A 56,062-nucleotide genomic window follows, 5' to 3' on the forward strand; every position below is an offset into this window, starting at 1 on the left:
ATAGCTGACATCAACCCACTACAGTTGACGAAGAGCCCAAAAAAGAGAGCAAATGCTCTCTTTAAGAATAGTCCGTACGGGATTCGAACCCGTGTTACCGCCGTGAAAAGGCGGTGTCTTAACCCCTTGACCAACGGACCATTATAGATTAGTAATACTAATTCTAAAGTAGAATAATCCTACTTTACTGGGGTAGCTGGATTCGAACCAACGCATGAGGGAGTCAAAGTCCCTTGCCTTACCGCTTGGCTATACCCCAAAACAACAAAAACTATTTTATCGATTTTTTCAAATCTTGTCAATAGTTTTTGCAGAAAAAATTGACTTATTTTTCATCAATAACAAGTCTAACTTTTTTACCTTGAACGGGCACCGAATAGACAATCGATCTTATGGCCATAATTGTGCGACCTTTTTTCCCGATAATACGACCAATGTCGCTGGCATCCAAATCAAGATGATATTCTAAGTACTCAGGCGTATCCTGAATTTTAATCGTTAAGTGATCCGGTTGTGAAATCAAAGGTTTCACAATAGCAATAATAAGATTTTCAATGGTGTCCATAGGCATTTAATTATTTAGAGTATTTTGACTCGTGGAATTTAGTCATAACGCCTTCACGTGAAAGGATGTTACGAACGGTATCTGAAGGTTGTGCACCTTTTGACAACCAGTCAAGGATACGATCTTCTTTAAGAGTTACTTGGTTTTCAGTTACAAGTGGGTTGTATGTTCCAACTGTTTCGATGAAACGTCCATCACGTGGAGCACGTGAGTCTGCAACGTTGATACGGTAGAAAGGTTTCTTTTTAGAACCCATACGAGTTAAACGGATTTTTACTGCCATTTTTTAAATCTCTTTTCTTTTATGTTAATATTTGGATCAGCAGAAAGAACACTCCTACTGCTTTACCTTAATTAGTATAGCAGAGTAATTTCATGGTGTCAAGTTTTTTTCTTGACAGCATTTCAATATCATACCAACACCAGTTTAAAGCTTATCCTTTAGGTTCAAGGAAACGCTGAAGAGCCCCTAAACCTATATCAGATAAAATTGCCATAACAGCTGTTGGTAAAGAGCCTGCTAGAATAATCGCCCCTCCATTTGTGGCATTAGTACCTCGGACAATGATATCCCCGAGACCTCCACCACCAACAAAAGCACCGATGGCTGTAATCCCAACTGCAACGACAAGAGCATTTCTTAAACCAGCCATAATAACTGATAAAGAAAGCGGTAATTCTACCATAAAAAGACGTTGTTTCTTAGTCATTCCCATCCCTTTGGCAGCATCTACCAAATCATCGTTAACATTAGCAATACCAGCATAGGTATTACTAATAATCGGCAAGAGAGAATACAAGAACACTGTTGCAACAACTGTTTTGGTTCCTAAGCCAAGTGCTAACATGATAATAGAAATCATAGCTAAAGACGGAATTGTTTGTAAGACATTAGCAACCCCCATAACAAAGCCACGCAGGCGACGTTTTCTAGCGATTATAATGCCAAGAGGAATCCCCACAACAGAAGCCAATAAAACACCGTAAATAGAAATCAAAAAATGACTTAGAAATTGAGAAAGAATGTAAGAGCCATTCTGACTAAAATAATAGAAGAATTGTTCCAAGGTAGACATTTCATTCATTTAATCATTCTCCTCTCTAAAATAATCATGTTTTTCCAAAAATTCTTTTGCTACCACCGACGGCTCTAGTAAGCGATCATCGACTTGATAATTCAACTTTTGCATCGTTTCAAGATCAATTTTATCATCTAAACGGTGTAAGAGCTTCTCCAATTCAGGATGATCTCGTAAGAGCTGATTATTCACAACCATTGAGGCTTCATAAGGTGGGAAAAACTGCTTATCATCATTTAAAATAGTCAAATCATAGCTAGGGATGCGCCCATCTGTTGAATAACCAAGAACAGCATCCATCTTTCCACTTTCAACGGCATTGTAGACTAGTCCAATTTGCATTGGATAAATGCTCTTAAATGAAAAACCATAGGTGTTAGTGAACTCTTTGTAACCATCGCCTTCCCGTGTCATCCAAGTACTATCAACACCTGCCTTGGCTTTATCAACTACCTGGCGCAAATCAGAAATGTTTTCTAGATGATGTTTTTTGGCATAGTCTTCTGTCACCATAAAGGCATAGGTGTTGGCAAAGCCATAAGTTGGAAACCAGGTTTGATCAAACCGTTTCGTAAACTCTTTTTTGACAATTTTAGAAGCTTTTTCTGGGTCTTTGGTTGGTTTCATCCCCAGAGCGCCAGTAATATCTGTTCCAGTATAGCGAGTTGCCGCAATATCAGCATCACCACGTAATAAAGCTTCATGAGCGACACTTGATGATCCCAAATTAGACACTAGTTTGGCCTGGTTATCTGATTCATGCTCAATTAATTGAACAATCATGTTAGCCATAATACTTGATTCAGTCGTATTTTGAGCAGCAATTTTAACAGTTGTTCCTTGAGTCCCTCTCATAAGGCTACAAGAGGCCAAAAACAAGAGCGATACAACTCCAAAACAAGCTAATAATCTCTCTTTTTTTCTCATTCTATACTACCTCCCTCTTCTGTTTCGGTGTTAAAGCAATTTCTAACTTACCAAGAAGAAAATCAGCCATTAGAGAGAGTAAGATGACTGGAATGGTACCCCCTATAATTAATGGAGGCTGGAATAAACTCAAACCACTGAAAATCAAATCCCCTAAACCACCGGCACCAACATAAGAAGCCAAGGCTGCCCAAGCAATAACATAAATAGCTGAAAGTCTAATTCCTGTCATAATAACTGGCATAGCCAAAGGCAATTCTACCTGCAATATTGACTGACTAGGCTTCATCCCCATTCCTTTAGCACTATCTTTCAAAACGGGACTAACATTTTCAAGACCGATATAAGTGTTCCTCAAAATTGGTAATAGCGAATAAATAAAAAGAGCAAAGATAGCTGGTAATTTACCTACCCCAAATAAGGGAATCATCATCGCTAACAAAGCCAAACTGGGAATCGTTTGTAGCATACTGGCTAAACCAATAATTACCTTAGCTAATTTTGGATGCCGAGTCAAAACGATACCAATAGGAACTGCTACTAAAATACCAAGAGCAAGCGCTATTACTGAAATGTAAATTTGTTCCCAAGTTTTTTGAAGGAGCTGCCAGCCATACTGGGATAAAAAAGCATTAATCTCATTCATTTTAGTCTCCCTCCTCTTCTTGTGAACCCCAAATAACATCATACATCATATCAACAAGGGCTGATCTAGTGACAATCCCTGTAAGATGGTTTTGCTCATCAACAACAGGGACGTACTTTAAACCACGTTTGAGAATTTTTTGAGAAGCATCGCGTAACAGAGCATCTTCTCTAATTTTAAAGACCTCTTTTTGAAGAATATCAGACACTAAGAGATTTTTACGATATTGATTAGTAATTGACTCTAAATCAATAAAGCCAATTAGCTTCCTATCTTCAGTGACCAACAAGGTATCTACACGACGTTGTCTCATAAGTGTAATGGCATCCGAAATCGGCTGGTCAGCAGTAATCGAAACAGGATCCTTTAACATTATGGATTTAACTGGTGTGATATCCATTTGAGCGTGCATCAAGCGTTCCTCACCAATCATTTTTTCAACAAACTCTGTTGCTGGATGGTGGAGAATATCATCTGGTGTCCCTACTTGAACCATCTGACCATTATCCATGACCACAATGCGACTGGCTAATTTCAAAGCTTCGTCCATATCATGAGTGACTAAAATAATGGTTTTCCCCATCTTTTCTTGGAGAGTTTTAACAAGATCTTGAATCCCCTCACGCGTGATAGGATCAAGCGCACCAAAAGGCTCATCCATCAAGATAACATCCTGATCGGCTGCCAGGGCACGAATCACACCTATCCGTTGTTGCTGGCCACCTGATAACTCCGAAGGGTAACGATTTAAAAATTCTTCAGGTAGTTCCACCAGTTTAATCAATTCTTTAGCTTTAGCTTTTTTCTTATCTTCAGACCATTTGAGAAGTTTAGGGACCAGGGTAATATTTTCATAAATAGTCATATGGGGCATCAGACCAATATTTTGAATCACATAACCAATCTTACGGCGTAGGTGAATAGGATTGATGCTAGAAATATCCTTTCCTTCAAAATAGATATTCCCCTCAGACGGTTTCAACATACGGTTAATCATCCTCATCAAGGTTGTCTTTCCAGAACCACTGGTCCCAATGAAACAAATAAATTCCCCGGCAGTAACAGATAGATTGGCTGTATCAACAGCAACATTATCTCCGTATATTTTTCTGACATTTTTAAATTCAATAATTGGCTTATCGCTCATCCTTATCTCCTTGTTAGTATTCCTATTAACCTTAAACGTGTCAATAGTTAGTTAAAACGCTATCATTGACCACACCTTACAAAAGTTAGAATGGTCAGATTTATGTATAGTATAACAAAATCAAAACATTTTTACTATTATTAACTAAAAATAAAAAGCCTATTAAGCGCTTTTTATCACAGCTCCCCCTAATAGAACTCTTTAAATGATATCAATAAGACAAGAGCATTCAAAACCTGACTATTCGTAAAGACAATCCTCTACAAAAGTAAACTGCCAATATTAAGGTAAACCTGTATAGATAAGACCTCGCTCCTGTATGATATAGCATATAAGAAAAACTAAAACTAATCCCCTTTCTCAAAACATTCGGCAAAATACCAGAATCTTATAGTGAGAGGGGATTGGTTCTTTTAAGCACTTCTATGATAACTGCCCTTAATCGTCGATAAGGACATCATTATAATCGTCTGTCTTGTTAAACAAATTGATAGCGTAGGAACAAGTAGCTGATACTTTGGTATTTGCTTCACGCGCCTGCCAAATAATTTTCTCAACAAGCTGTTTTGCAATACCTTGCCCTCCATACTCAGGTTCGACAAAGGTATGGTTGATAATCCAAATACCATCAGATATCTGATAGGTACACTCGCCAATTTCTGTGTTTTCATCAAGAGCAATTGAACGATTCTCATCTGCTTTAAATGAAATAGTCACCATTTGATTTGAATCCTCCTTCACATTTTTTTAACTTAGTATTATTTTATCAGAAAGACTAGAAATATCAAACCAAAAAAAGAAAACCCTTACACTCATCTAAAGAAGCTTAAAAACCAAAGAGGCGCTCTAACCAATAACTTCCATAAATCCAAAAGAGACTATATGAAATAATCGATACCGGACGACAAAGGGCTAAGATGGTCATCATCTTCTTCTCACTTATCTTACTCAAACCTGCCAACATAACAGTGATATCAGCCGGTCCAATTGGAGCAAGCATCACTATAGTAACTAACTTATGAAAAGAGTTACCAAAAAATCGATCTTCATAGACAGATAATTTCTCTTCGGCAATCATTAAGTAAACAGCCGAACGTCCGTATGCTCTAACAAGGCGAAATAACAGTAGACTACCTAAAAGAATACCCAGATAATTCAACAAAAAACCAAAAATAGGACCAAATGCTAAAATACCTACAACTGTAATAATGCCCCCTGGAATAGGAGCTATTAAGACTTGCAATACTTGCAAGCCAAAAAACAAAATTGCTCCTAGCACTAAATCCTTGCTAATCAGTTTCTGCAAGGCATCAGGATTCTCAATAATATCTAAATTAACTACCAGAAAGTAAACAAAAATCCAAGATAAAATCAGTATAATCGTAGAAAGTACTTTAACTAAGGAACGAGTTGTTCTTTTGTGACTACTCATAACGCAGTGCCTCGATTGGATCTAACTGACTGGCTTTATTAGCTGGAAGCAATCCAAAGACGATACCGATAAATGCTGAGAAACTAATAGCTACAAAGGCAACATTTAATGAGACAGTCGCATCTGGTAAACGCATTGCAGCACCTAAACTTCCGACTGCTAGAAAGGCTAATAAAAGCCCCAGACAACCACCTAAAATCGTTAATACGACAGCTTCAATCAAAAATTGTGTTAGGATATTTCGACGGGTGGCGCCCAATGCTTTTCTAAGACCAATCTCACGTGTTCGCTCAGTAACAGATACCAACATGATGTTCATCACGCCAATACCACCCACTAAGAGAGAGATACCCGCAATAGCACCGATAACGGTTGTCATTATTCCAAATTCTCGATTAATATCATTCAAAATAGCACTATTATCTGCCACAACATATTTGCCATTTCGAACCTGTGACAACTTGGTCAGCTCTTGACCAGCTAGCTGACCTAAAGTCTGACTTTCGGTCACATCATCAACATGAATGAAGATTTCTCCAACCTCATCCATTTGAAATTCTTGCGCCACTTGAGTATTAGTCATAACAGCTGTTCCATTGATACCTGCCATAGACATAGAATCATTTGAAGCCTTAAAAACACCTATTACCAGATAGTCCTTATCTCCAACCGTTACGATCTTATTTAACGCTTGTTTATAATTTTTTTTACCGAATAATTGATCCGACATAACCGTATCAATCATAATAATTCTGGAAAAGTGACTGTAATCTTCATCTTGAAATTGTCGACCGGCAACAATATCATAATTTTTAACAGTAAAATAATTTTGACTAACGCCAGTAATCATGGCATCTTTTAGCTCTTTTTTACGATAGGATAGTTTTCCATTGGCTGAATTGGTCACAAAATAAGAATCAATTCCTGGAATAGAAGCAACAACCTGATCTAACCACTCCGTTTGAATTGGCTTTTCTGCTGTTCCTCCACCAAAAAAGGCTGCATAAGGATCATCTTCCTCACCTTTTTCTTTATAATATAACCTAACTTGTTTTTGATCCCCAGTGAAACTATCCGAAACACTTTTTTTCATCGCATTTCCAAGTCCCATGATGATAACAACTGCTGCCACTCCGATAATAATTCCCAACATGGTCAAGAAGGAACGCATTTTATGGCTAAGTATTGAACTAAAAGCGAATTTCCAATTTTCCACACTTTCCTCCTAATCTATTCGCACACTACCTGTCGTATCAAGTGTCATTTCTCCATCTCGAATAACAATCTTACGTTTCGCATAATCCGCAATCTCAGGTTCATGAGTAACCATAATAATGGTTTTTCCTTCATCATTTAAGGTTTGAAGTAGTTCCATGATCTGCTTACCTGTTTTGGTATCCAAAGCTCCCGTCGGTTCATCAGCTAAAATAATAGCTGGATTGTTTACCAAGGCGCGTGCGATAGCGACCCTCTGCTTCTGTCCACCCGATAATTCTGACGGTAAGTGTTTAGTCCGATCACCAAGCTCTACTTTTTCTAAAAATTCCTTTGCCCGCTGTTTTCTTTTACTAACGCCAACACCACCGTAAATTAAGGGAAGCTCAACATTTTGCAAAGCATTCATCTTTGAGAGTAGGAAAAATTGTTGAAAAACAAACCCTATCTCTTGATTACGTACCTTAGCCAGTGCCTTGCTTGACAAGCCCGATACAGACTGTCCATCTAAATCATAACTCCCTGAACTAGGTCTATCCAAAAGACCGATAATATTCATCAACGTGGATTTCCCCGATCCGGAAGGTCCCATAATGGCTAAAAAATCACCTTCACGCACTGTGAGATCAATTCCCTTTAAAACCTGTAACTCTTGTTCACCATTCCGATAAGACTTCGTAATGCCTGTTAACTGCATTAAAACCTTGTTATCTTCCATGGCTATTTCTCCTCACTAGCTGCTTTAGGAGTCTCTTCAGCAACGAGCTTATCATCGCTAAGCTTTTGACCAGCTTTTAAATCCTTATCAGGATTCATGATAATGCGATCGTCTTTTGCCAAGCCAGTTACAATTTCTTGGGAATTAGCATCCGCTTTACCAAGCCCAACTTCCTGTTTGGCTACTTTTTGGGTTAGCTTATCATAACGCCAAACATAGTCTTTTCCTTTTGAGCTAACAATGGCTGAGGTTGGCACCAAAAGAGATTCCTTATTGTTGACCACTTCTACAGATACTGTAAATCCTTGTTTCAATTCGGCTAGGTCACTGGTAATATCAGCTTTATACTCATACTGAGCACCATTTGTTCCACCATTAGAAGGACCAGCTGTACCAGCTGATTGTTCAGGGTAGTCTGAAATGCTGCTTATTTTCCCTTGCCATTTTTTATCTGGATAAACCTTAGATTTTATAATGACTTCGTCACCTTTTTTAAGATTAGCCAAATCATATTCCGTCAAATACCCTTTAACCTGAAGTTGTCCTTGCGTAGCAACGTGAACAAGAGTTTGACTTTCTTTAGCGGATGGATCAATGGAAGGGTTGACTTCAACAACTGTCCCATCCACATCACTCAAAACAACAGTTTGGTTCAATGCTTCTTGAGCTTTAGTCACCTCAGCTTCAGCATCAGCGTAAGCATCATTCAAGTCTTGCATTTGCTGATTATAGGTTTGTTCGGCTGTCAGTGTTGTTGTCGTCTGACGTGTTGCAGAGTCTGCATTTTCCGATTCTTGATCACTCGGTGTTTCCACGGGAGTGGTAGTTTGTGTCCCATAAGTTTTTAGCGTGTTAATCTGACGTCCTACCTTATTTAGATTTCGAACCGCCGTATCATAGGCAGCCTGAGCACTCGTTGCATCATACTGAACCAGTTGTTGCCCTTTACCAATTTGTTGACCAACTTCAACAGTAACAGTAGCTGAACTTCCCTTAGAATGATCATAATAAACATACTGCTCCGATAATGCTGCCACCTTACCAGACAATAAGGTTGATGAAGCAATTTTACCACTCGTCACTGTACCAGTCTCATACATCGTCTCTGCTTCAGTGCTCTGGTTAGTGCTCGACATCTGGTAGACACTAAAACCACCTACTAATAACGTCAAAGCCCCAACACCTAAAAATACCTTTTTCGTCAATCCTAAACGTTTAATACGCCTTATCATAACAGCCTCCTTAATAATTTGTATTATTATAGAATTTTTTCACAACCAATGCAAGCGATTACTGCATTGTGAGTATTTTTGTAAAATATCATGTTAATAGGATAAAAAAGAAGACCCGGAGGTCTTCTAGTTTATAGTTCTAATTTGAAATAGATCCTCTCTAATGAAAAGATGGTGAATGGATTTTAAAACATAAGGACAGCAATAAAATCAACTTTTTCCATAGTTCAATAATCCGGGCTAATACATATCAACTTCTTTTGACCTAATCTTAGCTTATATCGTTTCATAGTCACTGGCTAGTTTCTAATAAGTCTCCGGAAAGCTTAGCCTACCTATTTCTTAAGACTGACTGGTACATAACCTTCGTACTGACTATGTCATATTTTAACATTAACCTCATATAATCTCTGGCTTAAATTCAAAATATATTACTCTCAACCTTTCAGCAACTAAATAAGAAACATTTATTACTTCATATTAATAAATAACTCATCATCTTTTTTGAAGATATCATAGAATTTTTTTGATAATACCAATTGATATTCTTCACCTAAATCAGAAGTATCCTTAGGTTGAAAATTTATATCCAAATGAGTTATTGAATTAAACCACAAAAAATTAGGCCAATATAACAATTCATTATTAGGCACTAAATCGTCTAAGATTGGATAATTAATTTTCGTATTTTCATAGACAACAGAATTCTTTAAAAATTTATTAATATAAACTGTAGTCACTGTCTCTGTACCTACATCCGATAAATCATCAGCTAATAGTATTGATTGATTTTCAAACTCATTTTTTTGATAAGATAATGTACTCGCATAAGTTAAGCTAAAAGAAAATAGATAGTATACTAACAATGTTACTGCAGTAATTCTCAATATCTTAATTTTACTAGAAATGTGCAGTATACCTGATATGATTAAAACTAAGGAGAGGAAGAAACCAAATCCATATATATATCTTGGACGATCATCAGCTAAGGTCGTTGATACCGCAATATAAACACCGTAACTAAAAATAAAACCCATTACTAAGTAAAAACTAGTATACAATAAATTTTTTAAAAACTTCTTTTCTCTAACATTTATTGACTGCAGTATCAAAATTATCAGAGCAATGATAATTAAGTAAAGCCAAACATTAGCCAGCTGATTTCGAACAGTATCCTTGAAAACCGTTAAATTTTCAGCCATTGTTGGTACTAATTTATTTAACGAAGAAATCTTAGTATTATCTCCACGTTCTAAAAGTTGCGGATTAAACCTCATTTGAATCAAATAAAACAACATACCAGTTGTATAAGCCATAGCTGCAATAACTGTATTCTTTATTTCTCCTAAAAAAGATTTTCCTTGTATTAAATTTAAAAAAATGATTGATAGAAGTGTAATAATATAGATCCCAGACGATGCTTGATATGAATTACACATAAGGATAATAGCAAAAACACTAGTTAAAAAAAATAATAACTTTTTATCGTTCTTTAAAAATATATATGGCATCACAGATACAAGAACTGACAAACAGATATATGGACTATCAAATCTAAAGCTAAGAACTTCTAGAAACCATGGATTAATACCAATAATTATACTTGCTATGGTCGAAGACCAAGAAATATATTTGTTGCTATTTAGTATATATAAAACAACGCAGGCTGTTAAACTCATTATAATAGCCGATAGGATATGTGTTGTTAATCCCATGTCAGTTAAATGACGATTCCCTTGAAAAGTCCAAGAGGCATATTCACTAAAATACCTTGCGTAATGCGCTATAAAATTAGCTATTCCTTGTCTTTGTCTAGCAATATCGTCAATATATGGATAGTTAACTAAACCAATGTTAATATTTACAATCAAATTAATAATGAAAATTACTAATACTTTTATTTTATTATTTTTTATAAACTCTTCAATTTGTCTTTTCATTTAAATTTCACCATTATTCTTTGACACTAAAAAAGGATTTGTAATTTTTCAGATATCCTTTACCCTCAGTCAAATCGTACTGAATAAGTCTTAAGTCTTCAGCTATTATTTTATGTTCTTGCGTTATAACCTTCTTATCAATGGATGAATGATCTAGAACATCTGTCATTAATGCGTAATATGGAGATACTTTGGAATTTGTATGTTTTAGAACCTCTGCAGAAAAATCACTTGAATTGACCAAGGGATAAGTAAGCTTTTGATTTTCTTTATTATTCCAAATGAAATAGTCTGTTTGATACTGACTTTTTTTATTTTTAGCAAATGATTTTTCAGGATATAGACTTGGTAAATGATCTCCGTAAAAAACTACCGTGATGTCTTTATCCATTTTTGAAAGCTCATTTAAAAAATCATAAGTCGCATTATCTGTAGCATTAATTAATCTTGCGTAACTGCTCAATTCATCATTTTCTGAATCACTAAAGTTTTGTCCAATCCCTGAAATTTGAACCGGTTCCTCCAGTCTCCACGGAACATGATTTTGCATAGTAATAACCGAAAAGAATTGTTCTTCATCATTATGCTTGATTTTGTCTAGTACAGTTTGATACAAACTTTCATCACTAACGTTTGCACCTAGATATGATATATTTTGTAAAATATTATCAGTGTTTGCTAAAGAATAAAATTTTTCAAAATTTAATTTTTTATATACAGAATCTCGCATATAATTGGCTCCATTTTGTGGATGAATTACTATTCTATTTCGTGGAGTATATTGGTCACTTATTGATGGGAAAATATTTAATCTTGGAACAACTTCTGTATAAATTGTTGAAACAGTCGATGAAAAATTATATAAAGGTAAACTTGTTAAAGTTTGAAATTCCATATTAGCTGTACCACCGCCATACCCATCAGACTGCATTAATCCACTAGTGGTACTCTCTTTTATTGATTTTATTTTGGGAATTACATCTTGAGATAAATTTACTCCATCTACACGACTTGGATCAGAGAAACTTTCACTTAAAATATAAATTAAGGTTGTATCTTTTATATTTTTCGTTCTTTCTTTATTAATTTGAGAAGCTCTATTTTCATATTTTTTGGCAATTTCCTCTATCTTATCAGAATCATAACCTCTAGGTTTATCCATAATTGGATTTGTGATTTGCTTTACCCAAACATATGCTAGAGATTTGTATGTAGCATTTTTAGAAAATCCCAACCAATTTATATCATACCAATTATTAACTTTAGACAGTACAGGAACTCCATCTTTTACCTTGGCATCTGATACATTTGAATATATCAGATTAATGAAACAAATAAAGCTTAAAATAGTTAGTAAATGAAATAATCGACTAAATTTAGATTTATATATTCTACCCACTAATATTCTTTTATATAACATTAAATAAAGAATAATAGTAACCAAAACCCCAATGATAGAATAAATTAAAATACTACTATTAACAAATCCTAAAATGACATCAATTTGCTTTATCCAGATTAGATCAGTTACTAACAATGGTTCGTTCCTCATTGAAAATTTAAGAGAATTCGCAGTTACTAAAATTATTCCAATCAATATATTTAAAAAACTAGCAATTAAAAATCGATTAAAAATGACATACGAAAGCAAAAAGAAAACTGATAATATAATTATTTGGAATAACGTTGCCGCTGGAAAAATATATCTATCCAATAGTAATTCTTTTATAGATAATGGTTCCTGAATAAAATAGTTAAATATTACAGCCAATAACAAACTTATAGACAAGGCCAAACTAGCCGTAGGTTTATTTTTTGAAATACTTCCTAGAGCTTTCAAAGAAATATAAATGACAAATAATAAACTAACAATGCTTAACGTTATGTTAAAAAAATAGTGAAAAATATACAAAAAATTATTCTTTTCAGAAAAAAATTCTGATACTGAATCTAGAATCGCTTTCGAAAATTGTGTTTTTTCAACAATAACTATTAACAATAATATAGCAATTTGAAAGTCTTCATCGAATAATTTACTTTTATTATAATGTTTTTTATGATCTATAAACCAATTCAATACCCACGATAAAAAAACAATTGAAATAATAATTACTATTGCTTTAAAATCTACATACACATATTCATCAAAGTTTGTGATATGAAAGTTAGGATTATTGATATTACTCGTTATTAGCAAAAAATAATAAATAAAATTGACAATTGCATAACCTAGTATTAATTTAAAAATAGATTTAAAATTCAATAAATCTTGAATCTTAAAAATCATATAAACATAGGATAATACTGTCGGAAGAAATAATAAATTCTTTATTGAATTCAGTAATAATAGTAACTCACCATTTGTGTCCGAAATACCATACTGAGTAATAATAAATACAGAAAGAATTATTATTGAAAAAATCCCAGTTACCCCAAAAAAGATATTTTGGATTGTTTGTTGCTTAAACTTCATGATATTATCGTTTAATAATCCTCCTCAATATATACTTAATCGCACTCCCTGGCCCACGATAAATATATTTTAGTGCACCTTTGATACCACCAATATGATCAAAATTTACATAGGTATTAGGCAGTAACTCTGGTCTAATATTTAAAACATTATTATCAACAAAAGGTGTAATATAAACAGTATTTTGTGCAATGATATAGTCATAACGTTGATTCCATGCCAAGTATACTAAAATACGTTCGATGGCATGTAGAATGGTGTGTTGAGGTAGAGGCTCAGCAGGAATATCATCATCTGTCAAATTTAAGTCAAATAATGGTTTTAAGGCATCATATTTAAACCAAATAAATGTACCATAACTCATGATGAAAGTATCTAACTTATCAAAATCAATCTGGCGTTCCATTCCCATTCTTTGCCATAAATCATTCATATCTTGTGCAAAACGGTTTTCATTCCATGGATCAACAATTTTAGTATATCTAAAAAATGATGGTATATCAGCAATAACAAGTCCGATGTTATCATGAGACTCCAATTTATCAAGTAAACCATCCGCTGGCTGAATCAACATCTGGTTCAACTCATGACGCCATGAATCTCCAACCCAGTGTGGGTATTCCGGAGATTTTTTTGTATGAAAATGTCCAATATAATCGTAAGAAGCCAGTTGCTCTTTAAGCTTTAACATCGGGATGATGTCTCTACCTTTTTTTCCTGTAACAACAACCTGAGCCACTTTATCTAGGCTATCTAAAATAGTTTGAATTTCTTTCTTTTTTTCATCACTATCTGTTGTTAGAAAAAGATCATAATGAAAAGAAAATGCTTCAAAATATTGTAAAAACTCTTCTAATAAATCAACATAGAAAGTGTGCAAATGAATAGCTACTTTTTTATTTAGTGCTATTGTTTTATTGGAAGCAACAGTCGTGTTAAAGACTTTTTGATCAATTAAGTAAGGAGGAGTTGGTAAACTAACATTTGACATATGTTCATTAATCAAAGAAATGGGATAGTTAGATGATTTTTCTATAGCACGTATTGTATAAGGTGCTAAGTGCTGAACTAGGTCAAAAGTCTTTATTTTTATAAATGGTACCTTATGATCAATTAAAACATGAGGATAATGAATAGAAAAATTTGAATGGAAAAAATCTTTATTTAATGGCAGTGTGTTTAGTACAGATTGATACTTAAATCCTGCTTCAACAAAGAGTTTTGTATACATTGTTTCATAGTTGTCAATTACTTTTTGAACATCTTCATATGATTCTACGGATTTCCAAAATTTTTGGAAATCCGATGATTGAATCATACGTTTTTTAAATGAAATAAAGTAAGACTGTAAGTGCTCATTGATATAAATATTTCCTGCTTGTATCCCTTGATGATTGGTCATACCCCAAAAATCAACGGAATCATCATTTTCATAACGTTCATAATAAGGATACATATCCCATAAAGGACCAAAACAAGTATCATTCATGACTGTCACCGAGTCATAAGTCTTTAAAGATTCAAACCCTTCCAGCATCATACCATCGTGCCAGGCAGCGAAATCATAACCTTTATTTTCTCGTTGTTGATATTGAGAAATTAACTGACTATCAACTAATGTATCAATATCAGAACTTTCCAAAGGGCTATTAGAGAGAAAAATAACCTTTGAAAATAGGGGTCTCATTTTCTCTAATTGATAATAGACATGATTTGAAATTCTATTATATTTATTAAAATGAACGTAAATCAATAAGCGTTTCATTTTTTTCTCCTAAAAAAATTGATTATTTTAGTTGGAAAAATCCAACGGCGGGAACCAATTACAGTGTGGTATTTTTGAAAGAGTTCATCATATTCAGATTGTAATTCCATAAGTCGTAGACTATCATTATTAGTTTTTTGACTTTCTAATAGTAAAGAAGCAGATTCTGCCAATGATTGATTTTTAGATTCAATAACCTTTATTAACTCATTAGCAATATATGTCTCAGATGTAATATCTGAAATATTAAATCGCTCATACTCCAAAACAAATTGTTTATCTAAGTATGGGGTTAAATCAAACTCAATAAATGGATAAAAATCAGAAAAGACATAACTATTATTGTCTATATGAGCGTTAGCTTTTACAGGTAAAACCTCTGTTTGACAGTTAGATGTTGTAAGAGAAATTCTACGATAAAAACTTGGAATATTTGACATATGAATTCTTAACTTATTTATTTCACTCGGAACTTCGAATGTTATAGAGTCATTGAAAAATATTTTTCTATCAACCAAGATTTCTTCTTCCAGATTCGAATTAATGGCAACAACTGATAGGCTTTCTTTTTTTATAGAACCTTCGATGTCAAGATTTGTTAATTGGTCAAAATGATAGTCTATCGCATTTCCAATTTCTTTAGGAAAAGTTGAAATATGCTTCTTCAATATATAAGCATATAATGTATAGTATCCTTTTAAATCGTTTCTTTGACTCATAGAAGATTCTAGAACTCTATAATAAAAATAGGCTTCATGACAAGGTACAGCTATAGCAGCGTTAGAAACTATTAGCTTTAGGAAAAAATCATAGTCTTCCAACTTCTTATAATTTAGCTCCGAATCATAGGTAACTCCCTTTAAGATTGAAGTTCTGACTAGTGAACAAGAATCAATAAAATTTCCCTTAAATAATTCAAATAAATCAAAAGATTTTGTTTTTAAATAAACAGAATTATTATCAGGATTCACTAAATTGCCATAAACAATATCTGCATTCTCTCTCTCTGCAGTTTGAATCAACTTTTCAATATACATCTCTGATAAATAGTTATCACTATCCACAAAAAGGAAATAGTCGCTTTCTATAATTTCTAGTGCTCTATTTCTGGTAATCACTAAACCTTCATTCTCTTTATCAATATATTTAATAGCCTGCTCAAAACAGGTATTTGCTATCATATCTTCAATCAACTCACCCGACCGATCAGTTGAACCATCGTTCACTATTATTAAACTAAAATTTGTAAAGGTTTGATGAAAAATACTATTTAAACATTGTTCAATGTACTTTTCATGATTATAACATGTTACAATTACAGAAACACTTGGTTCCATTACTTAAATTTCCACTCCCCATTCCTTTGAATCATCCCTGTAGCAGAATCCTTAGCAGATATATCGTCGTTTGAAATATCAATTCTATTAATTAAAATTATTGGAGTATTATTCGCATCAGCAAAAGCAACCATTTTATCTGAGTCATCTCTAACGGAAACTTGAAGCTTTAATTTTAACTGATTAACATTAGGTATAACACATTTATAAGTGCACTCTTTTATTCCTGTCCCTTCTGTCATATAATCCATAGAATTGTCGTTATATATCCAAAAATTTCTATCAATATCTGTCAGAGAAAAAGCTATATAAGTGGCTATATTATCCAAGACTCTATAGCTAATTCTAAACTCTATCGAAGCTCCTGGCTCGATTTGACCTGGCGTTAAAAGTGTAACCTTCAAATTGTCTACATCAATTTTCTCTACTACAGAACCATCATTTTCCATTATCTGATTGGCATTGTCAAAACTGTATTGATTAGCTACTTCATCTGGTTCTCCTTGTGCTTTAATAAGACCATCTTCGATGAGAATAGCTTTACTGCAATATTTTTTCACAGCTCCCATATCATGGGTGACAAGGATGGTTGTTTTTCCACTAGTCTTACGTTCTAGAAAGTAGTCATTACATTTTCTTTGGAAAGCCTCGTCACCGACAGCTAGGACTTCATCAAGAATTAAAATATCTCCTTGAGCTTTAATAGCAACCGAAAATGCTAATCTAACCTGCATACCACTCGAATAGTTTTTGAGTTTTTGATTCATAAAGTCCTTAAGTTCAGCGAACTCCACGATATCATCGTACATGGCATCAATTTCTTCCGTTGTAAAACCTAGCATGGCACCATTGAGATAAACATTTTCCTTACCAGTCAATTCCGGATTAAATCCAACACCAAGTTCAATAAAAGAAACCATTTTACCATTGACTGTAACATTTCCTTTTTCAGGTGTATAAATTTGAGAAATAATCTTTAATAACGTTGATTTTCCAGAACCGTTTCGTCCAACAATTCCAAAAAAGTCGCCTTCTTCTACTTCAAAATTAATATCTCGAAGCACATGTTGCTCTTTATAGCCCTTTATACCTCGGAAACGATTGACTAGAGCTGTCCTTAGACTCTGTGTACTTTCTGTTGGTAGCTTAAAGTACTTACTAACGTGTTCAACTTTTACCGCAATATTTTTATTTAACATTATAGAATCTCCGCGAAACGATTAGCATTTTTTCTAAATACCCACAATCCAATAAAGAATACAATTACGGGTAAGATGTAAGGAATCATAGCAATCCACTTATGACCAATCAGATCCCATCCTCTCAAACTTCCAGAAAAAACAATAAAACGTCTCAAATCTTGAATAATTTGAGCTAGTGGGTTGAGCATCATGATTTTAGCAATTTTCTCCTGACCTCTTTGTAAAATAAAAGTTAAGGAGTAAATAATCGGTGTTGCATACATACCAGCCTGCATGATGACTTCCCAAATAGGTCCAATATCTCTAAATTTAACAAAAAGAGAAGATAAAATAAGAGAGATTCCAGCTGATAGTAAGAATAATTCAATAAATAATGGGATGACAATTAAAAAACCAATCGATGGTTGTACCCCATTGATTAAGGCAAAAACAAAAACAACTAGAAGATTAATGCCATAATTAATTGCAGCACCAATCACCGATGAAAAAACGATAATCTCTTTTGAAAAATTCAATTTCCGTAATAAATCACCACGAGAAACAATGGACATCATTCCCATGGAAGTCGCCTCTGTAAAGAAGCTCCACGTAACCATACCAAGTAGTAAACCTACTGCATAATGGGGTGTGCCATCATCAAAGCGCAAAAATCTGACAAACACAAGGTACATAATGGTAAAGAGCATCATTGGCTTTAAGATTGACCACAAATGACCAATCAAACTTCCCTGATACCTTAATTTAAAATCTGTCTTCACCATTTCTCTTAGTAAAATTCTATTTTTTTTATCAAAATAATTCATTTTTTCTCCAATTTTATTTATAACCTAACTTCGTTATGATTAATATTGTAAATACAAAAGTGTGAAAGCACCGATTTTTTTTAAACTTATACTCTCGGAGTAAACGCCATCGATCCAACCAATTTTTGTCCATTAAATGAACATATGCTTTAACCATATGAGTTGATGATTCCGACATTTCTTGAGTCAATAATTTTTCGGCTTGGTTTTGACTTGATTTAATGAGCCACCAGTATTTTGAAATCAGAGTATTAGGCTTCAACCAATTTTTTAATCGTTTAGACCAGGTCCTCGCCCCCAAAACATTAGCTTCATGCTGGCGGTAGAGTTGCGTTGCTAGATCGATATATACAAGTTTGCCAAATGATGCCGCTAATAGAGCCAAGTACCAATCATGCATGAGTAAATTATCATATACCTGCCATTTGTCAGCCAAGGCTTTATTGATCATCATGGTACCACCAGTTACCGTATTTTCCGTCAGCTCCTGTACTAGCTCAGTATTGGCATGATGCGACTGAGATTTTATCATACTTTCCTGAAGCACTTCCAAATCTTCATTGACAACCTTCAAATCTGTATAAACTAAGAGAGGCTTAGCTGAAGTTTCACTCTGTGCTCTTTTTAAAGTTACTTCTATTTTTTCAGGCAACCAAACATCATCTTGATCACTAAAAAAGTAATAATCGGCAGAATCGTATTTAACTAAATGGTAAAAACTCTTGATAACACCATAATTTTCATTTTGACCATCATTGATAAACTGGATTCTATCATCCTTTTTAGCCATATCTCTAATGATTGATGTTGTGTTATCACTCGAGCCATCATCACGAATCAGCAGTTGCCAGTCCTCAAAAGTTTGATTCTGGATACTCTTAATTTGATCAGCCAAATACTTCTCCCCATTGTAGGTGGACATCACAATATTAACTTTCATTTAGAAATAATCCCTCGTATTCTCCTACAATTTTTTCCCAAGTATAGTTAGAGTCGACATGTTTCCTGGCTTCACTGCCCAAGTATTTAAAATCATTAGTATCCACTGACTCAATAAGCGTTTTTAAGTTGCCTTCTTCTTTTGACCAATACAGGGCTGTTTGTTGAGCTACTTTTTGATTAAAATCAACCCCTAAAACGAGATTGACGTCTGTATGAGCTAAGGCTTCAAGTAAACCTGGATTAGTACCGCCAACCTCATGACCATGAATATAGGCATAAGCTGATTCACGGATGTAAGCAAGCAATTCCTTATCATAAACAGTTCCAACAAAATGAATTCTGGGATCTGATTGGAAATCTGTTTTTACAGCAAGTTCATCCACATAAGGATTCCCTTCGTGATTACACACAACGAGGAGCTTTCTGCTAGTTTGGCTTGCCTTAAACTCTTTCAGCATTGCTTCATAATTATTTTCAGGAACAAAGCGACCGACAATAAGATAATAGTCCTCTTCTTTTGTTCCCCACTTATCGTAAAAAGATTTCACACGCGCATCGTCTCGAGTTAAAGACGATCTCTTTGTCTCAGTCCCATAAGCAATAAAACGGGTCTTGCTCCATGGGTAAGAAACATTTAAATAATCTTCTATCCCTTCATTATCAGCAATAATCAAATCAGCAATCTGTGTCATAGCTTTTTCGGACTGCTTCAAATAGAATTGAACAGGTTTTGACCATTTGGCTCGACGCCATTCCAAACCATCTGGATTAACCAGCAGGATACCACCGACTGCTTTAATTTTTTTTGCAAAAGGTTTCATAAAGCGACCAATAGTATTTCCTAATATGTAAAAAATAGGATGTTCAATTTGCTGCTCTTTAATATAGGAAAGTGCGTAATTAATAGCCATCATATCATAAGCAATGACACGAGCTGGACCAAGTTTAGGTGGATTGATCGTAAAACAATCCGCGCCTCTAAAGGTAAAATGTTCTCCTGTTTTCTCATCACTCAAACAGGCAACATGATACTTTAGTTGGGAACTTACCTGATGTGTCACTAATGCTTCAACAAAGGTCTCAAAGCCACCATATTTAGCAGGCAGCCCTCTGCTTCCTATTATAAAAATATGGCGCATAAAAACTCCATTCTATTTAGTACAATCATAGTCTATTATACCATAATTTCATTTTCTTCGTTTAAATAAAAAAATCCTCTCTGGCACTGCTAGTCAAAGAGGAATTTCTATTGAATCATTTATTTTTTATCTTGCTTATAAAACTCTTGTAAAGCGTCCTGCCATGTTGGAATAACAAATCCAGTAGCTTTCGCTTTTTTCAAACTCATTGTTGAATTAAGCGGACGTTTTGCCTTAGCTGGAAAAGCTGATGAATCAACAGGCGCTACTTCAACATCTGTATCTTTCAAAATTTCTACAGCAAAATCATACCATGTTGTGTCTTGATCCGTATCATTTGAGAGGTGGTAGTAGCCAAATTCTTTACGGTTCTCAGCCAAGTACGTCATAAATTCAGCCAAGGTACGTGTCCAAGTTGGACGACCATGCTGGTCATTAACAACCGTTAAACGCGGATGCTTCTTGGCCAACTCCTGCATGGTGAAGACAAAGTTTTTACCATAGTTGCCAAATACCCAAGCTGTGCGAATAATGTAAAAGTTCTTGGCATACTTTTCAACAGCTTCTTCACCAAGGCGTTTGGTACGTCCGTACTCAGTCTTTGGATCTGGCATATCCGTTTCAAGCCATTCTTGTCCCACTGGTTTGTCACCGTCAAAAACATAGTCCGTTGAAATGTATACTAAAGTAGCATTATGTTTAGCAGCAACTTTTGCAACGTTTTCCGTTCCAGTCACATTAATAGCGTAGTTGAGCTCTTTCCCTTCGTCTTCAGCCGCATCAACCGCAGTATAAGCAGCACAGTGATAAACCAATGTTGGTTTAACCTGTTCAAAAACTTCCTCCACCTTTGCTAAATCAGTAATGTCCATTTCAGCCACATCAACTGCTACGTACTCTTCATAACGTTCATCTAGCAAATAACGAAGTTCAGTCCCCAATTGACCATTGGCACCTGTAATTAAAATCATGTTCTTCCCCTTGATTCTATTGTTCTTGAAACAAAGTATATCAAAAAAAGGGTTTTATTTCACCCTTTTTCTTTGACAATGTAAACAGGACGTTTCTTAGTCTCTAAGAAAATTTTAGCGATATATTTACCGATAACTCCCAACGCAAGTAGTTGTAACCCTCCTATAAAGAGCATAATAGTGACTAAACTTGCCCAACCAGCAACTGGATCATCAACTAGAATTTTTCTTACAATTACGAATAGAATACCTATAATTGATGCCATAAATGAACCAGCACCTGCCCAAAGCGCAAGATTTAGAGGAGCTTCTGAAAAGTTGATAAAACCATCCATGGAGTACTTCAGCAAACTCCAAAAGGACCACGATGTCTCTCCCGCAATTCGTTCTCGATTTTCAAAAGAAATATAGGTAACATCGTAACCAACCCAAGAAAATAGTCCTTTAGAAAAACGGTTCACTTCACCAAGTTCTAAAATACTATCAACCACCTGACGCGTCATCAAACGAAAATCTCTAGCACCGTCAACCATCTCTGTACTAGAAACAAGGTTGATCAACCAATAAAATGTTCTAGCAAAAAACGATCTCAGTGGTGGCTCCCCTTTTCGATCCGCTCTGCGGGTTCCAACAACATCGTAACCTTCTTGAATTTTTGCATACATTTCACTGAGTAGTTCTGGAGGGTCCTGCAAATCGGCATCCATAACAGTGATGTAATCCCCTCTTGCCTCCTCAAGACCTGCTAGTAAAGCAGCCTCCTTACCGAAGTTTCTCGAAAGAGACAAGTAGTGAACATTGATATACTTTTTTGAAACATCCCTTAATACAGATAGAGTATTATCTTTTGAACCATCATTCACAAAAATATATTCAAACAGTAATTCCGTAGATAACTCTTTTTCAACTTTTTGTGTTTCTTCCAAAAAAGGACGTATAGTTTCTTCTTCACCATAACATGGAATGATTAAACTTAGTGTTTTCACAATCCTTCCTCCTTTATTATTTATCGAATCCCAAGAGCTATTCTAGCGTAGCGACTCAGACGGTCTACTGACCAAGCTGGTGTCCACACCAAACGCACTTTTGCATCAGTCACTTCTGGAACAGACTTTAAAACATCATAAATCTGATCTGTAATAAGGTCTGCTAGTGGACATCCCATAGTTGTTAAGGTCATGTCGATTTGTGTTTTACCATCTTGCTCGAAGTGAATTTCATAAATCAAACCAAGATTGATGATGTCAATACCCAGTTCAGGATCAATAACTTCTTCAAGAGCCTCAAAAATACGCTCTTTAATATTAGCAATTTCTTCTTCCGTATAATTGATAACTTCTGACATATTTTCCCTTTCACAATAGCTTATCTGGAATTAAGGCGATTAAAAATGTCTATTAGACTACTCTAGTTCTAGTAGAGTACTAAAACAGGCCACTCCTACACTTGTTTCTTATTTCTAGTGAGCAATTAAAAATATCTGACTGATTACTCTGATTTCTATTTTTAGCAGAGCACCTAAACAGGCTTCACTTCACTCATTTCTTATTTTTAACAAACTTTTGCTAGTTATTGAACGCATTTAAATTCCTAGGCGACCATTAAAAACTCCTATTTTTAACGACCGTATTTAGTTTTTAGCAAACGATTAAAGTATCTAGTAGGCTAACAGTGGTCATTTTTATTAAATTACCTAAAACAGTCTATGCCTAGACTGTTTTAGTCCTCCATAAAGTCTTTGAGCTGTTTGCTACGGCTTGGATGACGGAGTTTACGAAGCGCTTTTGCTTCAATCTGGCGGATACGTTCACGGGTAACGTTAAAGACTTTACCGACATCTTCGAGCGTACGCATTTTTCCATCATCTAAACCGAAACGCAAACGAAGAACGTTTTCTTCACGATCTGTGAGTGTATCAAGAACATCATCTAACTGCTCACGAAGAACAACACGTGTGGTGTAATCAACTGGATTTTCAATCACTTCATCTTCAATAAAATCACCTAAATGACTATCATCTTCTTCACCGATAGGTGTTTCAAGAGAGACTGGCTCTTGTGCTATTTTTAGAATCTCACGCACCTTGTCAGGAGTCATATCCATGCGTTCTGCAATTTGCTCGGGTGTTGGATCTTGTCCTAACTCTTGCAAAAGATTACGTTGCTCACGAACCAGTTTGTTGATTGTTTCCACCATGTGAACGGGAATACGAATGGTACGAGCTTGGTCTGCGATAGCACGTGTAATAGCCTGACGGATCCACCATGTTGCATAAGTTGAAAATTTGAACCCTTTTGAGTAATCAAATTTATCAACAGCTTTCATAAGTCCCATATTACCTTCTTGAATCAAATCCAAGAATTGCATCCCACGTCCTACATAACGCTTAGCGATAGAAACAACCAAACGTAAGTTAGCTTCTGCAAGACGTTGTTTGGCTTGAAGATCACCATTTTCAACAGCAATAGCCAATTCTTTTTCTTCCTCATTGGTTAACAGTGGTACGACACCAATTTCTTTCAGGTACATACGAACAGGGTCGTTCACTTTCGCTGAATTGCTACCTAGAAGCTCTTCATCTGTTAACTCTTCAGGTTTTGGTGCTTCAACAACATATTTAGAGGATGGATTGCCATCCTTATCTGTAATAGCAATACCACCATCTGTTAGACGCTCTAAAAGATCATCAATTTGATCTGCATCTAAACTAAAGGGAATAACTAATGTTTCAGTAACTTCGGTATCAACAGCAGTACCAGCTTGCTTGTGATTACGAATAAACTCAGCAACCTGAACGTTAAAAGTTGTTATTTCTTTAGTTTTTTCTGCCATAATTCCCTCTATTCTATACTTCTTTTCTGTGCAATAAGTGCTTCTAAGGCGGCAAGTGCACTTTCTTGATCGCCCTGGTTACTCGTATCTTTAATCAATTGACTTTGCTTACGCATATCATTTTGTACTAACAGACGTTCACGATGTCTCTCTAAATCTAAGATTTCATTGTCCCCAACTTCTTCTGGCAACTGCTCTTCCAAAACTTGATAATAGGCCTGCTGCACTGCTTCAGACTCTCCAGATAATTCAAATGAAGTAATATCCCCATTAGCCAATAACAGTTGATACAACTCAATTAATTCGGGGGTATGGAATTGAAAGTCATCCCTCAACTTAAAATCATTAAGAATCACAGGATGAAAGAGCATACGATGAAAGAGATGATTCTCTGTCTTTCTAAGGGCTGTCACCTGCTTAACGATTGGCATATCGATATAGACAGGCTCCACTGCTTGCGTTTGAACCGTATCTTGTCTTATGGAGAGACGACGGTTATTGACAGACTGCTCAACTTGATGGTAGTCAAAATCTGGCAGCAACTCTGCAACCTTACTGATATAGGTATTTTGAGCTGTAATGGATGGTTCTTTAGCAATAATATCAGCTATTCGTTCCACATAAGCAATCTGACTTTGAAGGTTATCACTGTTCTCAGGAAGGAGATGATACATCCAAAATTCCACTTGACTAATCCGAGATTTTTCAAGTAAATAGGCCAATTCTCCCGCTGAAGTAGCTTTCAAGTATTCATCCGGATCCATTCCTTGTGGCATCTTGACAACATCCACTGTAAACTGTGCTAGAATCTCTAAAGATTTGGCAATGGCGTTTTGCCCAGCAGCATCACCATCATAGGTTAGGACGACTTTTTTAGTGAATTGACTCAGATGACTCACATGTTCTTGCGTCAAAGCCGTTCCCATAGAGGCAACTGCATTCACCACCCCAGCTTGATAAGCAGCTATGACATCCATAAAACCTTCCATTAGGTAGACTTCCCGTTTTTTGGCAATGACTGGTTTAGCCTGATCTAAATGGTAAAACTCATAAGATTTATTAAAGATTGGTGTTGAACGAGTATTTTTGTATTTTGCGTGATGACTCTCTTTAGCCTGTTCTGTCCAAATACGGCCAGAAAAACCAATGACTTTCCCTTGATCATTCGTCAAGGCAAACATAATCCGATTTTGAAAAGCATCATAGATACGATTTGATTCCTCAGATAGATTGAAAAGACCTGAAGCTAAAATAGTCTCCTCATCATACTTATTCGATAAAGATTTGAATAAATAATCAGGTTCTTCAGGTGATAGACCAATCTGAAAATGCTTAATCAACTCATCCGTTAGCCCTCTCTCATATAAATACTGTCGTGCCACCTCTCCTTGCTTTGTTGTCATTAAAACTGCCTGAAAGAACTTATTGGCATCAGCATTGATCTGAAATAGTTTCTCGTGAGGATGCTTAGGTTGATGATGATTGGTTTGTGGCACTTGAACAGACATATCCAAGCGATCTGCCAAGACAGTCGCAGCCTCTTTAAACGGAATTTGCCTATAATCTTCTAGAAACTTAAAAACGTCACCTGATTTTCCACAACCGAAGCAATGGTAAAATTGCTTATCTTCGATAACGTTAAATGATGGCGTTTTTTCCTTATGAAAGGGACAAAGTCCCAAGTGATTGTGACCTGCTTTCGATAGAGCAACAACCTCTCCGATAACATCTACAATATTGGTTTCTTGCTTGATTTGAGCAATGGTTTCTTTATCCAAAATCATAACATCACCTCCACAAAAATCCAATTTTGCCTTACATTGCATTATAACATTAACAATGGCACGTGTAAAATAAAAAATTTAAGATAAATGTATGATAAGGATGCTTTTAAAAAGACTTCACTACAAATCGGAGACTAGTAATCTGCATCAGAATTTTATCGAAATTTCCTAATCTTCTATTAATGTAAATGCTTATCGCTCGCTGAGTCATACTATTCCAAGAAACAAGTACTGAAAAATATTGAAAACGCTCCCTGAAACCTTTTATTTACTCGTGTTTTCACTAACATAAAAAAAGTTCAAATATCTTGCTACTAATCTTCCTTTACTGTATAATAAATTCTAATTAAAGAAAGGGATCGATTATGATTAAAGAATTAAAAGCTTTTTTGTTTAAAGGTAATGTCCTTGACTTGGCTGTTGCCGTTATCTTTGGTGCTGCTTTCAGTGCCATCATCACATCATTAGTGGAAGATATCATTACTCCTCTACTATTAAATCCTATTTTACAAACAGTTAACGCAGAACGCATCGCTGAATTGACATGGAACGGTGTTGCTTACGGTAACTTTTTGAGTGCTGTACTTAACTTCTTAATTGTTGGTACTGTCCTCTTCTTCATCGTTAAAGCTGCAACTAAATTAATGCCAAAGCAAGACGAAGTTGTTGAAGAAGTTGTCCTTTCAAACGAAGAGATTCTTCTTGCAGAAATCCGCGATCTTTTAGCGCGTAAATAAGAAAATCTATTTATTACAAAAAGCAGGTTCTAAAACCTGCTTTTTTTGATTATCTTTTACATAATTTTCAAAAATGCGTAATAGACCATACCCTACTAACCTCTCCCTTTGAAAAAGACAATAGAGTTAAGAAATCTAGACCTATAGTTCTTCTACCAATCTCTCAGATCTTTTTCCTTCTTTTACTGATATCAATCGCTTCACTGATATATAACCAATAATTATCAATAACTTTTAAGGTGTCAGGCGATAGAACCACGCTTTTCTTTCTTGCGTTTAAAAATAAGAAAATTAAATAAGAACTCAAAAATTTACCTTATAAACCGAGCAGTCATCTTTTCGCATGTATGATCTATCTATCACTATAAACTAAAACACTTCCTATTCTATTTGGAATAATCTTATTTTCGAGCACAATACTCTTTCTCTCCCTTTTTGTTAATAATAATGTCTCTATCATTGGTAAGAGTCAACTCTCTAACAAGACTTTTCTCTTTTCTACTGTTATCAAGTAAGATTCTATTCTAGTAGTATCGAGCGTAATTTATCTTTTCCCAATAGATATAGATAGCTACCTAAGAGCAGGACGTTGTCAAAAATTCAACTTTAGAAAATAGCTAATCTGCTTCTAGATGTTTTAAAATGCCAAACCAAGAGGAAATGGACCATAAGAAGAGGAATGAGCAAAAAATACAAGGTATATGTCTTATAAATTACTGGCTCAATGAGCACCAGAAGCTTTTCGAGAAAATGGTGTGCCAATTTTTTTCTGCCAAGAGCTGATGTCGTAAAAAATTTCTATCATAAATTAATTCAAGATAGGAAGCTATTATCTCTAATTTACGAGCCTTTGCAAGGTTACTTCTTCTCATCTTCATCCATTGATAAGACACTCAAGAAGGCTTCTTGTGGAACTTCAACTGAACCAATAGATTTCATGCGTTTTTTACCAGCCTTTTGTTTTTCAAGCAATTTACGTCTTCGCGTGACATCTCCACCGTACAGTTTGGCAGTCACATCTTTACGTAGAGCCTTGATATCTGTACGTGAAATAATTTTTTGACCAATAGCTGCTTGGATAGGGACTTCAAACTGTTGACGAGGAATGATTTTCTTCAATTTATCCACAATGAGTTTTCCACGTTCATAAGCAAATTCTTTATGGACAATAAAGCTCAGAGCGTCTACTTTATCCCCATTTAAAAGAATATCCATTTTAACTAGTTGTGATCGACGGTATTCAGAAATCTCATAATCAAAACTAGCATAACCACGCGTTGATGACTTGAGTTTATCAAAGAAATCAAAGACAATCTCAGCTAATGGAATCTGATAAATCACATTGACACGATTATCATCTATATATTCCATAGTTTCAAAAGAGCCACGCTTACGTTGAGCTAATTCCATGACAGCACCAACATAGTCTTGTGGAACCATGATTTGCGCTTTAACGTATGGCTCTTCAATGGAATCAATCCGAGTTGGCTCAGGAAATTCTGAAGGGTTTGAAACTTCCAAAGACTCTCCATCCGTTGTATTGACATTATAAACTACAGAGGGAGCTGTCATAATCAGATTGATATTAAACTCACGCTCTAAACGCTCTTGAATAACATCCATATGAAGGAGCCCCAAGAAACCACAGCGGAAACCAAATCCCAAAGCTTGGGAGGTTTCAGGTTCAAATTGTAGACTGGCATCATTGAGTTGAAGTTTTTCCAAGGCTTCACGAAGGTCGTTATACTTATTGGATTCAATCGGATACAAACCAGCAAAAACCATTGGGTTCATCTGCTTGTAGCCAGATAGTGGCTCACTCGCAGGATTATCAGCCAAAGTAATAGTGTCACCGACACGCGTGTCTGCTACAGTTTTAATTGAAGCAGCAATATAGCCAACATCTCCCGTTGCCAAGTAATTTCGTTCAACAGCCTTTGGAGTAAAAATACCGACCTCAGTGACATCAAAGGTTTTACCATTGGACATGAGTTGAATTTTATCACCTGGCTTAACCATACCATTAGTCACACGCACCTGAAGGATAACCCCACGGTAAGCATCATAGGCAGAATCAAAGATAAGAGCCTGAAGAGGTGCTTCCACATCCCCTGATGGCGCAGGAACTTTTTCCACAATCTGCTCTAAGATATCTTCGATACCGATACCAGCTTTTGCAGATGCTAAAACAGCATCTGAAGCATCAAGACCAATAACATCTTCAACCTCAGCTCGCACACGCTCAGGATCTGCAGCTGGCAAATCGATTTTATTAATAACCGGCATGATTTCTAAATCATTATCCAAAGCTAGATAGACATTAGCAAGTGTCTGAGCTTCAATACCTTGTGCTGCATCAACAACCAAGATAGCTCCCTCACAGGCAGCCAAGGAACGTGATACCTCATAGGTAAAGTCAACGTGCCCTGGTGTATCAATCAAGTGAAAAATATACGTCTCGCCATCTTTAGCTGTATAATTGAGCTCAATAGCATTTAACTTTATAGTAATTCCACGCTCACGCTCCAAATCCATGCTATCAAGCAATTGTGCTTGCATTTCTCGACTTGAGACTGTTTCTGTTTTTTCTAAAATACGATCAGCCAGTGTCGATTTTCCATGGTCGATATGAGCAATAATGGAGAAATTACGAATCTTCTCCTGACGTTTTTTTAAGTCTTCAATCTTCATCTATACTATCCTATATCATTTAATCGTTACACTTTATTATAGCAAAAAATACACCTAAAAAAAAGAACTGGAAAACCAGTTCTTTCATAATCTTATTTACCAAGTTTTGCTTTAGCAGCGTCTGCAAGAGCTGTGAAAGCTGCTGCATCGTTAACTGCCAAGTCAGCAAGCATTTTACGGTTTACTTCAATTTCAGCAAGTTTCAAACCATGCATCAATTGTGAATATGACAAACCATTCATACGAGCTGCCGCATTGATACGTGTGATCCAAAGTTTACGGAAATCACGTTTTTTCTGACGACGGTCACGGTATGCATAGTAATAAGAGTTCATTACTTGCTCTTTTGCAGTACGGAACAAGATGTGTTTTGCTCCATAGTAACCTTTAGCTAATTTTAAAACACGTTTACGACGTTTGCGTGAAACAACGCCACCTTTAACACGAGCCATTTATATTTTCCTCCGAATAATTCTAAATAATACTGTTAATGTTTACAGACCTAATTATTTAAGGCGAGTAAGCATTGCTTTGATACGTTTGAAATCTCCAGCGTTAACCATTGACGCTTTACGAAGATGACGACGTTGTTTCTTAGTTTTTCCGTGGAAACGGTGAGACGTGAAAGCACGGAAGCGTTTCAATCCGCCTGAACCTGTACGTTTAAAACGTTTAGCTGATGCACGGTGTGTTTTTTGTTTTGGCATTTTTCTTCTCCTATTGATAGATATAATCTGACAAGTTATTTCTTGTCTGGAATCGGTGCAAGTTGCATGAACATTTGGCGACCATCCATTTTAGCTCTTTGCTCAATGATAGCAATATCTTGAGTTGCTTCTGCAAACTCAGCCAACACTTTTGCTCCAATTTCCTTATGAGTAATCATACGCCCTTTAAAGCGAATAGAAACTTTAACTTTATTTCCTTTTTCAAGGAACTTACGGCCGTTACGAAGTTTTGTCTCAAAGTCCCCTTTATCAATAACTGGACTAAGTCGAACTTCCTTAACAGTGACAACACTTTGTTTTTTGCGCTGTTCTTTTTGTTTCTTCTGATATTCAAACTTGAACTTACCATAATCCATAATTTTAGCAACAGGTGGAGTGGCTTGCGGTTGGATAAGCACTAAATCAACATTTGCCTGATCGGCAATTGATTGAGCTTCTGATAATGGTTTAATACCTAATTGTTCACCTTCAAGACCAACTAAACGAACTTCGCGAACACGAATTTCGTCGTTGATGAATAGATCTTTTTTAGCTATGATCTTCACCTCTTTATTTTTTTAGAGAAAAACAAAGCGGACTTGACAAATCAAGCCCGCACACATTATGTTCCAATAAGAAACTTGACATGTAGGGCCAGACAACGTTAGTCGCAAGGCGAGAAGTTCTCACTTCTGCTTTTCTCATTGCTATTATAATAACAATTTTATTATCCCTTGTCAATGATTTTCTTCGCTTTTTCTTGAATAAACTCAACCACGCCTTCGATTGATATACCAGTTGTATCAAAAGTAATAGCATCCTCAGCAGCTTTTAATGGTGATACCTTACGATGACTGTCCTTATAATCACGCGCCGCAATCTCATCCTTCAAGGTTTCAAAATCAGTCAATATTCCTTTTTCTTGATTCTCTTTAAAGCGGCGTTCTGCTCTCTCTTCTACTGAAGCAATCAGAAAGACTTTTAATTCAGCATCAGGAAGAACAACTGTTCCAATATCACGACCATCCATAATAATACCACCTTGTGCAGCAATACGTTGCTGTTGCGCAACAAGTTCTGCTCTCATTTCCGGCAATGCTGAAACCCAAGACACGTTATTCGTAACATCTGGTTGACGAATGGCATCTGTTACATCAAGTGTTCCCAAAAGAACTGTCTGTTGACCCTTTTCATCTTTTCCAAAAGAAATAGGGTGCTCAGCTAGTTTTTCAAGGATTTTTTCCACTTTAGAATCGTCTAGTTGATGTTTTAAAGCAAGATAAGTTGCAGAACGATACATAGCACCTGTGTCAAGATAAGTATAGCCAAGATTACGAGCAATAATCTTGGCCACTGTACTTTTACCACTTGAAGCAGGCCCATCAATAGCTATTTTAATAGATTTCATGATGTCCTCATTCTCTAAATTAATTGACATTAACAACATCTCCTGGATTAGCGTACCAGTAACCCAATGTCATATGTTGTGGATTTAGTGCTTGCAACTGCTCAATTGAAATCCCTGCACGAGCTGCAATTGAAGCCGCACCTTCCCCAGCTTGAACAACAATCGTTTGCCCATTTGTTGTAGAAGGCGTTGTTTCCTCAGTGCTTACTTCTGAACTTGTTGAACTACTTTCTTGAGTTGATACGCCAGTAGAAGAGTCTTTAGATACTTCATTGTCAGAAGTTTTCTTTTTATTCGTTGATTCTTCTTGAGAAGATTTCACTTTTTCAGAAGTAGATTGCGATGAACGATAAAAGCCTGAGGTCGCTGTCGTTTCATCACTTCCACCATTTGACGTATAGAAGACAACAATCAGGATGCCAACGACAATTAGAAAAAAAACACTAAGCAAACCAGTTAATAAAGGACTGCTAAAAAAAGTATTATGTTTATCTTTTCGTGACGTCTGCTCATCAGTATCTTTTTTAATCTCAAAAATCTTCAATTCCCATGGTTTCTTGCCCATGACTTCCCCCTTATTAAATAAATTAAATAATATTATTCATCATACTATGAAAGTACTACTTATTCTAGAAAAATGTATCGCTTATAGGATTTGCCAAAAATATTCTAGTGTTATTAAAATTACCTTGAAGATGCTAGCGTTAAGTTCATAGATAGCATATTCATGAATAACTGAATTTCCGACGATTTTACATTTCTATACGAAACAGTTAAAAACTACTCTCATCAGACTCTAATACTCTAGGAGTCTTTTCATTTTTATATGCTTCAAAATAATCCAACTCAACAAAGTTATCCATTAATTCAACCTCACCTTTAAAATAAGGATGAACTGCCAAAGCATCAAGAAAATACTTCTTAGGCCACTTACGCATATAAAAGATGCGTTTTTTTGTACTACCATTAAACAACAAGGTGATGCTTAACTTTGTTACTTCTATCTTTTTGATGCTAGAAATCTTCACATTTTGTGGTTTAAAAACATCCATTGATACAATTTTTAATTGATCATCTTCACCAATGATGAAAAAGCGATGTAGTCCAAATCCCAATAAGGTTAAAAACAAAGCAAATAATAAGAAGAATGCCAACGGTATCTTTGTTCGTTCAAATAGTAAAGATAAGCCGATAAAAATTGGTGCTATTGTTAAAGACCAATAAATTAAGAGCCATGATAGTTCAGGTTGCCAATGGTATCTTATTTTACCAAAAATTCTAATCATATGCGGTAACCTCCCCGAACTTATTCTACCATACTTCTTATAATCTTTCAAAAAGCTATTTCACAGCGATCGATATACCATGTAGCGTTACAATAGATATGAGACCTAGAAGACAAACAAGAAGAAACCTTGTAAGCTAAGAGTACCACACACCCATCAAAAAGGGAGCTTCTCATGACTTGTATACCACAAAATAATCGCTACTTGCCACAGACACTCAATACCCGCTATCATGCCGTTAAAACTTATCGAAATGGTGCCTCAGTTGACTTCATCTGTCGACGATATAAGGTATCTAATGAATCGGTTACACTAAACTAGACAGTCTTATGAAGTGTTCTACACTAACGAAAACAGGAGAACTCTAAGTCTAGAAAAGTACGGGGTCATTTTACGGATGACTTTACACAACAAATCGTTGACCTTTACAATGCAGGTATGAAACGAAGTGCGCTGATCAAAGAATATGATTTAAACCCTTTTACCTTTGATAAGTGGGTGAGACAAGCTAAAATAACGGGCTCCTTCAAATCGGTTGATAATCTTATTGATGAACAGCGGGAGCTGATTGCCCTTAGAAAGCGAAATAGAGAACTTGAAATGCGACTAGACATCCTAAAGCAAGCGGCGGTGATTATGGCACAAAAAGAGACATAATCACTGCTAATGAGGATAAATACAGCATTTCAGCCATGTGTCGGTGGTTGAATCTCCCGCGTTCCAGCTATTACTATAAAGCCTCAGAACCAGTAGCTGAAGCTGATCTTGAAGAAAAGGTGAAACAGATTTTCCTCGAGAGCCAATCGAGATACGATGCCAGAAAAATCAAGCAATGTCTGGCCACAGATGGGATTATCCTATCTCGTCGTCGCATTCGTCGGATCATGAAGCAGTTAAATCTCTATCTGTTTACCAGCAGGCTAGCTTCAAGCCACATTCTAAAGGGAAAAATGAAGCCCCTATTCCAAACCTCTTAGTCAGACAATTCCACCAAGAAAGACCAAAGGCATGCCAACACTCTTAAAACTCAAGAAGCGACGCTTTCAATGCAAAAGCTATCGTAAGGTTGTCGTCTCTCAAACCTCATTAGTTAGAAAAATCATCAAATCTCACAACCGGCCTGGGCTAAAATCATACAACTGCTGACTCATTAAGTAATAATGGCTTGATATTCTTCTTTTGTTGCCACACTGGCTGCTAGCTCTTGTTTGTGAATGGCTTGAGCCATAGCTTCTGGATGAGAAGCTAGATAGGCAAGCTGGACGATCATATCTGATACCTTGGTCGCTGGAAAGCAGTGATCTGGGGCGATGTAGTGGCGATTATGGCAGGTTTCATCAAATGTTAAGAGTAACATCCGATTTTCAAAGGCTGCTCTCAAGGCTGACAAAATTTCAGAACCATGGTTAATATCCAAATAAAACGCGCAGGTATTAAACAGATGATTGACGTTTGACTGGGCGATATTGGGGTATAGTTGGACATTGTTATAACGTCCAAAAGCCATTAATTGTGACGACATCTCCGTTAAAGCGCCGATATGGAAGGTCAGCTGAGGTAGGGCATTGACCAATTCTGAAAGTCCCTCCAGTTGATCTGAGTTGGTCATGATTAGGATATCGTGATTAGTCTTGTATTGCCCTTTAAAAGGATAATGAAAACCCAGAAAGTCCAAGGAGGCTTTTTGTTTTTGTGGCAAGATTTTCTCTAGTTGTAAAAAAGTTTCTTTATGTTGGATAACGACTTTTGTCGCACGAGAATTTTTACCTTCCAGGAGAAAAGTCATGTTAGCAGGCACTTTGTCTGTAATTTCTTCTTGCCAAAAAAGAACATCTTGGCCACTTTGACCTAAACGATAGGCGACCAAAAAAGGAGTTGCTAGGGAATTGTAAAAAATGCGGTCAAGAGAATAGCCTGCTGTTTTGAGATAGTGACAGATAAAGTCAGCTCGATTTTTAAAGATAAAAATCTCTTGATTGGCATTTAAGATAAGGTCACCAGTCGTATGATTTTCAACAATGACTTCTTGACGGTCTTTGGTGAAATAAGTTGTCAGAGTTGGTTTGCTCTCTTGATTATAGCTTGTTTGGGCAAAACAATAGCCTTTGTTATTATAGCGATCTGTCACGCGCAAACGACCTTTATCATCATACCAATCAACGGCTTTGACCTGTCGCAAATGGCTAGGGGTTGCATAATGAATATGCGCGCGTTTTCGATGATAGTCATGGACTTCAGCTTGGTTATTATTCCCAGTGATTTCCCAGAAATCAGGAACAGGTACTTGATTAAAGTAGAGGGGACGACCTTCTACCTGATCAAAACCTGTAAAATAAAGATAAGGTGATGTCACATCCTCTGGTAAAAAGCCATCATCTTGAATAGCAATGGTTGGGTTATTATAGCCAGACATAATCAGGGAGTAATGTAGGTCCCAGCTATTTTGATTATAGGTTTCAAAAAGGTTAATCATTGGCTTCTCCTTCCACCATTGTCGTCACCAAGTGTTGCCATTTTTGTTCCAGTTTATCGGTTTGATAAGCTTCCGCGATTTGATAAGAGACTCGGTGCATAGGCTCTAGGGAGGCTTCTTGATAGATAGCGATAATTTTTTTAGCAAAGGCTGCCACAATCATTCCTTCATCATCATTTGCTGGTTTTGGAATCAAATAGCCATTCTCGCCCTCACGAACAAAGGTCTGATTACCATAACGTGCTTCAAAACCTATGATGGGAAGACCAGATCCTATAGCTTCCAAGAGGGTAAGGCCAAATCCTTCACTTTTTGAGGCTGTTAGATAGACTTGATAGTTTTGGTAAACCTCTGTCAAATCCTGATGACCTTTAAGGTGGATACTATCTTCGACCTGATGTTTTGCGATGATGTCTTTGAGTTGTTTTTCTTGACCGCCCGCTCCATAAATATCGAATTGTAGGTCAGGAAGCACTTTTTTAGCTTCTATAACAGCCTTAACCAACCAATCAACATGTTTTTCAACAGCCAAACGTGAAGCAGTCATGACCCGATAAGCTTGACGGGGTTGACTTGGGTAATGCAATTGGTCTAAGCTTCCGACTGGAATGGTCATAATGGTAGGCCTATGCTGCGTATAAGTAGCAAAATGCTGCGCTAACAATTGCTCTTGCTTGTCTGTAGCTGTGATGAAAACATCTACCTTATCCGCATTGGTAAACTGATAGTCATAAAAATTATTCCACAAAATCGTATGCTTGGTGAGGGCATGCTCACTAAAATGCTCTGCATGGATCACAATGGCTAATTTTGCTGGTTTGACATGACGAAAAACAGCTTGCCCAGTCCCTGTCGCTCGATCCAAAATAACGAGATCCGATGGCTTGAGCTGTAATTTCTGCATGAAATAACCAATCAAACTCTCTTTGGAGTCTCCAACAAAACCTTGAGTTCGATAGAGGGTGGCATCACCATCAATGATTTCCTCCAAGGCGACTGACCCATTTTCATTGTAAAAACAGCGACGATATAGGTGGGCTTTACCATCTTTTGGAGCATAATATTCCGTAAATGATTTGGTGTATGTGAAATAATCCTTACGAATCAGACAGCCTCTTGAGACATATTCTACACGATGAACGATGTCTTCTGTTTCATTTTTTAAATAAGCTGCTAGAAAGATATCTTGTTCTGGATAGTAAAACTTAACCAGTTTTTTATTCCGTTCGACACGTTTTAAATGACCATGAAAGTCTTTTTTCAAATCTTCCAAGGTGTAGGTTGTTGGAGCCATCTTTTGGTCGGTAAAAAAGGTATATAGCCAAATTACCTGATCATCTAAAAATCCTAGATTTCGGGTCAGATCACAAATATTATCCCTAGAGATGAAATCCATAAAGACAAATTTGGCATCAATCCCTAGATTTTTAAAGATTGTCGAGCGATAGGCCTGCGCATACTCCACTCCAGAACTTGCCCAGCCAATACCTAAATTGATATTATAAACCGTCATAAGATCCTCGCTTTCTTTGGCTCATCTCAAAGAAGATCATCAATCATCTGAGCTATATCATCTTCTACTTGTGGGGTGATCGCTGTTATTTTAACTCCTGCCACAGCCCGCTCAACTAAGGTTTCCACATCCAAACGTTTTTCACATCGTTCGGCGTATTTTAGTTTAGGATTCGTCTTTGGACGATCTGGTGCAAAGATCGTACAACAGTCTTCAAATGGCTGTATGGAAATCTGGAAAGTATCAATTTGTTCTGCCAAGTTGATAATTTCTAATTTATCCATAGTCGCAACCGGACGAATAACTGGCGTAGTTGTGACTGCGTTGATAGCCTGCATGGATTCCAAGGTTTGGCTAGCTACTTGACCCAAACTCTCCCCATTAACAATCACTAAGCCATGACGCTCCTCGCGAAGTCTATCTGTAATTCGCATCATAAACCGGCGTGTCAAGGTCATAAGATAGGCTTCTGGTGCTTTCGCTTTGATTTCTTCTTGGATTTCTGTAAACGGAACTTCCAAAAATTGAATATTGCCACCAAATTTGGTTAACTTGCGGGTTAAATCATGAGCTTTTTTCAAGGCTCCTGGACTGGTATAAGGAGGGCTGGCGAAGTGTACAGCTTCAATGTCAACACCACGTTTTAAGGCCAGATAGCCAGCAACAGGCGAATCAATCCCTCCTGACAACATGAGCATGCCTTTTCCTGCTGTCCCGACTGGTAAACCACCAGCGCCTTTGACTTCCTCGTGAGAAATATAAGCCGCTTCATCTCGAATTTCAACTTTAAGCGTGACATCAGGTTGTTTCATCTGAGCTTTGATGTTAGGCAAAACCTCAAAAACTGCATGACCAAGTAGGTGGTTCAATTCTCTGGAGTCATATTCAAAAGAGTGATCACTACGTTTACTAGTGATTTTAAAGGTCATCCCTTCCTGATAAAGACTTTTCATAATATTTTGAACAACCTTTTTAAGCACTGTAACATCTTTGTCTAAACGATATACTGGACTAAATGCTTGAATGCCAAAAATCGTTTTTAAGGAGGTAGCAACTGGTTCATAAGCTGTTCCATTTAGAAAAACATGGCAGCGGTCACGATCCGCTGTCACGGTTACACTGGGATAAATAGCTAAAACATCTTGAATGTTGCGTTTGAGTTTATTGATAAAGCGCATACGATTTTTGCCTTTTGTAGATAATTCACCGTATCGAATCATGATTTCAGAATATTGTAAGGTCATTGTAGTTGTCTTTTCTAGTATTTATCGTATTTTTTGAGTTTTAGTATAAATTTGCTTAAAGATGGTTAGAAATTGTTCGATTTGACTCATGTCATTACCATCATCAAGACTGATTCGAACAGCTGTTTGAGCCTTAGATACTGGCACACCCATGGCGATTAGGGTACCAGCTGGTTTGCCAGCCTTTGACGAACAGGCTGAGGTTGTCGAGATGAAAATATCATGCTCTTCAAAAGCGTGCACAAGAACTTCACCACGAATCTCCTTAATACCAAAGGTCAGGATATTAGGAACAAAATGTTCCTCCCCAGAAAAAACATAAACATCTGGGTAGTTCCTTAGGCTTGTCAGAAGCACGTTCTTCATTTGAGATAGATAAGATAAGGTGGATGACTGCTTGTCCAAGGTCAATCGCAAGGCCTTAGACATAGCTGCAATAGCCGCAAGGTTTTCCGTCGTTGAACGCAAATCATTTTCTTGACCGCCACCTGTCATTAAGGGAGTTATTTTCTTGCCTTTTTTCTTATAAAGAAAGCCAACTCCTCTGACAGCATGAAATTTATGACCAGAAAAAGAGGCCATGTCCACACGATCTAATAAATAATCCTCAAAAGGGATTTTTCCAATAGCTTGAACAGCATCCACGTGAAAGGTTACTGTTGGTTTTTCTTCTAAAATACGGGCAATTTGGGCAATGGGTTGGATGGTTCCGACTTCATTATTGACAGCCATAATTGATACCAGGATAGTATCTGGTCTAAGCAAACTTTGAAAGGCTTCTAAATCAATAAAACCTAATTGGTCAACTGGAGCGTAGGAAACATCAAACCCCTGTTGTGATAACCATTTGGCGGATTCTTTGACGGCTGGATGCTCCACATCAGAAACGATAATATGCTTACCGTAGGCCGCTTTCTCAAAGGCTGTCCCTTTTATAGCCCAATTATCACTCTCGGTGCCCCCTGAAGTAAACAGGATTTCCTCTGGTTCTTTCCCCAATAGGTCTGCGATTTGTTGGCGAGAAGCTTCTAGCAATCGTGTAGCCTGGCTACCTAGGCGATGCAGACTTGATGGGTTGCCCCAGATTCTTGAAGAGACTTCTTGATAGGTTCGCAAGGCTTCTGGATAGGGCTGGGTTGTCGCCGCATTGTCAAAATATATCATTTTTTGAATCTTTCTAAAAGGTTTTACTAGGTCTTTAATGGCTAATGAAGAGATAGCTTATCGGTCTATTAATTACCCCTTAACATCTTCTTGATTTTGTTTGGCGTAATGGAAAAACCTTTGAGAATTCAAAGGCTCTAAAGCGATTTTATTATACCATAAAATAGGGGGCTCTTACAAAAAAGCAAATCCAGTAGAGGTGATAAGTCTTTGATAGTTCTCTAGCATCACAAACACCTCTAAACACCATGACTAGGCCCTCAACAAAAAATACTGACCTTTAACGATATGGCAAGCTCACTTTTTGCATGCTTTTTTGAGATAAAATCCTATAATAAGAAGGAATGATTATAAGGAGAAAACTATGCCACAACAGTATTCACGCCAATCTAAATAAGCTAAACCAAAAGAAAAGAGACTCCCTACCGACTAATTAGAAACTGGCCTAACAGCTTTTCAAAAAATATTGGCTCTAATCGGTTCTATGTTATCCATCATTGTCGCTTCTATCACCATCACAACTTATCTCAACAATAGAGATAAAACAAGCGAGACTAATGAGACACCAGCGTCTACGATTATTATCGAGAGAGGGTAATCAGGACAATCCTCTGATGCGTCAACCGCAACAGACGTACCAACTAGTGACACACAAGCAAGTGATCCCTCCGCACAAGCTCCAAGTCCCGGAGATGCGACAATGTCTTCTGAAATACTGCCGAACGCAGCTTCTGACACCAGTGTTCCTGAAACAAGTTCAGATTAATAATACCAATCCCTTTAGCTCATTGACTAGAGGGATTTTTTATCGTCAAAAAGGGTTAAATAGGTGCCATAACCTTTTTCTACCATCTCCTCATAAGGGATAAACTTAAGGGCGGCTGAATTGATACAATAGCGTAAGCCACCAGCTTCAATGGGGCCATCATTAAAAACATGCCCCAGATGAGAACCAGCTTCTCGGCTTTTTACTTCAATCCGTCTCATAAAATGGGAACGGTCATCGTGATTAGTCACGCGACGATTATCAACTGGTTTGGTAAAAGCTGGCCAACCACAACCAGAATTATATTTATCCAGCGACGAAAAGAGGACCTCGCCACTGACCACATCAACGTAGATACCTTTCTCAAAAAAGTTATCGTATTCCCCTGTAAAAGCGCGTTCTGTAGCTGCATGTTGCGTGACTTCATAAGCCAAATCGCCAATGCGCTCACGTAATGCTTCTTGTGACTCTGTCATAAGATGCTCTCCTTCTTTTTTTCTCTCTAAAAAACACACTAGTAGCTCTCACTTATGATTCCCAGCTTATATTAGTAGCATTTAATAGTAACGCATGGTTACAAATTCCTCGGCGCCAGTTGGGTGAATAGCTCAAGCAGTCAGGGATTGACACATTGAGGTGGGAGACAAGGCTTCTCAGTTTTGACGAAAGCTATTCAACCAAGTTAAAACTGGCTAACTAAAACTTGTGACCATACACTTCCTACTTAGCGCATGGTTACAAACTCTTCCGCGCCAGTTGGGTGAATAGCCACCGTCGCATCAAAATCTTCCTTAGTAGCTCCCATCTTAATAGCGACTGAGAAACCTTGCACCATCTCATCAATACCGTATCCGATACCATGCAGACCGATGATTTTTTCGTCTTCTCCAAGTGTGACTAATTTCATGGTTGATGGTTGGCGGTTATCTCCCATAGCTGTGTACATTGGCGTAAAGCTTGAACGATATACCTTGATATTATCTTGACCATATTTAGCAAGAGCTACTTCTTCTGACATCCCAATGGTGCCAATGGCTGGATGACTAAAGATAACAGTTGCAACATTTTCATAATCCATCTTGGCATTAGCTTTACCATTGAAGAGACGTTCTGATAACTGACGACCAGCCTTAACCGCAACAGGTGTCAATTCTAGCTTACCATTAACATCACCAAGAGCGTAAATACCATCTACAGTTGTATTCTCAAATTCATCAGTTTGGATATAACCTTTTTCAGTCAGTGCAACACCAGTGTTTTCCAAGCCAAAACCAGTCACATTTGGGCGACGTCCAATTGCCCAGATGAGACAATCAACGGTGTAGGATTCCCCATTTTCCAAAACAAGGGTCAAAGAGCCATCGTTATTTTTAACAACTTCTTTTGGCACTGAATGCGTGTGTAAGATTGGACCGTGTTTAGCCATTTCATCTGTTAAAACTGAGATGATATCACCGTCGAAGTTACGCAATGGACGTTCTTTACGAACAAAAAGGTGAGTCTCTGAACCAAGAGCATCAAGAACACCAGCAACTTCAACGGCAATGTAACCTGCCCCAACAACTGCTGTACGCTTTGGCACCTCATCAAGCTCAAAGAAGCCATCTGAAGTGATACCATACTCAGCACCAGGAATTTCAGGAACCGCTGCATGACCACCCGTCGCTACCAAAATGTGTGGTGCTGTGTACTGTTCTCCAGCTACTTCCACTGTGCGGGCATCTACAAAAGTCGCATAGTCATAGATACGCTCCACACCATTGTTATCAAAAGCACGTTCGTAAGAGCCATGGATACGATCAATATAGGCTTGGCGATTGGCTTTCAAGGTTGCAAAATCAAAGTTTTTAACATCAACATCAAAACCATATTCCCCAGCATAACGGTTGAGGGTTTCAGCGACTTGAGCACCGTACCACATGACTTTCTTAGGCACACAGCCAACATTAACACAAGTTCCACCAACTGCATTAGCTTCAATCAATAGTGTTTTAGCACCATGCATGGCAGCACGATTAGCAGAAGCAATCCCGCCTGATCCGCCACCAATAACAATGTAATCATATTCCTTCATTACGTTTTCCTCTATTTCTATCTGCTTTTATCACTCTAAAGATTATCACAAAGTCAAAAAGTTCTCAACTTTCTACTACGACAAGCAAAAAGAGCAGACAATCCTGCTCTTTGATATCATGATATGGCCTCTGTTCTAAATCCTCGACTTTCAAGAACTTTCAGCATGGCGTCTGCCGTGTCAAGGGCAGTAAATAGGGGAACACCTTGTTCAATAGCAGAGCTTCGGATAATCTGTCCATCCTTGTCTGTTGTGCGCTTGGTACCAACAGTGTTGATGATCGCTTGAACGTTTCCAGCACGAACTAGGGCTGGAATATCTTGATCTTTGTTCTCTCCGATTTTATTTACCAGGTGGGCGTCAATACCATGTTTACTCAAGTAATCAGCCGTTCCTTGAGTTGCAAAAATACTATAGCCAATAGCCACAAAACGTTGAGCCAATCCAAGCGCTTCTTCCTTACTATCGTCAGCAATGGTGAAGACGATAGTACCGTATTCGGGCAGATGGAAATAAGAAGCTTCAAAAGCCTTATAAAGAGCCTTCTCGAGGGTCACATCTGAACCCATTACTTCACCAGTTGACTTCATCTCAGGTCCCAAGAGGCTATCAACTTTAGCTAATTTGCTAAAGGAGAAAACTGGCGCTTTAACATGAACTTGTGAGGATTCTGGATAGAGACCATCCTCATATCCTAAGTCAGCCAACGTTTCCCCTAAAATGAGACGAGTCGCCACTTGTGCCATTGGGATATTAGTGATTTTTGAAAGGAAAGGAACCGTACGGCTGGCACGAGGATTAACCTCAATAACATAAACGGTTTCATCCTTTATCACAAACTGGATGTTCATCATTCCGATACAGTTGAGGCCTATAGCCAAGCGTTTGGTGTAGTCTGCGATAGTCTCTTGAACAACTTTAGACAGGGTCTGTGGTGGGTAAACAGCCATTGAATCCCCTGAGTGAACCCCCGCTCTCTCAATATGTTCCATAATCCCTGGAATGAGGACATTTGTGCCATCTGAGATAGCATCCACTTCACACTCCTGACCAACGATATAGGAGTCCACAAGTACAGTGTGCTCTGGACTAACTTTAACCGCTGTTCTCATGTAAGAACGTAAGTTTTCTTCATTCTCCACAATTTCCATAGCACGACCACCCAAGACATAGGACGGACGAACAAGGACAGGGAAACCGACTTTACGTGCAACATCAACCGCTTCTTCCTCATTGGTTGCAGTATGCCCTGGCGGTTGTGGTATGTCTAAAGCTTTGAGAGCTTTTTCAAAGAGGTCACGGTCTTCAGCACGATCCAAATCCTCAACCTGAGTTCCCAAAATGGTAACACCTGCCTCTGACAAGCGTTCAGCCAAGTTAATAGCCGTCTGACCACCGAACTGAACCACTACTCCCTTAGGTGCTTCCAAATCGATAACATTCATGACATCTTCAAATGTCAATGGTTCAAAGTAGAGCTTGTCTGATACAGAGAAATCCGTCGAAACCGTTTCTGGGTTAGAATTCATGATAATAGCTTCGTAGCCAGCAGCCTGAATGGCTTTAACAGAGTGAACCGTCGCGTAGTCAAACTCGACTCCTTGCCCGATACGAATTGGTCCAGAACCAAGAACCAAGACCGATTCTTTATCAGTACGAATGGATTCATTCTCAAAAGCATAAGTTGAATAGAAATAAGGTGTTGTTGACTCAAACTCTGCCGCACAAGTATCTACCATCTTGTAAACAGGCAAAATATTGTTAGCTAATCGAACGTCACGAATCTCATCATCATTCATGCCCCAAACTTCTGCAATCTTAAGATCCGCAAAGCCATGACGCTTGGCTTCTTTCAAAAGACTGAGATCTCCGACTTTTAGAGCTAATGCTTGTTCCAATTCATAAATATGAAGTAATTTATCCAAGAAGAAGATATCAATCTTGGTCAAATCAGCAATTTCTTCAATGGAAATACCACGGCGGATGGCTTCAGAAATGTAGAAGAGACGATCATCTTGGGCTTTAACAATTTTCTCAAAAAGCTGGTCATCACTAGCTTCAAATAATTCTGGCATCTCATTATGATAGACACCAATTTCCAAAGAACGACAAGCTTTTAAGAGAGACTCTTCAATGTTACGACCGATAGCCATAACTTCGCCTGTCGCCTTCATTTGGGTGCCCAAACGGCGCTCACCCTGTTCAAATTTGTCAAATGGAAAACGTGGAATTTTAGCCACTACATAGTCCAAGGCTGGCTCAAACATGGCATAGGTTGAACCAGTGACAGGGTTAATCATTTCATCCAAGGTCAAACCAACGGCGATTTTGGCCGCTAATTTGGCGATAGGATAACCTGTTGCCTTGGAAGCCAGGGCTGAAGAACGTGACACACGAGGATTAACTTCGATAACATAATATTTGAAACTGTGAGGATCCAGAGCAAGCTGAACATTACAACCTCCCTCAATTTTAAGGGCTCGGATAATTTTCAAGCTAGCGTCACGCATCATTTGGTTTTCAACATCAGATAGTGTTTGTGTCGGCGCAAAAACAATAGAATCCCCTGTATGAATCCCAACCGGGTCAAAGTTTTCCATGTTACACACAACCAAAGCATTATCAGCTGCATCACGCATAACCTCATACTCAATCTCTTTAAATCCAGAAATAGACCGCTCAATCAAACACTGGGTAATAGGTGATAACTTGAGACCATTTTTGACAATGGCACGCAGCTCATTTTCATTAGAACAAATACCACCACCAGTACCACCAAGAGTAAAGGCAGGACGGACAATAACTGGGTAGCCGATAGCTTCAGCAAATTCAAGTGCTCCCTCTACTGTTTCAACGATTTCAGATTCAGGGATAGGTTGTTCCAATTCTTCCATAAGTTGTTTGAACAAATCACGGTCTTCGGCTTGGTCAATAGCTGACAGTTTGGTTCCTAGAAGTTCAACTCCAAACTCCTCTAAAATTCCCGCCTTTGATAAAGACATGGCCAAGTTGAGACCAGTCTGACCACCAAGAGTTGGGAGGAGAGCATCTGGGCGTTCCTTGCGAAGAATACGTGAAACAAATTCAAGCGTCAATGGTTCAATATAAACCTTATCCGCAATTTCTTTGTCAGTCATAATGGTCGCAGGGTTAGAGTTGACCAAGACAACACTATAGCCCTCTTCTTTTAAAGCAAGACAAGCCTGTGTTCCGGCATAATCAAACTCCGCAGCCTGTCCGATAATGATAGGACCAGATCCAATCACCATAATTTTCTTAATATCAGTACGTTTTGGCATAATTTATGATACAAAGGGACATTTCGCTTGCGAAAATTTTCGTAGAAAATAGGGAGTGAAAGTGTCCGGTGGACACTTTCTGCCCTATCGCCTAAAAATCATAGGCGATAGGCACCTCCTCCAAGAGTCTATCACCAGACTCTTGGACTTTCCTAGAAAATTAGTCCCGTGTTCAAATCAGCAAATCAACTAACCTGAATCTGTATCTTCTCCTTTCTAGTATTCGCTGTCTCTCTGAACAGCATTAAATAAAAACTCCGACATGAGAAACGAGGGTTTAAAAACCCTATGGACGTTAAAAAACTTATTGCCTTTGTGCCGCCTGATAGGCATCAATCATCTCTAAGAAATCATCAAAGAGGTAATCAGCATCGTGTGGACCAGGTGCTGCATCAGGGTGAAATTGAACAGAGAAGGCCGGAAAATCACGGTGACGAACACCTTCAATAGACTTGTCATTAATCTCTTCATGAGTAACCATGAGGCAATCCGGTAAACTGTCACGCTTAACCGCATACCCATGGTTTTGACTCGTAAAATCAACACGACCCGAAGCAATTTCACGAACAGCATGGTTAAAGCCACGGTGTCCAAAGATCATTTTATAGGTCTCAGCCCCATTAGCCAAGGCAAAGAGCTGGTGACCCATACAAATCCCAAAAATCGGAATTTTTCCTTGAATACCTCTAATCATGTCCAAGGCATGAGGCACATCTGTCGGATCTCCTGGTCCATTAGATAACATCACGCCATCTGGATTAAGACTCAAAATCTCTTCAGCTGTTGTATCGTGTGGCACGACTGTCACGTTAGCATTTCGTTTTGAAAATTCGCGTAAAATCGAGTGCTTAAGACCAAAGTCAACCAGAACAATACTTTTACCAATACCTGGTGCTGGATAAGCTGTTTTGGTGGAAACTTGTTCGATATTATTAGTCGGTAGAACCGTTGCTCGCAATTGATCCTTCAAGTGGTCAACACTATCCCCATCATCTGCCATAGTTGCTTTCATGGTTCCATGTTGACGGATAATTTTGGTTAATGCCCTAGTATCAATGCCAGAAATGCCAGGAATATTCTTAGCTTTCAAAAACTCATCCAAGGACAATTGATTGCGCCAGTTACTAGCACGACGAGCATGTTCAACAACAACAACTCCCTTACAGGTTGGGCTAATCGATTCGTAATCATCACGATTAACCCCATAATTTCCCACTAAAGGGTAAGTAAACGTTAAAATCTGACCATTATAGGATTGGTCCGTAATGGATTCCTGATAACCAGTCATCCCAGTATTAAAGACAATTTCACCAGTCACATCAATATCGGCACCAAAGGCTTCACCTTCAAAAATGGTACCATCTTCTAAAATTAAAAGTCGTTTTCCCATATCTTTTCCTTTCGTCAAGTCCTCTCAGGAACTTGTTAACGTTTTTTCTGACGTCCGTTAAGAACTGCTTCTAAAATAGCCATCCGTACAAATACACCGTTAGACATCTGTTTAACAATGCGCGATTTTTCAGCTTCGACCAGAGCGTCAGCGATCTCCACATCACGATTGACTGGAGCAGGGTGCATGATAATAGCTGATGACTTCAACTTTTGATAGCAGTTTTGAGTCAATCCGAACAGCTGATGATAGGATTCTTTTGAGAAGGATCGTTGACCATCATGACGTTCATGCTGAACCCGTAACAACATAAGCACATCTAAATCAGGCAAGATAGCATCAAGTGCCACGTGTTGACCATAAGCATCGAACTCTTCAGAATACCATTCTTTAGGTCCTGCAAAACAAACATGAGCTCCTAATCGTGTCAGCATCTGCATGTTTGACTTAGCCACTCGTGAGTGAGTGATGTCTCCCGCGATACAGATCTTGAGCCCTTGGAAATAACCAAATTCTTCGTAGATGGTCATCAAATCCAACAAACACTGACTAGGATGTTGTCCTGAACCGTCTCCACCGTTAATAATCGAAACGGATATTGATGGACTCTCTATTATTGCTTTATAGTAATCGACTGCTGGATGACGAATGACACAGGCATCAACACCCAAGGCATCCATGGTTAATATCGTATCGTAGAGGGTTTCCCCTTTTGTAACAGAACTACTGTCAGCATGGAAATCTATCACATCCATACCGAGCTTCTTCTCAGCCACTTCAAACGATTTATTAGTTCGTGTCGAATTTTCAAAAAAAAGATTTGCCACAAAGGTCTGACTATCCAAAGAAAATGTTGCTTGATCATTTTTAAATAGCAACCCTCTCTCCAACAAAGCCATCACTTGTTCTGTAGACAAATCTTCCATACTTACCAAATGTTGTAAACTCAGCATTTTCTCACCCTATTAATTTTTTTATTCTGTCCATGACAAGATGTCATAAAGCAACTTCAAAACCTACTATATAGAACATCAAAAATCAAAAGCAAGCGATACTGATTAACAGGATTAATACTTGAGTATTACGATAAAGTCTAACAGAAAGCTTCTTTTGATTTTTAGTGTTTGTTAGCTTGGATCTACAATGCTAACACTATCACGTCCATCGACTTCTGTGACTTCAACAACAATTTCTTCAATACTTGATGTTGGGATATTTTTTCCAACATAATCCGCACGAATCGGCAATTCACGGTGACCACGGTCAATCAGCACTGCTAAGCTAACGCGCGCTGGACGCCCAAGGCTAACAAGGTTATCAATAGCTGCACGAATAGTACGACCTGTATAAAGGACATCATCTACCAAGATAACATCTTTATCAGTGATATCAACTGGCATTTCTGTAGTATCTTCTTCAACTTTCATATCATCACGAAAAGGTTTGATATCTAATTGACCGAGAGGGATTTCTAAGCCCTCAAGTTGTTGCAAACGTTCTTGGATACGACTTGCCAAATGCACACCACGTGTCTTAATTCCTGCTAAAACGATATTATCAAGATTTTTATTACGCTCAATAATTTCATAAGTAATGCGGGTTACCGCACGTTTCATGGTCACTTCATCAATAATTTCCTTAGCTTTCATAGTAAACATCCAACCTTTCTAATTTACAAAAAAACTCCTTGATTACCCAAGGAGATACAACAAATAACATACAGTTAGGCTGTACTTTGTTTCTAGTCTCCTTGTCTGCCTCACGGGACAGGGTTAAAGGATTATTTGGTTAACTTATTTTAGCAAAAACCGATTTTTAAAGCAAGTTAAAATACGAATTATTTAGCCATTTGGCGACATTTTTCCAACGTTTCTTGAAAAATCTCTGGCAAGTCAGCTTCAAAGGTCATCAGTTCGCCACTTTTTGGATGGGTAAATCCGAGTGTCCTAGCATGAAGAAATTGACCATTACCAGCTAAAGTCTTACGAGGTCCATAAGTCGTGTCGCCAGCGATTGGATGACCGATATAAGCCATATGCACACGAATTTGGTGGGTACGCCCTGTTTCCAACTGCAACTCAACTAGAGTATAATTACCGAAGCGTTCCAAAACATGAAAACGCGTCAAGGCTTGTTTCCCTTTTTCTGTCACTGCTTGTTTCTTACGATCCTTGTCAGAACGACCGATTGGTGCCTCAATCACACCACGATCATTTGGTAGATTGCCATGAACGAGAGCTACATACTGACGAAGTGATTTCTTGGCTTTCAGTTCCTCAGCCAAAGCTTGATGCGCTTGATCATTTTTAGCAATCATTAGGAGCCCAGAGGTATCTTTATCAATACGATGCACGATCCCTGGACGAATCACGCCATTAATAGATGACAAATCCTTAATATGATACATGAGAGCATTAACCAAGGTTCCAGATGAATGTCCCGCAGAAGGATGGACCACCATTCCCTGAGGCTTATTAACCACTGCCACATCTTCATCTTGATAGATAATATCTAAGGGAATATCCTCAGCACTATATTCTAAAACTTCCTCTTCAGGAAGGTCATAATTGATGACATCACCTACTTTAACAGCATATTTTGCTTTCGCAGGCTTACCATTAACCAAAATAGTACCTGCCTTGATTTCTTCATTGGCTTTTTGACGTGAAAGTTCCGTTAAATCCGCCATTGCCTTATCTAAGCGGACGCCCGCTTCTTTAATGATTACTTCCATCTTCCTCTTTCCATAGGGCAATCATCAAAACGATGACCCCAACTGTTAAATAAGAATCTGCCACATTAAAAATGGCAAAATCCATAAAATCTAAATGCACCATATCAACCACATAACCTAAACGCAAACGATCGATAAAATTGCCCAAACCACCTGCAATGATTAAAAGTAATCCCGTCAGAAACCAAAGAGAACCATGAATCATTTTATGAGCATAATAAACCGCTACACCAACTACAATACAAGTTACAAGAGCAAAAAACCACTGTTGATCTTGCAAAATAGAAAAAGCTGCCCCTCTATTTTGCAAATACGTCAAACTAAAAACACCTGGTAGAAAGGGTTTGACTTCTCCCAAGGGTATATGGTTAACAATCCAAAGCTTACTGATCTGGTCTAAAGCTATCAATATCAGAACTAGTCCACTAAAAAGAATTTTCCGCATACAACCTCCTATGGCTTATACTTATCAAAGTAGGCTATCATCACTTTAATAAAAGCAAGAGCCTGTGGGCTTAAGTTGGCATCCTTGCGTTTGACATAGACCATCTTGTTGACTAAATTATCTTCTAAGGGAACAACGGTAATCCCATTAACACTTCGGTCATCTAAGAACCCTGAGCCTGTCGCATAGGCATTGGTCCGCTCTAAAATACCATTCAAAGTAGCGCGATCTGTCACATGGTACATGACGGTACTGTCAGATATATCCACAAGATTTTCAGAATAATAGAGGTACTCATCTCTTTCTTGAGCAAACTTAACCGTTGGTAATCCAACCAAATCAGCCATCTGAAGTGTTTCTTTGGTAGCTAGTGGATGTGTTTTAGAGAGATAGATATGAGTTCTGAAGGAAATTAAATCCACTGATTCCAAGCCTAATTTTTCCATTCGCCGAAAAAGACCACTCTCATTTTGGTGATTCATATAGATGATACCAATCTGACTGAATCCCTGAGAAACCTCGTCAAGAATTTGAATCGTTGTTGCTTCAAAAATTCGGAAATCGTTAAACTCAGGATAAGCCCTAGAAAACTCCGTCATTAAGGGGGGCAAAAAGTCATAGTGTTGACTGGCAATTGAAAACTGATTATCCTCATCCTCTGGTTGGATAAAATGTTTCTCAAAAGAATCAAAACTTTTAACAACTTCAAGAGATTTTTCGTAAAAAGTCATCCCTTGAGCTGTCAAAACAGTCCCTGTTGTTGTTCTGGTAAAAATTTGAAACCCTAATTCAGTTTCTAAATCTTTAATTGCTACTGATAGACTAGGCTGACTCACATAGAGTTTACTGGCAGCCTCACGAAATGTGCCACTATTAGCAATAGCAACCACATAACGTAATTGTTGGATGTTCACAATAGAACTCCTTTCTTAACCTTACTAGCTTAAAGTTATATCAAGACATTTTTTAAGTGAAAATTCTCTCTAAAAAATGTCCAATGATGACTAAAAACTACCATTACTTCTATTATACAAAAAATCACAGGAAAGACCTGCAATTTAGACTACTTTTAAAACTTCTTTGACGATTTATTGAATGGGATTTTTTGCCCTAAAATAATACCCAATAAAGCTCCTAGAAGTGTTAGGCCAAAGAAAAATAAGACTCCTTTAAAATCTGGTTCAACCATAACCCTAGTAATATAAGCCATATCTTTTCCTCGTTCTAAAAGCATTTCTTGGTAAGCCTTTGGTGCCAACCACATGAATAAAATAGGACCAGTTGTGGTTAACGAAAATAAAATAAAGGAGAGTTTGTTTTTGATGTCTTCTTTATAATGACCTGACTTGGCTAGAAGGTCTGCCAGTAGAGCAAATCCCCAGTATGGCAGGATAGTTGCCCAAAAATGACCTGAGAATAAAAAGAAGAGCGATACAATCACTGAAGTTAAGAAAATTAAACCAAAGAAAGGTTTTTTGAGTAAGTATTGGAAATAAAGGATCCCCGAAAAGACCGCAGAAAATGCTGGAGCATAAAACATGTTACCATTTCTGTCAAAGATAAGATTCAAAAGAACTCCTATCCCTAGACAGGCAAAGTAAAGTAAGGCGGCAACCAAAGTACGTTTGATTGCAAAAAGAGATTGTTTTGACATAAGATTTCCTTTCACCATATCATTTTATCATAGGTAGAAGAGAAAAGATAGGTGACTATCGTATGCAAAGACAATATTAGATACCTATCCTTATTTTCTAGACCTTTATAGTTTAAGACTGTCCCTGTTTTTATATTTTTCAAAATCATCAGTCAAGAGAAAACTGGCATGGCGTTGATCATCTATACGAGATAGGTTACTTCAGATTGTGAGACAAATCCTAGCTTCTCATAAAGATTTTTGGCGATGAGATTACCGCTCTCTACTGCAATTTGAAAAGGCTTATGGTCTTTTGCTATACGATCATTGATAATAAAGGATGTCAAATAACGACCAATCCCTTGATTTTGGTAGTCCTTTTTAACTGCTAAGCCATAGATGACCTGATCTCCCGAAGATAAATCTACCGTACAAGAAGCAACGACGAAATCCTCTATCAATACAACATAAAGTAAACTATTTGAGTCATCAATAGCTTCTTTAACATAAGTCCGTGTTACTTCTATAGGTTCATCAAAAACATGAGATTGGAACATCGCAATAGCTTCCATATGCTTATCATCAGCTAAAAGAATCTGCAGCTCTTTTTTGTCGGGTAGGTCTATTGGCTGACGTCCTCTAGTCATCCAGAATTCACTATCGTCAGTTTCTTTGAGATGCCAAGCATTCGCTAGGTCAGGATTGGCAAGTAGAAAATGCCTTTCGATGGAAAATGATGGTTTCCCCAAGTGATAAGGTTTAGTTGCCTCATGGTACGAACGAAAAAGACTCTTGGCAATTCCTTGTCGTCTGTATGTTGGAGCTACCCAAATCATCAATTCTGGTTCATCTAGTGTATCAGCATAGACTGTCAAAAAACCTCTCAACTCATCTAAATCATAGGCCAAAAAGAAAGCTGGCATGTCCTGATCCGCATTTAAGATGTTGGTCAAAAAGGGTTCTCGAGTCAAGTGGTCATGCTTTCTGATGCTAGCAATTAATTGACGAACCTGATTTTCTTCTGTTCTTGTTAATCTATTCGTTATGGTTATCTTCATTGATTTACCTCACTAAAGTGTAAGCTCTACAATCAACGGCTTCAACTATTTTAAAACCTTGGCTTTCATAAAGAGCTTTGGTCTTATCTGTTACATCCGTCAAAAGATGTATTTGATAAACATGTTTGTATGTCTCTAGACAGTTTTTGATTAATTGGCTTCCAATACCCTTTCTTTGGTAACTTGGTAACACAATAATATCCTGAATAAACACAATAGAAACACCATCTCCAACCGCCCGTAAAGTACCTACCAACTCACCACTATCATAGGCGGCTAGGACATAAAGGCTTTGTCTCAATGCTTGCTCAAGCATTTGAGGTTGAGAAGATTCGTCCAGCCAACGGCTTCATATAAGGGCAGAACGTCTTCTATTCTTAATGATGCTATCACTTTATAGTTTATCATTGTCATCACACCTTCAACACTTATTAATTAAACGCTTTAATCATAAAGCTTCAAAGACCAATTCTCATCTTCATGATAAATCATTTTTTTACTCATTCCACCATCGACTGTGATAGTCTGTCCCGTGATAAAACCAGCCTTATCCGAAGCCAAATAAAGGATCATATGAGCAATATCGTCTGGAACACCAACCCGACCAACTGGATGCTGGTAGTTGTCTGCATCAGAGTGTATGGTATCACTTGTCTCAATCCAACCAGGCGCAACAGCATTCACCCGTACCTTACCAGCAAACGACATGGCTAGAGCATGCGTCAGAGACGTAATACCTCCCTTAGCAGCTGAGTAGCTTTCCGTTTGAGCTTGACTTTGGGCATAACGCGATGACGATACATTAATGATACTTGCACCAGGAGCAAAGTGACTAGCAAACAACTGACACAAATAAAATGGTGCCATGACACCAACTGTTAGGGCTTTTTGGAAATCCTCAAAGCTTGCTTGATCCAGTCCAACCATGGGCGGTAGCGCATTATTGACTAAAACATCCACCTGATGATGTTTTTTCAAGACATGATCTGCAAAAGATTCCAAGGTTTCTTTTTGACTAATATCACCGACAAAATGGTCGCCTGGGGCAATATCAATGATTTCTACTGTTGCACCAGCTTTTTTAAAAGCCTCAGCAGTCGCCTGGCCAATGCCATGAGCACCACCAGTAATAAGAACAACTTTGTTTTTAAAGACTAAATCAGACATCTTTTCTCCTTATTTTTGAATACCAGCATGTTCACCAGTCACAAACATGGTAAAGGAAGCTTGAACAACTCTTTCACCTGCTTGGTTAGTAATCGTAACCTCTACAACCTTGGTCTTACGACCATTATGCAAGCAAGTCCCATCAATGGTAAGCAAATCTCCCAAGCGACCTCCCTTCATATAATGAATATTAGACTGCATGGTTACAGCCTCACTTCCTAAAGATAAACAGGTTAGACCCGCAACTTGATCACACAAGGTAAACAGATAGCCACCATGAGCATTTCCGTAATAATTAAGAGACTTTTCAACAATCTTCGTTGACACAAGGATACGACCTACTTCTTCTATCAGTAAATCATAATTTTCAAACACACGAATTTCATGTAATTTATCTAACATCTTCTCTCCTCATCCAGCATAGGTAGTAAATCCTACCAACATTATAGCACGTTATCAGTCTTTAAGCTGGCTACTTCTGCGAAAAAGAATGTGAGATAAAAATCTTTAACTCCAAGGGCTAGGGCTGAAACGGTCTCTCCCTCGATCGTTTTACTCCCACCTTCGCACTAAACAATGAGGGGAATGACTGTTTGAGGTAGGATATTAGATAAACAAGTCATTAGGAGTTTAAAAGCCGATGACATCAGCGCTTAAAGCCTTCTCAATCACTGTATTTGGCTTAGTTGACTGGATAAAACCTAAAAAAGCAGGGACTTTTGTCCCAGCTTCGTTATATTTTAAGTTGTTCTGATGAGGTAGCAGTCACAGATTGACTAGTTTGCCACCACTTCTATCATTTTAATCATGGAAGTGCCAGCTTCAATAGAATCAAGCAAATCGAAAAACAGCCATATCATGATTTTTATGTTCTAATCTTGAATTGACGAAAACATAAGCCACCCTATCAGTGTGACTAAGCAAGCAAAAGTGGCTATTATTGTCTCTGATATGAACTGTAAAAATCAACTTTTAATTGAATAAAACGTTCCAAATCTCCCAGAAGTTGAAAAAGCAAAGCTCGGCTTTCAAATTCTTCACGTGTTTCTGGTAATGCTCTTTCTCTGAAATGATCTCGAAACTCGTGTAATTGTGTCAATAAGGCAGTTGCTGGATTTTCTTGACTTAATTGGTCAGCTGTTCCTTCAAATAACTGCGCCAGTAATTGACTCTCTTCACTTTTTAAGGCCAAAGACCTAATGCTTTCAGCCATTCCTTCTAGAATTTTTTCTTGTTCGCGGCGCATTTCAAAATAATGAACTTGATAGTTGGTGGATTGAAAAATTTGATTGTCACTTTCGATATAAACCAATTCTAGGGCTTTCGTCAGTGTCTCCTCAAGTTTATCGATTAATTCACCCTTATTACTACCATCTCCATTTTTTAGGAGTCTTGCAAGTGCATTTAAAATGGCTCTCAAACCTTCTTCAACTTCTAGATGATAGGCATCAATCCTTGCTTGTTTGGAAGGCATGTAAGCATTTAAAGCTAAAGCCACTCCAGTACCAATAAACAGTAAGCTAACCTCATTCATAATATGAGTTAACAAAATACTTTCTAAACTATACAAGTGGAGTATCAAGACTGTTATCGGTGGAATGCCAGATTCTAACTTCCAATGATAAGCCAAAGGAACATAAAGCATCATGTAAAGACTAATCACCCAAATATGGTAACCCAAAATAGAGAATAAGACAACGGCTATAACTAGCGCCAATAAAGCGGATAACAATCGGCGCCAAGCTATGGTCAAGGTACTTTTGCGCGTATCCAAGATACTTAAAATAGCAATCACCCCAGCAGATGTCGCGAAAGTTAGACTAAATAGCTGAGCTAAAATAATGGCAATCGTAGTTGCTAAAACTAATTTTATCGTCCGTTGAAAAATCGACATAGAAACCTCATCCAAATATAATCCTATCTATTGTAGCATGAAATGAGAAGGTAAAAAAACAGAAAAGCGTTGAAGAAAACAGATTTACAGGTACGTTTTTACAAGGATATCTTTGTCAATATTGTTATAACTACTATAAATATATGAGACTTACCTGTGATGCTAGTTGATATTTAACAAAAATCAAAAATGGCGATATAATAAGAATATGACAAAAGAATTTAGTGAAT

General features: G+C 37.4%; 51 protein-coding genes, 2 tRNA genes, 4 pseudogenes and 1 other annotated feature. Of the genes and pseudogenes, 5 read left to right on the plus strand and 52 right to left on the minus strand.

Features of this window, described 5'->3' with window-relative positions; genetic code table 11:
- Nucleotides 1-68 precede the first annotated feature (68 nt).
- The 26 genes from ACMZ6U_RS01280 to dnaG form a co-directional block, all read right to left on the minus strand.
- Nucleotides 69-140 (minus strand) — tRNA-Glu (locus tag ACMZ6U_RS01280).
- 47 nt (nt 141-187) lie between these two features.
- Nucleotides 188-259 (minus strand) — tRNA-Gln (locus tag ACMZ6U_RS01285).
- 66 nt (nt 260-325) lie between these two features.
- Entirely contained in the window at nt 326-565 is a 240-nt protein-coding gene (locus tag ACMZ6U_RS01290; protein ID WP_029691099.1) for a KH domain-containing protein, read from the minus strand.
- 10 nt (nt 566-575) lie between these two features.
- Complete coding sequence (gene rpsP / locus ACMZ6U_RS01295) at nt 576-848, minus strand: 30S ribosomal protein S16 (protein ID WP_104967557.1); 273 nt, start codon at nt 846-848, stop codon at nt 576-578.
- Nucleotides 849-999: 151 nt separating this feature from the next.
- Nucleotides 1,000-1,650 carry an ABC transporter permease gene (locus ACMZ6U_RS01300; protein ID WP_416105869.1) on the minus strand — a complete coding sequence of 217 codons (651 nt, stop codon included), beginning with the start codon at nt 1,648-1,650 and terminating at the stop codon, nt 1,000-1,002.
- A complete protein-coding gene (locus ACMZ6U_RS01305; protein ID WP_416105870.1) occupies nt 1,651-2,571 on the minus strand; it encodes an osmoprotectant ABC transporter substrate-binding protein in 921 nt (306 codons plus the stop codon).
- 1 nt (nt 2,572) lies between these two features.
- Entirely contained in the window at nt 2,573-3,208 is a 636-nt protein-coding gene (locus tag ACMZ6U_RS01310; RefSeq protein WP_416105911.1) for an ABC transporter permease, read from the minus strand.
- 10 nt (nt 3,209-3,218) lie between these two features.
- Nucleotides 3,219-4,364: a betaine/proline/choline family ABC transporter ATP-binding protein gene (locus tag ACMZ6U_RS01315; protein WP_416105871.1), complete on the minus strand. Its 1,146-nt coding sequence runs from the start codon at nt 4,362-4,364 to the stop codon at nt 3,219-3,221.
- A gap of 438 nt (nt 4,365-4,802) precedes the next feature.
- Entirely contained in the window at nt 4,803-5,084 is a 282-nt protein-coding gene (locus ACMZ6U_RS01320) for a GNAT family N-acetyltransferase (RefSeq protein ID WP_416105872.1), read from the minus strand.
- A gap of 106 nt (nt 5,085-5,190) precedes the next feature.
- Nucleotides 5,191-5,796 carry a TVP38/TMEM64 family protein gene (locus ACMZ6U_RS01325; RefSeq protein ID WP_416105873.1) on the minus strand — a complete coding sequence of 202 codons (606 nt, stop codon included), beginning with the start codon at nt 5,794-5,796 and terminating at the stop codon, nt 5,191-5,193.
- Nucleotides 5,789-7,012, minus strand: coding sequence for an ABC transporter permease (locus tag ACMZ6U_RS01330; protein WP_416105874.1), 1,224 nt, complete (start codon nt 7,010-7,012; stop codon nt 5,789-5,791). The genes ACMZ6U_RS01325 and ACMZ6U_RS01330 overlap by 8 nt, the downstream gene beginning before the upstream one ends.
- Before the next feature lie 9 nt (nt 7,013-7,021).
- Nucleotides 7,022-7,729, minus strand: coding sequence for an ABC transporter ATP-binding protein (locus ACMZ6U_RS01335; RefSeq protein WP_316606558.1), 708 nt, complete (start codon nt 7,727-7,729; stop codon nt 7,022-7,024).
- A 2-nt stretch (nt 7,730-7,731) separates the two neighbouring features.
- Nucleotides 7,732-8,961: an efflux RND transporter periplasmic adaptor subunit gene (locus ACMZ6U_RS01340; protein ID WP_416105875.1), complete on the minus strand. Its 1,230-nt coding sequence runs from the start codon at nt 8,959-8,961 to the stop codon at nt 7,732-7,734.
- Nucleotides 8,962-9,431: 470 nt separating this feature from the next.
- Nucleotides 9,432-10,901: a glucosyltransferase domain-containing protein gene (locus ACMZ6U_RS01345; protein ID WP_416105876.1), complete on the minus strand. Its 1,470-nt coding sequence runs from the start codon at nt 10,899-10,901 to the stop codon at nt 9,432-9,434.
- Between the two features lie 13 nt (nt 10,902-10,914).
- Nucleotides 10,915-13,374 (minus strand): LTA synthase family protein, encoded by a 2,460-nt coding sequence (locus tag ACMZ6U_RS01350; protein ID WP_416105877.1) that lies wholly within the window; start codon nt 13,372-13,374, stop codon nt 10,915-10,917.
- Between the two features lie 4 nt (nt 13,375-13,378).
- Nucleotides 13,379-15,139, minus strand: coding sequence for a rhamnan synthesis F family protein (locus ACMZ6U_RS01355; protein ID WP_416105878.1), 1,761 nt, complete (start codon nt 15,137-15,139; stop codon nt 13,379-13,381).
- Nucleotides 15,136-16,476, minus strand: coding sequence for a glycosyltransferase family 2 protein (locus ACMZ6U_RS01360; RefSeq protein WP_416105879.1), 1,341 nt, complete (start codon nt 16,474-16,476; stop codon nt 15,136-15,138). Before ACMZ6U_RS01360 ends, ACMZ6U_RS01355 begins: the two co-directional genes overlap by 4 nt.
- On the minus strand, nt 16,476-17,675 hold the full coding sequence (locus ACMZ6U_RS01365) for an ABC transporter ATP-binding protein (RefSeq protein WP_416105880.1): 1,200 nt from the start codon (nt 17,673-17,675) through the stop codon (nt 16,476-16,478). Before ACMZ6U_RS01365 ends, ACMZ6U_RS01360 begins: the two co-directional genes overlap by 1 nt.
- Nucleotides 17,675-18,481 (minus strand): ABC transporter permease, encoded by an 807-nt coding sequence (locus ACMZ6U_RS01370; RefSeq protein ID WP_416105881.1) that lies wholly within the window; start codon nt 18,479-18,481, stop codon nt 17,675-17,677. The genes ACMZ6U_RS01365 and ACMZ6U_RS01370 overlap by 1 nt, the downstream gene beginning before the upstream one ends.
- Before the next feature lie 13 nt (nt 18,482-18,494).
- Nucleotides 18,495-19,421, minus strand: coding sequence for a glycosyltransferase family 2 protein (locus tag ACMZ6U_RS01375; protein ID WP_416105882.1), 927 nt, complete (start codon nt 19,419-19,421; stop codon nt 18,495-18,497).
- Entirely contained in the window at nt 19,411-20,562 is a 1,152-nt protein-coding gene (cps2T, locus tag ACMZ6U_RS01380) for a beta 1-4 rhamnosyltransferase Cps2T (protein ID WP_416105883.1), read from the minus strand. Before cps2T ends, ACMZ6U_RS01375 begins: the two co-directional genes overlap by 11 nt.
- Before the next feature lie 119 nt (nt 20,563-20,681).
- Nucleotides 20,682-21,533 (minus strand): dTDP-4-dehydrorhamnose reductase, encoded by an 852-nt coding sequence (gene rfbD, locus ACMZ6U_RS01385; protein ID WP_416105884.1) that lies wholly within the window; start codon nt 21,531-21,533, stop codon nt 20,682-20,684.
- A 59-nt stretch (nt 21,534-21,592) separates the two neighbouring features.
- The gene (locus tag ACMZ6U_RS01390; RefSeq protein WP_416105885.1) at nt 21,593-22,519 is read right to left on the minus strand and encodes a glycosyltransferase family 2 protein; all 927 of its coding nucleotides are present in this window, start codon (nt 22,517-22,519) and stop codon (nt 21,593-21,595) included.
- A 20-nt stretch (nt 22,520-22,539) separates the two neighbouring features.
- On the minus strand, nt 22,540-22,878 hold the full coding sequence (locus ACMZ6U_RS01395; protein ID WP_416105886.1) for a metal-sulfur cluster assembly factor: 339 nt from the start codon (nt 22,876-22,878) through the stop codon (nt 22,540-22,542).
- A 374-nt stretch (nt 22,879-23,252) separates the two neighbouring features.
- Entirely contained in the window at nt 23,253-24,365 is a 1,113-nt protein-coding gene (gene rpoD, locus ACMZ6U_RS01400; RefSeq protein ID WP_416105887.1) for an RNA polymerase sigma factor RpoD, read from the minus strand.
- Between the two features lie 8 nt (nt 24,366-24,373).
- The gene (gene dnaG / locus ACMZ6U_RS01405; protein ID WP_416105888.1) at nt 24,374-26,149 is read right to left on the minus strand and encodes a DNA primase; all 1,776 of its coding nucleotides are present in this window, start codon (nt 26,147-26,149) and stop codon (nt 24,374-24,376) included.
- A gap of 365 nt (nt 26,150-26,514) precedes the next feature.
- Between dnaG and mscL the strand changes: the two genes are divergently transcribed.
- Nucleotides 26,515-26,886, plus strand: a complete 372-nt coding sequence (gene mscL / locus ACMZ6U_RS01410; protein ID WP_416105889.1) for a large conductance mechanosensitive channel protein MscL — start codon at nt 26,515-26,517, stop codon at nt 26,884-26,886.
- 858 nt (nt 26,887-27,744) lie between these two features.
- On the opposite strand, the gene lepA is transcribed toward mscL, so the two are convergent.
- The 7 genes from lepA to ACMZ6U_RS01445 all read right to left on the minus strand — a co-directional run bounded on the left by lepA (nt 27,745) and on the right by ACMZ6U_RS01445 (nt 32,978).
- Nucleotides 27,745-29,577, minus strand: coding sequence for a translation elongation factor 4 (gene lepA, locus ACMZ6U_RS01415; RefSeq protein ID WP_416105890.1), 1,833 nt, complete (start codon nt 29,575-29,577; stop codon nt 27,745-27,747).
- Nucleotides 29,578-29,669: 92 nt separating this feature from the next.
- Entirely contained in the window at nt 29,670-30,029 is a 360-nt protein-coding gene (gene rplT, locus ACMZ6U_RS01420) for a 50S ribosomal protein L20 (RefSeq protein ID WP_000124839.1), read from the minus strand.
- 54 nt (nt 30,030-30,083) lie between these two features.
- A complete protein-coding gene (gene rpmI, locus ACMZ6U_RS01425; RefSeq protein ID WP_018380793.1) occupies nt 30,084-30,284 on the minus strand; it encodes a 50S ribosomal protein L35 in 201 nt (66 codons plus the stop codon).
- Nucleotides 30,285-30,319: 35 nt separating this feature from the next.
- On the minus strand, nt 30,320-30,850 hold the full coding sequence (gene infC, locus ACMZ6U_RS01430; protein WP_277841141.1) for a translation initiation factor IF-3: 531 nt from the start codon (nt 30,848-30,850) through the stop codon (nt 30,320-30,322).
- A 13-nt stretch (nt 30,851-30,863) separates the two neighbouring features.
- Nucleotides 30,864-30,988: a sequence feature (ribosomal protein L20 leader region), on the minus strand.
- 23 nt (nt 30,989-31,011) lie between these two features.
- Nucleotides 31,012-31,692 carry a (d)CMP kinase gene (gene cmk, locus ACMZ6U_RS01435; RefSeq protein WP_416105912.1) on the minus strand — a complete coding sequence of 227 codons (681 nt, stop codon included), beginning with the start codon at nt 31,690-31,692 and terminating at the stop codon, nt 31,012-31,014.
- A gap of 19 nt (nt 31,693-31,711) precedes the next feature.
- On the minus strand, nt 31,712-32,257 hold the full coding sequence (locus ACMZ6U_RS01440) for an SAG1386/EF1546 family surface-associated protein (RefSeq protein ID WP_416105891.1): 546 nt from the start codon (nt 32,255-32,257) through the stop codon (nt 31,712-31,714).
- 208 nt (nt 32,258-32,465) lie between these two features.
- Nucleotides 32,466-32,978 carry an EbsA family protein gene (locus ACMZ6U_RS01445; protein ID WP_416105892.1) on the minus strand — a complete coding sequence of 171 codons (513 nt, stop codon included), beginning with the start codon at nt 32,976-32,978 and terminating at the stop codon, nt 32,466-32,468.
- A gap of 174 nt (nt 32,979-33,152) precedes the next feature.
- Between ACMZ6U_RS01445 and ACMZ6U_RS01450 the strand changes: the two are divergent.
- The 3 pseudogenes from ACMZ6U_RS01450 to ACMZ6U_RS01460 form a co-directional block, all read left to right on the plus strand.
- Nucleotides 33,153-33,287, plus strand: a pseudogene (locus ACMZ6U_RS01450) (IS481 family transposase); the annotation flags it as partial.
- Between the two features lie 105 nt (nt 33,288-33,392).
- Nucleotides 33,393-33,981 (plus strand): annotated as a pseudogene (locus ACMZ6U_RS01455) (IS3 family transposase); the annotation flags it as partial.
- Between the two features lie 2 nt (nt 33,982-33,983).
- Nucleotides 33,984-34,126 (plus strand): annotated as a pseudogene (locus tag ACMZ6U_RS01460) (ISL3 family transposase); the annotation flags it as partial.
- A 2-nt stretch (nt 34,127-34,128) separates the two neighbouring features.
- On the opposite strand, the gene gtfB reads toward ACMZ6U_RS01460, so the two are convergent.
- From gtfB to ACMZ6U_RS01480, 4 genes are read right to left on the minus strand one after another with little or no spacing between them, the layout of a single operon-like run.
- On the minus strand, nt 34,129-35,451 hold the full coding sequence (gene gtfB / locus ACMZ6U_RS01465) for an accessory Sec system glycosylation chaperone GtfB (RefSeq protein ID WP_416105893.1): 1,323 nt from the start codon (nt 35,449-35,451) through the stop codon (nt 34,129-34,131).
- Nucleotides 35,444-36,964: an accessory Sec system glycosyltransferase GtfA gene (gene gtfA, locus ACMZ6U_RS01470; RefSeq protein ID WP_416105894.1), complete on the minus strand. Its 1,521-nt coding sequence runs from the start codon at nt 36,962-36,964 to the stop codon at nt 35,444-35,446. The genes gtfB and gtfA overlap by 8 nt, the downstream gene beginning before the upstream one ends.
- Before the next feature lie 26 nt (nt 36,965-36,990).
- On the minus strand, nt 36,991-38,208 hold the full coding sequence (gene thiI / locus ACMZ6U_RS01475) for a tRNA uracil 4-sulfurtransferase ThiI (RefSeq protein WP_416105895.1): 1,218 nt from the start codon (nt 38,206-38,208) through the stop codon (nt 36,991-36,993).
- Nucleotides 38,209-38,229: 21 nt separating this feature from the next.
- Complete coding sequence (locus ACMZ6U_RS01480; protein ID WP_416105896.1) at nt 38,230-39,372, minus strand: cysteine desulfurase family protein; 1,143 nt, start codon at nt 39,370-39,372, stop codon at nt 38,230-38,232.
- A gap of 484 nt (nt 39,373-39,856) precedes the next feature.
- Between ACMZ6U_RS01480 and ACMZ6U_RS01485 the strand changes: the two genes are divergently transcribed.
- Nucleotides 39,857-39,970, plus strand: coding sequence for a DUF6556 family protein (locus tag ACMZ6U_RS01485; protein ID WP_416105897.1), 114 nt, complete (start codon nt 39,857-39,859; stop codon nt 39,968-39,970).
- Nucleotides 39,971-40,164: 194 nt separating this feature from the next.
- On the opposite strand, the gene msrB is transcribed toward ACMZ6U_RS01485, so the two are convergent.
- From msrB to ACMZ6U_RS01560, 15 genes and pseudogenes are all read right to left on the minus strand, one after another.
- A complete protein-coding gene (msrB, locus tag ACMZ6U_RS01490; RefSeq protein ID WP_416105898.1) occupies nt 40,165-40,614 on the minus strand; it encodes a peptide-methionine (R)-S-oxide reductase MsrB in 450 nt (149 codons plus the stop codon).
- 248 nt (nt 40,615-40,862) lie between these two features.
- Nucleotides 40,863-42,212 (minus strand): glutathione-disulfide reductase, encoded by a 1,350-nt coding sequence (gorA, locus tag ACMZ6U_RS01495; RefSeq protein WP_416105899.1) that lies wholly within the window; start codon nt 42,210-42,212, stop codon nt 40,863-40,865.
- 116 nt (nt 42,213-42,328) lie between these two features.
- Nucleotides 42,329-45,511: a carbamoyl-phosphate synthase large subunit gene (carB, locus tag ACMZ6U_RS01500; RefSeq protein ID WP_416105900.1), complete on the minus strand. Its 3,183-nt coding sequence runs from the start codon at nt 45,509-45,511 to the stop codon at nt 42,329-42,331.
- 304 nt (nt 45,512-45,815) lie between these two features.
- On the minus strand, nt 45,816-46,901 hold the full coding sequence (locus ACMZ6U_RS01505) for a carbamoyl phosphate synthase small subunit (RefSeq protein WP_416105901.1): 1,086 nt from the start codon (nt 46,899-46,901) through the stop codon (nt 45,816-45,818).
- Between the two features lie 35 nt (nt 46,902-46,936).
- Nucleotides 46,937-47,854 carry an aspartate carbamoyltransferase catalytic subunit gene (locus tag ACMZ6U_RS01510; RefSeq protein WP_416105902.1) on the minus strand — a complete coding sequence of 306 codons (918 nt, stop codon included), beginning with the start codon at nt 47,852-47,854 and terminating at the stop codon, nt 46,937-46,939.
- A gap of 174 nt (nt 47,855-48,028) precedes the next feature.
- Nucleotides 48,029-48,550, minus strand: coding sequence for a bifunctional pyr operon transcriptional regulator/uracil phosphoribosyltransferase PyrR (gene pyrR, locus ACMZ6U_RS01515; protein WP_416105913.1), 522 nt, complete (start codon nt 48,548-48,550; stop codon nt 48,029-48,031).
- A 188-nt stretch (nt 48,551-48,738) separates the two neighbouring features.
- The gene (locus ACMZ6U_RS01520; RefSeq protein WP_416105903.1) at nt 48,739-49,635 is read right to left on the minus strand and encodes an RluA family pseudouridine synthase; all 897 of its coding nucleotides are present in this window, start codon (nt 49,633-49,635) and stop codon (nt 48,739-48,741) included.
- On the minus strand, nt 49,619-50,080 hold the full coding sequence (gene lspA / locus ACMZ6U_RS01525; RefSeq protein WP_416105904.1) for a signal peptidase II: 462 nt from the start codon (nt 50,078-50,080) through the stop codon (nt 49,619-49,621). The genes ACMZ6U_RS01520 and lspA overlap by 17 nt, the downstream gene beginning before the upstream one ends.
- A gap of 8 nt (nt 50,081-50,088) precedes the next feature.
- Nucleotides 50,089-50,994: a LysR family transcriptional regulator gene (locus ACMZ6U_RS01530; RefSeq protein WP_416105905.1), complete on the minus strand. Its 906-nt coding sequence runs from the start codon at nt 50,992-50,994 to the stop codon at nt 50,089-50,091.
- Nucleotides 50,995-51,149: 155 nt separating this feature from the next.
- Nucleotides 51,150-51,734 carry an MptD family putative ECF transporter S component gene (locus tag ACMZ6U_RS01535; protein WP_416105906.1) on the minus strand — a complete coding sequence of 195 codons (585 nt, stop codon included), beginning with the start codon at nt 51,732-51,734 and terminating at the stop codon, nt 51,150-51,152.
- 182 nt (nt 51,735-51,916) lie between these two features.
- Entirely contained in the window at nt 51,917-52,771 is an 855-nt protein-coding gene (locus ACMZ6U_RS01540; RefSeq protein ID WP_416105907.1) for a GNAT family N-acetyltransferase, read from the minus strand.
- A gap of 4 nt (nt 52,772-52,775) precedes the next feature.
- Nucleotides 52,776-53,179: pseudogene (locus ACMZ6U_RS01545) on the minus strand (GNAT family N-acetyltransferase).
- Between the two features lie 36 nt (nt 53,180-53,215).
- Nucleotides 53,216-53,938 carry an SDR family NAD(P)-dependent oxidoreductase gene (locus ACMZ6U_RS01550; RefSeq protein WP_416105908.1) on the minus strand — a complete coding sequence of 241 codons (723 nt, stop codon included), beginning with the start codon at nt 53,936-53,938 and terminating at the stop codon, nt 53,216-53,218.
- Nucleotides 53,939-53,947: 9 nt separating this feature from the next.
- Entirely contained in the window at nt 53,948-54,340 is a 393-nt protein-coding gene (locus ACMZ6U_RS01555) for a PaaI family thioesterase (RefSeq protein WP_416105909.1), read from the minus strand.
- Nucleotides 54,341-54,875: 535 nt separating this feature from the next.
- Nucleotides 54,876-55,832, minus strand: coding sequence for an aromatic acid exporter family protein (locus ACMZ6U_RS01560; protein WP_416105910.1), 957 nt, complete (start codon nt 55,830-55,832; stop codon nt 54,876-54,878).
- Between the last annotated feature and the right edge of the window lie 230 nt (nt 55,833-56,062).

It is taken from the genome of Streptococcus pluranimalium, assembly GCF_047785745.1.
Taxonomy (GTDB): domain Bacteria; phylum Bacillota; class Bacilli; order Lactobacillales; family Streptococcaceae; genus Streptococcus; species Streptococcus pluranimalium_B.

Coding starts and splice junctions, on each gene's coding strand:
- carB (WP_416105900.1), bottom strand. CDS start 45,511: ATGCCAAAACGTACTGATATTAAGAAAATTATGGTGATTGGATCTGGT.
- cmk (WP_416105912.1), bottom strand. CDS start 31,692: ATGAAATCTATTAAAATAGCTATTGATGGGCCTGCTTCAAGTGGTAAA.
- rpmI (WP_018380793.1), bottom strand. CDS start 30,284: ATGCCAAAACAAAAAACACACCGTGCATCAGCTAAACGTTTTAAACGT.
- lepA (WP_416105890.1), bottom strand. CDS start 29,577: ATGAAGATTGAAGACTTAAAAAAACGTCAGGAGAAGATTCGTAATTTC.
- ACMZ6U_RS01560 (WP_416105910.1), bottom strand. CDS start 55,832: ATGTCGATTTTTCAACGGACGATAAAATTAGTTTTAGCAACTACGATT.
- ACMZ6U_RS01375 (WP_416105882.1), bottom strand. CDS start 19,421: ATGAAAGTTAATATTGTGATGTCCACCTACAATGGGGAGAAGTATTTG.
- pyrR (WP_416105913.1), bottom strand. CDS start 48,550: ATGAAAGCTAAGGAAATTATTGATGAAGTGACCATGAAACGTGCGGTA.
- ACMZ6U_RS01555 (WP_416105909.1), bottom strand. CDS start 54,340: ATGTTAGATAAATTACATGAAATTCGTGTGTTTGAAAATTATGATTTA.
- ACMZ6U_RS01505 (WP_416105901.1), bottom strand. CDS start 46,901: ATGGGAAAACGACTTTTAATTTTAGAAGATGGTACCATTTTTGAAGGT.
- gtfB (WP_416105893.1), bottom strand. CDS start 35,451: ATGATTAACCTTTTTGAAACCTATAATCAAAATAGCTGGGACCTACAT.
- ACMZ6U_RS01550 (WP_416105908.1), bottom strand. CDS start 53,938: ATGTCTGATTTAGTCTTTAAAAACAAAGTTGTTCTTATTACTGGTGGT.
- ACMZ6U_RS01315 (WP_416105871.1), bottom strand. CDS start 4,364: ATGAGCGATAAGCCAATTATTGAATTTAAAAATGTCAGAAAAATATAC.
- ACMZ6U_RS01440 (WP_416105891.1), bottom strand. CDS start 32,257: ATGGGCAAGAAACCATGGGAATTGAAGATTTTTGAGATTAAAAAAGAT.
- gorA (WP_416105899.1), bottom strand. CDS start 42,212: ATGAAGGAATATGATTACATTGTTATTGGTGGCGGATCAGGCGGGATT.
- ACMZ6U_RS01325 (WP_416105873.1), bottom strand. CDS start 5,796: ATGAGTAGTCACAAAAGAACAACTCGTTCCTTAGTTAAAGTACTTTCT.
- ACMZ6U_RS01355 (WP_416105878.1), bottom strand. CDS start 15,139: ATGAAACGCTTATTGATTTACGTTCATTTTAATAAATATAATAGAATT.
- ACMZ6U_RS01485 (WP_416105897.1), top strand. CDS start 39,857: ATGTTATCCATCATTGTCGCTTCTATCACCATCACAACTTATCTCAAC.
- dnaG (WP_416105888.1), bottom strand. CDS start 26,149: ATGATTTTGGATAAAGAAACCATTGCTCAAATCAAGCAAGAAACCAAT.
- ACMZ6U_RS01340 (WP_416105875.1), bottom strand. CDS start 8,961: ATGATAAGGCGTATTAAACGTTTAGGATTGACGAAAAAGGTATTTTTA.
- rplT (WP_000124839.1), bottom strand. CDS start 30,029: ATGGCTCGTGTTAAAGGTGGCGTTGTTTCACGCAAACGTCGTAAACGT.
- ACMZ6U_RS01345 (WP_416105876.1), bottom strand. CDS start 10,901: ATGAAAAGACAAATTGAAGAGTTTATAAAAAATAATAAAATAAAAGTA.
- ACMZ6U_RS01535 (WP_416105906.1), bottom strand. CDS start 51,734: ATGTCAAAACAATCTCTTTTTGCAATCAAACGTACTTTGGTTGCCGCC.
- cps2T (WP_416105883.1), bottom strand. CDS start 20,562: ATGCGCCATATTTTTATAATAGGAAGCAGAGGGCTGCCTGCTAAATAT.
- ACMZ6U_RS01300 (WP_416105869.1), bottom strand. CDS start 1,650: ATGAATGAAATGTCTACCTTGGAACAATTCTTCTATTATTTTAGTCAG.
- ACMZ6U_RS01445 (WP_416105892.1), bottom strand. CDS start 32,978: ATGATTAGAATTTTTGGTAAAATAAGATACCATTGGCAACCTGAACTA.
- ACMZ6U_RS01350 (WP_416105877.1), bottom strand. CDS start 13,374: ATGAAGTTTAAGCAACAAACAATCCAAAATATCTTTTTTGGGGTAACT.
- ACMZ6U_RS01395 (WP_416105886.1), bottom strand. CDS start 22,878: ATGTCAGAAGTTATCAATTATACGGAAGAAGAAATTGCTAATATTAAA.
- ACMZ6U_RS01290 (WP_029691099.1), bottom strand. CDS start 565: ATGGACACCATTGAAAATCTTATTATTGCTATTGTGAAACCTTTGATT.
- ACMZ6U_RS01360 (WP_416105879.1), bottom strand. CDS start 16,476: ATGGAACCAAGTGTTTCTGTAATTGTAACATGTTATAATCATGAAAAG.
- thiI (WP_416105895.1), bottom strand. CDS start 38,208: ATGACCTTACAATATTCTGAAATCATGATTCGATACGGTGAATTATCT.
- ACMZ6U_RS01335 (WP_316606558.1), bottom strand. CDS start 7,729: ATGGAAGATAACAAGGTTTTAATGCAGTTAACAGGCATTACGAAGTCT.
- ACMZ6U_RS01540 (WP_416105907.1), bottom strand. CDS start 52,771: ATGAAGATAACCATAACGAATAGATTAACAAGAACAGAAGAAAATCAG.
- gtfA (WP_416105894.1), bottom strand. CDS start 36,964: ATGACGGTTTATAATATCAATTTAGGTATTGGCTGGGCAAGTTCTGGA.
- rpoD (WP_416105887.1), bottom strand. CDS start 24,365: ATGGCAGAAAAAACTAAAGAAATAACAACTTTTAACGTTCAGGTTGCT.
- lspA (WP_416105904.1), bottom strand. CDS start 50,080: ATGCGGAAAATTCTTTTTAGTGGACTAGTTCTGATATTGATAGCTTTA.
- msrB (WP_416105898.1), bottom strand. CDS start 40,614: ATGACAGAGTCACAAGAAGCATTACGTGAGCGCATTGGCGATTTGGCT.
- rpsP (WP_104967557.1), bottom strand. CDS start 848: ATGGCAGTAAAAATCCGTTTAACTCGTATGGGTTCTAAAAAGAAACCT.
- ACMZ6U_RS01520 (WP_416105903.1), bottom strand. CDS start 49,635: ATGGAAGTAATCATTAAAGAAGCGGGCGTCCGCTTAGATAAGGCAATG.
- ACMZ6U_RS01320 (WP_416105872.1), bottom strand. CDS start 5,084: ATGGTGACTATTTCATTTAAAGCAGATGAGAATCGTTCAATTGCTCTT.
- ACMZ6U_RS01365 (WP_416105880.1), bottom strand. CDS start 17,675: ATGTTAAATAAAAATATTGCGGTAAAAGTTGAACACGTTAGTAAGTAC.
- ACMZ6U_RS01480 (WP_416105896.1), bottom strand. CDS start 39,372: ATGATATATTTTGACAATGCGGCGACAACCCAGCCCTATCCAGAAGCC.
- mscL (WP_416105889.1), top strand. CDS start 26,515: ATGATTAAAGAATTAAAAGCTTTTTTGTTTAAAGGTAATGTCCTTGAC.
- ACMZ6U_RS01305 (WP_416105870.1), bottom strand. CDS start 2,571: ATGAGAAAAAAAGAGAGATTATTAGCTTGTTTTGGAGTTGTATCGCTC.
- ACMZ6U_RS01510 (WP_416105902.1), bottom strand. CDS start 47,854: ATGCTGAGTTTACAACATTTGGTAAGTATGGAAGATTTGTCTACAGAA.
- rfbD (WP_416105884.1), bottom strand. CDS start 21,533: ATGATTTTAATTACAGGTGCCAATGGTCAATTGGGGACTGAACTTCGT.
- ACMZ6U_RS01370 (WP_416105881.1), bottom strand. CDS start 18,481: ATGAATTATTTTGATAAAAAAAATAGAATTTTACTAAGAGAAATGGTG.